The organism is Frigoribacterium sp. CFBP 13729 (assembly GCF_014841875.1).
GTDB lineage: Bacteria > Actinomycetota > Actinomycetes > Actinomycetales > Microbacteriaceae > Frigoribacterium.
Genome location: NZ_JACYUR010000001.1, coordinates 1 through 57,671, shown reverse-complemented (window position 1 = coordinate 57,671; position 57,671 = coordinate 1). Strand labels below are relative to the sequence as shown.

Sequence of the window (57,671 nt, the reverse complement as noted above, 5' to 3'; positions counted from 1 at the left end):
GCTCGGTGAGGACGGCGCCCGCCAGCGTGTGCAGCAGGGGCGTGCCCTCCGAGCGAATCGTGCCCGACTCGGGGTCGAAGAGCAGCACGAGCACGTCCTCGGCGAGCAAGGGCGCGGTGTCGAGGGAGGTGCGGGTGGAGTCGGTCTCGGTCATGGTCGTGTCCTCGGGTCGTGTTCGGGAGCAGAAGCAGGAGCAGGAGCAGGAGCAGGAGCAGGAGCAGGCGAAGGTGCGACGCCCTCGGCGCCCTCCGCCGCGTCCAGCGCGGCCTCGAGCACGGCCAGGTCGTCGTCCTTGCCTGCCGACACGAGGTACGCGCGGTAGAGCACCTCGAGCTGCGCCTGGTTGTAGAGCTCGGTGACGGCCGCGCCCACGGTGGCTGTCGAGGTCGCGGAACCGTGTTCGGCGTGCCCGTCCGGGTCGGCCAGCCACGGGTACTGCTCGAAGAGCCGGCCCATGCCCGGCGCCAGTGCCTCACCGAGGCGACGTCGGGTCTCGCGGCCGGCGTCGGCGGGCAGCGAGTCGAACTCGTCGTCGTCGGAGGTGCGGGGCTCGTCCCGCAGGATCGTCCGGAGATCGTCCATCGCCGGCTCGTCGAAGACCCGCGACCAGATCATGACGAGCGCCCGGTCGGCGTCGCTGAGGTGGCCGCCTACCTCGCTGAACCCTGCGGGGAGGTCGACGGGCGCCCGGTGCTCCAGGATCAGCGTGAGCTCGCCCCGGACGCGCTGTAGCCGCTCGATGGTGGCCTCCAGCTCGGAGTCGAGCACGCGCAGAGCCGCGTCGGGGTCGTCACCCGCGCCACCGACCGCCTGGATCTGGGCAAGCGGCACGCCGAGATCGGTCAGCCGCGTGATCTGCAGCAGACGGACGAGGTGCCGCACCTCGTACTGCTTGTAGCCGTTGCTGAGCCGTTCCGGCTCCTCGAGCAGCCCGAGCTGGTGGTAGTAGCGGACGCTCTTGACCGTGGTGCCGGCCATCTCGGCCAGCTGGCGGGTGCTCCAGGCCACGGGGCGCCTCCTCGTCGGTGTCGTCGCCGGCGCTCGTCGCCGACTACCCACAAGTAGAAACCGTGCCCCTAGGGCAAGGTCAAGCGATCCCCCGAGAAGTCGCCGACCGGTCGAGCCCGCCCTCAGCCGAGTGGTCGAGAACGGTCCTCCCCCGACGGGAGGAGAACCGTTCCCGACCACTCGACGACGACGCTCGTCGGCGACACATGTCACCCCCGCTACACCTGTCGTCCACATCCCCCTGCTCTGATGCCCGAGGCCCGTCCCGATCACGGGGGCGGCGCCTCCACGATCACGAAGGACCAGGATGACCACCACCCCCACCGCCGCACGACGCCCGCGCCACCGCGCCCGCGTCGCCGCGGCGCTCCTGCTCGTCACGGCCACCGCCGTCGGAGCCACGAGCACCGTCACGTCGGCCCGTGCCGACGACGCCGTCCCGCTGCTGACCACCGAGTCGACGGCGTGGAGCTACCTCGAGACCGGGGTCGACCCCTCGGCCGGCAGCGACGACCCGCTCAGCTGGACCGCCGACGACTTCGACGACTCCCAGTGGAAGAACGCCCAGGGCAGCTTCGGCGCCAAGGGCGGCAAGGCGACCGGCATGGGCGGCGGCTACGCCGTCGACACCCTGCTGCAGCAGTACCTCCAGGGCGGCACGGTCGACGTGCCGACCTACTTCTTCCGCAGCTCCCTCGACCTCACCGCCGACCAGCTCGCCGGCTGGAAGTCCCTGACCGCCGACGTCGTCTACGACGACGCGCTCGTCGTGTACGTCAACGGCACGAAGGTCGTCGGCTACGAGGACTCCCGCGTCGCCGAGCACGACGGCAACGTCGGCTACGCGGGCGACGGCGGCGGCGACCCCGACCGCTCGACGTTCACGATCGACCCGGCCCTGCTGCACGCGGGCGAGAACACCGTCTCGGTCGCGCTCTACCAGGACCGCTCGACCAGCTCGGACATCTACTTCGACTTCCTCTCGCTCACCCCCGTCTCGGCGAGCGCCGAGGCCAGCATCAGCGACGTGTTCCTCAACATCGGGGCGGACGAGTCGCAGCGTGCGGTGTCGTGGTACTCCGACTCGACGAGCGCCGAGGAGGCGCAGCTCGCGCTCACGAAGGACGTGACGGGCGGTGCCTTCCCGGCCCGCGCCTCCTCGTTCTCCTCCACCAGCGGAGTGGCGACCGACGGGCAGAACTGGCACCACGCGACGCTGACCGGCCTCGTCCCGAGCACCTCGTACAGCTACCGCGTCGGCAGCGACGCCGACGGCTGGTCGGAGACGTACACGTTCGAGACGCAGGCGACGGGCGACTACGGCTTCCTGTTCATCGGCGACGCGCAGATCGGCGCCGGCGAGACCACGCGCGACACGGCGGGCTGGGTGACCACGATGGACACGGCCGCCACCGCGTTCCCCGACACGAGCTTCGTGCTGAGCGCGGGCGACCAGGTCAACACGGCCTCGAACGAGCTGCAGTACGACGGGTTCCTCGCACCGTCGCAGACGAAGTCGCTGCCGTTCGCGACGAACATCGGCAACCACGACGTCGCGAGCAAGGCCTACGAGCAGCACTTCGCGATGCCGAACGTCAGCGAGACGGCGGGCCGGCCGGACGCGAACCGGGCCGGCGGCGACTACTGGTTCCTCTACCAGGACACGCTCTACATCTCGTTCAACTCGAACGACCGTGACGACGCCGGCCACGCCGACTTCGCCCGGAAGGTCATCGCCGAGCACGGCGACGAGGCCCGCTGGACCATCGTCACGTTCCACCACTCGGTCTACAGCGTCGCCTCGCACGCGACCGACGGCGACATCGTCACGCGTCGTGCCGAGCTGCCCCCGGTGATGAGCGAGCTCGACGTCGACCTGGTGCTGATGGGCCACGACCACGTGTACGTCCGCAGCTACCTCATGAGCGGCACGACGCCGGTGCACACCGACGAGCCGGTCGACGGCACGGTCACGCCCGAGGGCGACGAGGTGCTCTACGTCACGGCGAACTCGTCGAGCGGCAGCAAGTACTACGACATCCAGTCGCAGGACTTCGACTTCAGCGCCGTGCAGAACCAGGAGTACACGCCGAACTTCACCAACGTCAAGGTGACGGCGGACTCGATCGCGATGACGACGTACCGCACGGCGGACATGACCGTCGTCGACGAGGTCACACTGTCGCGTCCGGCGGACCCGACGGAGCCTCCCGTCGACCCGACCGACCCGACGACCCCGCCGGTCGACCCCACCACGCCTCCCGTCGACCCGGGCACCGGGGAGCCCACGGCGGTGCCGCTCTCCGAGCTGACGGAGGCGACGCACACGCTGGTCGTGACCGCCGTCGACGAGGCGGAGGGTACGCTCACCGCGACCGTCCCGCGTCGTCTCGCCGGTGCGGCGCTCGACTGGTTCGTGCACTCGGAGCCCGTCTACCTGGGCGACGACCCCAGTGACGACGACGGGGTGCTCACGCTGCGCCTCCCCGAGGGCCTCGGAGCCGGCACCCACACCCTCGTCGGCCAGACCGACGCGACGGTCGCCGAGACCTGGGGCACCTTTGAGCTGACCGCCGTCTCCGACCCGCTCCCGGGCACACCGGGTGCCGGTGGTGCTGGTACCGGAGCCGGCGCGGGTTCTGGCGCGGGTGCGGGCACGTCGGCCGGACGCTTGACTGCCCCGGCGCAGGCCAACGGCGCGCTCGCCTTCACCGGCAGCGACGCCCTCCCCCTCGTCGCAGGAGCGCTGCTCGTGCTGCTCGCCGGCCTCGCGCTCGTCGTGAGGGCCCGCCGCCGCCGCGCGTAGCGTCGGCGACCTCCCTCGAGAGGCCCCGAATCGACCCCCGAGCCCCTCGGAAGGTCGATTCGGGGCCTCTCGTCCCTGCTGCGCGGCGTTGAACCGGCAGGAACGGTCCTCCGGAGGTGCTGATACAGCACCTTCTGCCGGTTTACGAGCGTCCCGGGTAGGTCAGGCGAAGGAGGCGCCCGTCTCGTGCCCGAGGAACGTCCACATCCACGTCAGCGCCAGCTCCGACGTCAGCCCCGGAGCCTTCTGCGCCAGCTGCGTCGCGACTCCGTCGCTGTATGCGGCTAGCTTCAACGCCACCTCCGACGCACGATCGGCGGGCCCCTCGTCCGGGCCGGCAGCCACAGCCCCAGCCCCAGCCCCAGCTCCGAGCGCCGGGAACGCGCCCGACTCCGCCCCGCGCCGCAGCGTCCGCGTGAGGCACGCCTCCCAGACGCGGATCCGCTCGACGTACTCCGCGGCGACCGCGGGCTTCCGCGCGACGGCCGTCCAGTAGTCCGACCAGAGCCGCCAGTGCTCGTCGCTCGCGTCCGTCGCGGCGAAGAGCGGCTCGACGAGCATCCGCACGCCGGCGACGGGGTCGGGCTCGGCGTCGACCGCCTCGATGATCGACGAGTAGAACCGGGCGGTCTCGAGCACGACCACCTCGTTCAGGATCTCCGCGACGCTCTCGAAGTGGTAGGTCACCGTTCCCACCGAGACGCCCGCCTCCCCCGCGATGTCGCGCAGCCGCGTGCCGCCGAGCCCCTCGCGCAGGATGACGCCGCGCGCCGCCTCCACGATCAGCGCCCGCCGCACGGCCGGCTTCTGCCGCCCGCCGCCCGCCGCGAGAGCCGCACCCGCAGACACGCCCGCAGCAGAGGAGGCGCCGCTCCCGTCCCCGACCCCGCTCACGCCGACGTCCTCGGCACCCGGTCCTCGAACCGGCGTTCCGCGACGACGACGACCGGCGCCTCCGGCCCGCCGTCCCGCGCCCAGGCCTGGACGGTGTTGACGACGACGAACTCGTCCCGCGTCGCCGTGAGCCGGGACGTCGTCTCGAGCCATGCCTTCCACGACGGCTTCTCGAGCCCGATGGCCCAGCGCGACTCCGCGGAGGCCGACAGCGGGTCGCCGTCGGTGATCCGGTAGGTCTCGCGGCTGTCCTCGGTGAAGACGAGGCCGTCGGGGTACTCGCGCCCGCCGCCGTAGCCGGGGTCGACGTCGAGCACCCACTCGCCGGTGCCCACGTCGTGCGAGACGCTGCGCTGCGGCAGGTCCGACGCGGTGGGCAGCGCCCGCACGGCGAGCGGGGTCGCGCGGGTCGGCTCCTCGAAGCGCACGCCGTCGTCGTCGCGCCGCGTCCAGACGGGCAGCGTCACCGAGCTGTGCCGCGGGTCGATCGTGAGGGTCGCCTCGTCGGGGTGCGGCCAGATCCAGGGCCAGTAGGCGGACGAGACGGCCACCCGGAGGCGGTGGCCCACCGGGAACGAGTGGCCGGTCGAGACCAGCGCGACCTGCACGTCTTCCTCGACCCCCGCCTCCATCGGGACGTTCTGATCGCGACCGTGCCGCTTGTTCAGGTTGAGGACCCCGCGGGTGACGAGCGTCGAGCTGCCGTCGGGGGCGATGTCGCAGAGCCGGACGATGACCGTGGCCGACGTCCGGTCGCTCGTCAGGGCGAGGTCGACGACGACGTTGCCCAGCAGGTCGAGGGGCGCCTCCGCGACGAGCAGGTCGAAGCAGGCCGAGCGCCCGTCCTCGCCGCGCTGGTCGGGCGGCAGGTCGGTGGCGTTGCCGAACGGGAAGAAGCGTCCTGCGTCGAGGCCGGTGCTCTGCGGCGAGCGCACCGAGACCGGTCCGTGCTCGCCCCCGGCCAGGAGCGACAGCGACTCGACCCGCGCCGAGGTCGCCTCCGACGGCCACGCCTCGGCGGCGACCCAGCGGCCGGTCCGCTCGGCGTAGAACGTCGCGGGAGGCTCGGAGTCGTTGATCCAGGCCCGCAGCGCCGGCTCGTCGTCGACGCCGTTCGGCTCGTCGAGCAGCCAGCGGTCCCACCAGCGCAGCGTCTCCTGCAGGAACCCGATGCCGGGCCCCGGAGCCAGCCCGCGGTCCGGGTACTGGTGCGACCACGGCCCGACGATGCCCGTGACGGGTGCGTCGAGGTTCGACACGAGCCGCAGCACGGCGTCGCGGTAGGGGTCGGCCCAGCCGCCCACGGCGAGCACGGCAGCCGTTATCGAGGAGTAGTCCTCACAGACGCTGCCGTGCCGCCAGTAGTCGTCGCGCTCCTGGTGGGCGAGCCAGGTCGGCGTCATCGGCCGGTTGTGCTCGAGCCGCTCGCGCCACTGCGCGATCCAGTCGGCGCCGACCACCTCGGGCCGCGGCGGGCGGGAGTTGAACGCGAACATCGTCCCCCCCCAGGCCGCCATGTCGATGCCCAGCACCGCGCCGCCCATGTAGTGCACGTCGTTGTCGTACCGGTCGTCGGTCGAGCACACGGTGACGATCGCCTTGAGCGCGGCGGGTGCGCGACCGGCGAGCTGGAGAGCGTTGAACCCGCCCCACGAGATGCCGAACATGCCGACCGCACCGGTCGACCACGGCTGGGCGGCGAGCCACTCGATCAGGGCGAGGCCGTCGTCGAGCTCCTGCACGGAGTACTCGTCGTCGAACAGCCCGTTGCTCGACCCCGTGCCCCGGATGTCCACCCGCACCGACGCGTACCCCCGCGCCGCGTACCAGGGGTGCCGTTCGCTGTCGCGCGGAGCCGTCCAGTCGTCGAGCCGGTACGGCAGGTACTCGAGCAGCACCGGCACCGGGTGCTCGACGCGCGGCGCCCAGATTCGGGCGTGCAGCCGCGTGCCGTCCGGCAGCGGCACCCACTCGTCGCGCACGTCGACCTGGTGCAGACGTTCGGGATCGCGAAGGAGGCGCGGGTCGCGACCGGCGGACCGGTCGCCCTGGTGCCCCTGGTCGCCCGGGTCGCCCTGGTCGCTCACGACACGCCCCCGTCGCGGAGGTGCCCGTCGCCGTCGGTGCCGTCGCCGTCGGTGCCGTCGCCGTCGGTGCCGTCATCGTCGGTGCCGTCGGGGCCCGGCCCGTCGGTGCGACCGCGACCGGGATCGAGGCCCTGACCGGCACCTCCTGCGCCTGCTCGGCTCCGGGCTTGCTCGCGCTCCCGCTCGCGCAGGCGGTGCAGGATGTGCTCCTCGGCGGCGATGCCGCCCTCCGCCTCCTCGTCCCTGGCTCGGTCGAGCAGGCGTGGGCCTCCGTGGACGCTGGTCCTCACGGAGCCCCTGCTCGCCACCCCCCGATCTGGGGCCTCACTGGCTCGGCCGTGCGTCCTCGGCCCACCACCGCGCATGGTCGAGTCGCCCCTGTCGGTGTCGTGCCTGCCCCGGTCGTCCGTGCTCACGTCGTTCCTGCTCACGTCGCTGCTGCTCCTGCCGCCCGTGCTCACATCGCCTCCCAGCGCTTGATCCGGTGTCCGTCGCCGTGGTCGTCCCAGCCGTCGGCGTCGCGCCAGCGCGGGCGTCCGTCGCCGACGCTCGGCAGCTCGGTGGTGCCCGGGTCGAGCGTCGCGTCGAGCAGCGTCCGCGTGTATGGGTGGTTCGGGCCGGAGAAGACGGCGTCGGCCGGGCCGACCTCCACGATCTGTCCGCCGGTCATGACGGCGACGCGGTCGGCCACCCCGCGCACGACGGCGAGGTCGTGGCTGATGAAGAGGCAGCTCAGCCCCTTCTCGTCGCGGAGTCCCGTCAGCAGGTCGAGCACCCCTGCCTGCACCCGCACGTCGAGCGCGGTCGTGATCTCGTCGGCGATGATCAGCTCGGGGCCGGCGGCGAGCGCGCGGGCGATGCCGACGCGCTGGCGCTGACCGCCCGAGAGCTGGGCCGGCAGGCGTGCGGCGAAGTCCGGCGACAGCCCGACCTCGACCAGCAGCTCGGCGACACGATCGGCCCGTGCGGAGCCGGTCAGCCCCGTGAACAGCGTCAGCGGCCGGGCGATCGCGGCGCCGACGGTGCGTCGCGGGTTGAGCGACGTGTCCGCGTTCTGGAAGACCAGCTGCACCGACTGCCGCAGCTCGGCGGTGCGACGGGCGACGGGCTGGGTGAGGTCGCCCTCGACGCCGTCCGTGCCGCGGAACGTGAACGACCCCGACTCCGCCGGGATCAGCCCCGCCATCGCCGTCGCGAGCGTCGACTTGCCGGACCCCGACTCCCCCACCACGGCCAGCGTCTCCCGCCGTCCGATCTCGAGCGACACCCGGTCGACGGCCGCGGGCAGCCCGCGTCCGTAGCGCACGACCAGCTCGCGTGCGACGACGACAGGCGCCGCGCGCTCGCTGGGCGCTGCTGTCTCGCTGCCGGTGGCGTGCCCGGCGCTGTCAGCGCGACCCGCGCCTCCCGCGAACCCCGGAGTGGACGATGCACCCCGCAACGACGGGGTGTCCGGTCCACTCCAGGGTGCATCGCCGCCGGGAACGCTGGTCCCCCGCACCGCACCCGAAGCGTGCCCGGTCGCGTCAGCCCGACCCGCACCTCCTTCATGCCCCGTTCCGGACGACGTGCCGCGCTGTGCCGCGTCATGGTGTCCGGAACGCGTCAGGTCACTCGCAGCGCCCGCGGCACCGGCAGCGCCCGCAGCGCCGGCAGCACCAGCAGCAGGCTCACCCGCAGGAGGCGCGGCACCGTCCCCGGCACCGCCCACCACGCGACTCACCCGCGCCAAGAACCGCGCTCCGAACGATGAACTGCGTTTGTTCGCGGCTCCCGGTCCGGAACCCGGTTCATGGTGGTCAGCAGCGTCCACGTCGACCGCGCCCACGCGCGGGATGCTCGCGAGCAGCTCCCGTGTGTACGGATCGCGCGGGTCGGCGAACAGGTCCGCGGTGGCCCGGTGCTCGACGACGACCCCGTCGCGCATCACGGCGATCTCGTCGGCCATGCTCGACACGACGCCGAGGTCGTGGCTCACGAGCAGGATCGCCATGTCGAGCTCGACGGCGAGGTCGCGGATCAGCTCGAGCACGGCCGACTGGGTGACGACGTCGAGCGCGGTCGTCGGCTCGTCGAGCACCAACAGCTTGGGCCGCGCCGCGACGGCCATCGCGATCGCGATCCGCTGCTGCTGCCCGCCGGAGAGCTGGTGCGGATACCGCCGCACGATCCCCTCGGGGTCGGGCAGCCGCACGTGCCGAACGAGCTCGAGCACGCGCTCGTGTCCGCCGGGCAGTCCGTGGCTCTCGAGCGCCTCGCGCAGCTGTCGGCCGACGCGCATGGACGGAGTCAGCGCTTGCCCGGCGTTCTGGGCGACGAGTGCCGCGGTGCCGCCGCGCAGTGCCCGCCGGGCCCGCTCGTCGAGGGCGAACACGTCGTCACCGCCCACGGTCACGCTGCCGCCGACGATGCGCGAGCCCCGACGGAGGTGCGCCAACAACGTCCGAGCCACCGTCGACTTGCCGCTGCCGCTCTCGCCGACGAGGCCGAGTGCGCGACCGGCGGCGATGTCGAAGCTGACGCCGCGCACCACGGGCACCTCGCGGCGCCCGGCGGAGTACGAGATCGAGAGGTCGTCGACGCGCACGACGAGGTCGCGGGCGGTCTCGCCGACCGCACCCGCGCCTCCTCGTGTCGCGCCCGCAGCAGAACCAGGAGCCGGACCGAAGGAGGCGCCCCCAGGCTGGCCGAGATCACGAGCGCTCATCAGATCGCCCCCTTCTGCGCGCGGTCCACGCCGAGCGTCTTGCTGAGTCCGTCGGCGCTGAGGTTGAGGCCGATCACGAGGGTGGCAAGTGCGACGACGGGGGCGAGGGTCCCGAGCGGCACGACGGTGAGAGCGGTGCGGTTCTCCTGCACCATGAGGCCCCAGTCGGGAGTCGGCGGGTTCGCGCCGAACCCCAGGAACGACAGCGTTGAGATGAGCAGCACGATCCAGGAGGCGCGCATCGCGAACTCGACGAGCACCACGTCGGTGACGTTCGGCAGGATCTCGCGGAACACGATGCTGAGCGCTCCCTCACCGCGGGCGCGGGCGGCGGTGACGTAGTCCTGGGTGATGACGGTGCGGGCGGCGCCGCGGACGACCCGCGTCACGGCCGGTGCGTAGACGACGGTGACCGCGAGCACGATGACCCACAGCCCCGAGTCGAACACGGTCACGACGACGAGCAGCGCGAGGATCGACGGCACGCTGAGCAGCGCGTCGACGATGCGCATGACGACCTCGTCGAACCAGTTGTCGGCGTAGGCGGTGACGCAGCCGAGCACCGTGCCGATGCCGACCGCGATCGTCGTCGCGAGGAACGTCACGAGCAGCGCGTACTGACCGCCGTGCAGGGTGCGCGAGAGGATGTCGCGGCCGTACTGGTCGGTGCCGAGCCAGTGCGACCAGCTCGCGCCGCTGAGCGCGGCGGTCGAGTCGGTCATGACGGGGTCGTGTCCCGAGATCAGCGGGGCGAGCACGGCGAGCAGCACGTGCAGCGCGATGAGCCCCAGTCCGATGCCGAGGGCCGAGGAGGCGCTGATGCTGCTGCCGAGACCGGTCCAGACCGAGCGCAGCCGCGTCGCGATCGGGGGCGAGGTCGAGACAGGGGGCGGGGTCGCGCCAGCGGCTGATCCGTCACGAGACGGATCAGCGTCGTGACTCGATCCGGCACGAGACGGATCAGCGCCGTGACCCGATCCGGCACGTGACGGATCAGCGCCGGGAGCGACAGGACCGGAGGCAGCGCCGCCGGCACCGCCGGCACCGCCGGCACCGGCGCCGGAACCGGCACCACCGGAGGCAGGAGGAGGCGTGATCGTGCTCATGAACGAGCCTTCCGTCGGGTGCGCAGCCGCGGGTCGAGCGCGAGGGCGATCAGGTCGGCCGCGAGGTTGCAGACGACGTAGACGAGCGCGCTGACGACGGCGATCGCCTGGATGGTGGGCAGGTCGCGGTTGAAGACCGACTCGAGCATGAGCTTGCCCATGCCCGGGTAGTTGAAGACGTTCTCGACGACGACGACTCCCCCGAGCAGCCATGCGACGTTGAGGGCGACGACGTTCAGCGTCGGCAGCAGCGCGCTCGGCACGGCGTGGCGCCAGACGACCTGGCGGGTCGAGAGGCCCTTGAGCTCGGCGGTGGTGACGAACTCCGACGCCATCACGTCGATGGTCGACGAGCGTGCCGTCCGGACGATGTACGCCGCCATGGCGAGGGTCAGCACGATGGCGGGCAGCCAGACGCTCGGCAGCAGCTCGGTCACGGTGGCGCTGTCGCCGCGCAGCACGACGGCCGGGAAGATCGGGATCGCGACCGCGAACAGCAGCACGAGGATCGTCGCGACCATGAACTCCGGCACGCTCATCACGATGAGGCTGATCAGCGAGATGGCGTGGTCGCTCGGGCGACCGCGGCGCACGCCCGCGACGACGCCGAGGGTCAGCGACAGCGTGACGCCGACGAGCAGGGCCGGCACGGCGATGAGCATGCTGTTGCGGAACGCGACGAGCAGGTCGGGTCCGACCGGAGCACCGCTGACGAGCGAGATGCCGAAGTCGCCGTGGCTGGCGCCGCCGAGCCACTGGCCGTAGCGGGCCCAGACGTTCTGGTCGAGGCCGAGCGTCTCGCGCAGGGCGGCGACCGCGTCGGGCGTCGCGTCCTGGCCGAGCAGCTGCTGCGCGACGTCGCCGGGCAGCGCCTGCACCGCGAAGAACACGAAGAAGGAGGCGAGCAGCACGGTGAGCAGGGCCGTGCCGACCCGGCGCAGGACGAGAAGAGCCGTGGTGACGGCCGCGCTGCCGGGTCGGGAGCCTCCTCGGGGCGAGGGGGCGCCTCCTCGGCTCTGCCTCTCGGCAGCTGTCGACGACGTCGACGACGAACCGGACGGGCTGGTGATCTCGGTGCTCATGCGCGCAGTCCGATCTGCAGGTAGTCGAACTCGAAGCCGTACTCGCGGTAGTTGACGACGTTGCGCCCGAGGCCGACGAGGCGGTCGCCGAACATCGGCGTCATGTCGGCGGAGTCCTCGACGATGACGCGCTGGGCGTCCTGGTAGAGCATCCGGCGACGGTCGTCGTTCATCTCGGCGCGGGCGGAGTCGAGCAGCCCGTCGAAGGTGGGGTTCGACCAGGCGCTCTCGTTGTACGACGAGCCGGTGCGGAAGATCTGGTTCAGCAGCTGGTCGATCGGGCGGCCGGCGAACCAGTAGCTGACCATCAGCGGCTTCTGCATCCAGATCTGCGTGTAGTACGAGTCCGAGGAGGCGTTGCGCACGACGAGATCGATGCCCGCTTCCGCGACCTGGTCGCGGTACGCGACGGCCATCGGGGTGAAGACCGACTCGTAGCTGGACGTGTAGATCTCGGTGCGGAGCCCTTCGCGACCGGCCTGCTTGAGCAGTGCCCGGGCCTTGTCGGGGTCGTGCTGACGCTGCTCGTCGAGCCAGACCGCCTGGGTGGGAGGCACGGGGTTGTCCCACCCCGGCGAGCCGGTGCCCTGCAGGGCGGTGTCGACGATGGCCTGGGGGTCGTAGGCGAGCTTCATGGCCTGGCGGACCAGCGGGTCGCTGAACTCGGCGGACGTGTAGAGCATCGGGATCGTGTACCACTGCGCGTTGGCCGACCGGGCGACGGTGGCGGTGCTCGAGGCGCTGACGACCTGGGCGGTGGCGAAGTCGAGGTTGGTCTGCGAGATGAGGTCGATCTGGCCGGCGAGCAGGGCGTTGACGCGGGCCGTCGTGTCCTGGATCGAATAGAAGTCGATGCCGTCGAGCACCGGACGTCCGGCGAAGTGGTCCTCGAACGCCTCGATGCTGCCCGTGCCGGCGGGCTCGAAGCTGCTCAGCTTGAAGGGCCCCGTGCCGATGCCGGTGGTGCCGATCCCGTTCGGGTCGCCGGGCTCGGCGCTGCCCTCGGGGACGATGTAGCACTGGTACGCCGTCAGGAGCGAGGGGAACTCGGCGTTGGCCGTGAGCAGCTCGAAGCGGAGGGTGAGCGGGTCGGGGGCGCTCATGCTGCTCGGGCCGATCATGGCGGCGAGCACCTCGCCCTGGGGCGAGCCGGTGTCGGGGTCGAGGATGTGCTCGATCGAGTAGATGGCGTCGGCAGCCGTGAAGCGCCGTCCGTCGTGGAACGTCACGCCCTGGCGCAGGCGGAAGGTCCAGGTGACGCCGTCGGGGGTGGCGGACCACTCCTCGGCGAGGTCGGGCACGGTGACGCCCTGTTCGTCGAGCTTGACGAGGCGGTTGTAGAGGGCGCCGAGGTACTCGTAGGCCGAGAGGGAGCTGGCCGAGTCGAGGGTCTCCGCGGCGGAGGCGGCGGGCCGGGCGATGCGCAGGCGTCCGCCGCTCTTCGCTGTGCCGACGGCGGCGGCCTCGGGGATGGTCGGGTTGCTGCGCGCCGGCGTGCAGCCCGACAGGGTGAGCAGGCCCAGCCCGGCGAGCCCGGCGGCGCCGGCCAGCACGGTGCGCCGGCTCAGGCCGGATCGGTGTTCAGGGACGATCGGTGTCATGCGGGGATGGCCTTCCGTTTATCGTTCCGCTGAACGATAAGGGACTTACGTCCCTGCCGCGAGGCCGCCAGACCGTAGGAGGCGGCGCCTGCGTGCGCACACTGCACCCCGCGATCCCCGTGCCTACGGGCCTCGGCCCGCCCCGGCGCCCTCCCCCTCCCGCCCCCGAAGCTTCACGCACTCGTTACACGGCGAGTCGCCAACACCAGGTGGTATTTCCCGCTCTCTGGACACTCATTTCGGCCGAGTGGTCAGAAACGGTCTGTCACTTCTCATGAAAGGACATCTACTGACCACTCGACGAAGGCGCTTAGCGGACCTGGATGACGTGCTGGCCCGTTGACTTCGCACGTGGCCCCCGAAATGGTGCTCACGGATGCATCCCGCGCACTGGCAGAGTCGAAGTTCTGTCACTTGACGCCTGGTCATGCGACAGCTGCCGAATTCTGGGGGATCTCGCCGTGCCGAAAGCACTTTTCATCATCCTGCTCATCGCGAGCCCGATCCTTGTGATATCGGTCTCGGGAAGCTTTTGGCTCGGCGTCCTCACGTTCTTCCTCGTCCTGATCGCGAATCCGATCGTGCGCGCGATACGCGCGGCGCGGTACTTCGGCTCGGATCACTTCAAGGGTCTGCGCGAAGCTGTGGCGTCATTGGTCGCCGAGCACAACGCTGTCGTGAACTACGTGGCCGAGATCAGGACCCAGGGCTCATTCGAGCTCGGTGCGTCCTCGACAGGACAGCATGCTCACCTCGCCACCTTCGTAAACGACTCGTCATGGAACAACCGACGTGACCGCAATGTGGCCGAGTACGCCCCGCACGTTCACAACGCCTCACTGCAGGTCGTCCGGAACGCGAGTGCCGAGCCCATCAAGTACCTGATGAAGTACTTCCACGTGCAAGCGCAGCAGGACACTCTCGCGGACGTACAGCGAGTGGCGAGCGACATCTCCCGGCTGGAGGAGGCTGCTGCCAATGTCCGGGGACGCGAAAAGGACCTCATGGAACGGATCGCGCCGCCCAGCTTCATCCAGAAACACTACCGAAAGGAGTTCTGGGACCAGATCGGGGCACATTTGTCGGCAATAGCCATGCCCTACGCGCAGTACAAGTTCCAGTACACGTCAGCCGGCGGCAACAGCGCTCAGACCACCCGCATCCAGCTCGACTCAGCGACCCTCGAAGCTCTCTCCGCGGTACTCGTGGAGAAGATCCGATGGGCCAAGTCGGCGGCGGGCCAGCGAGCCCTCATGACGAGAAGCCTCCGGTCGTTCATCAAGACCCGCGACAACTTCACCTGCCGCTACTGCGGGATCTCGGTCGCGGCTGAACCCCACCTTCTCCTCGAGGTCGACCACATCATGCCCGTGTCGCGAGGCGGCCTCAGCACGCCCGACAACCTGCAGACACTGTGCTGGCGCTGCAATCGGACCAAGGGAGCGACCGTCGTCGCGTAGGGCGGTGCACGCCGTCGCACCGGCGACCGCGGTTCACGCGCATCGTCATCAACCCACTCACCTCTCCCCGCGGTCCGTCCAACAAGGCTCCAGCTAGTGAGGACGCCACCCGAACGGGGTGCGATTCATGGCCGGGACAAGCACCACGCTGCCTCAAGCATGAAATAAGGTCATGAGACAACGTCACAAAGGGGAGAACGATGGAGTTTGCCGAGCGGCTCGCCGCACTTGCACTGAAGGTCAAGAACCAGCGCGAGGCCATCCAGACCGAGGAAGCGACGAAGAACGCGTTCATCATGCCGTTCATCTCGACGATCCTCGGCTACGACGTGTTCAACCCTCTCGAGGTGGTACCCGAGTTCACGGCCGATGTAGGCGTGAAGAAGGGCGAGAAGATCGACTACGCCATCATGCGAGATGGCGAAGTCCAGATCCTCATCGAGTGCAAGAAGTCGACTGAGCCGCTCAAGATAGAGCACGCGTCGCAGCTCTTCCGCTACTTCGCCGTGACCAATGCGCGGATCGCCGTCCTTACCAACGGCGAGAGCTACCACTTCTACACGGACCTCGACAAGCCGAACCGCATGGACGAGAAGCCCTTCCTGGTGCTCGACCTTTCGGACATCGACGAGACCCTCCTCCCCGAGCTCAGCAAGCTGACGAAGGACGTCTTCGACCTCGACTCGGTCATCAGCGCCGCCGAAGAGCTGAAGTACGTGGGCCAGCTCAAGCGTGCCATCGCGGCTCAGTTCCGTGACCCGTCCGACGACTGGGTCAAGTTCGTCACGACCCGTGTCTACGAGGGCTCGTTCACGCAGAAGGTGCGCGACCAGTTCACGCCTCTCGTCACCAAGGCGTCGAAGCAGTTCCTGAACGACCAGGTCAACGACCGTCTCAAGACGGCGCTCGGCTCGTCGAGCTTCCCCTCGATCCCTGTCGATGCGCCTGCAGGTGCTGTCACCAGCGAGCCGGCCGTCGAGGCGGACCTCGATCGGGACACAGAGACGGAGACGACCCTGGAGGAGCTCGAGGGCTACCAGATCGTCAAGGCCATCGCGTGCAGCGAGGTCAAGCCCCAGCGGGTCGCTCACCTTGACGCGAAGTCCTACTTCGCGGTCCTGCTCGACGACAACAACCGCAAGCCGATCGCGCGCCTCCACTTCAACGGCAAGAAGCAGAAGTACCTCGGCATCTTCGATGCCGACAAGGTCGAGACCCGACACGCCATCGAGTCCCTCGACGGCATCTACGAGCACGCGGACGCGATCCGTAGCGTCATCAAGTCCTACGCCTGATCACTCCGCGCACTTTCACCTGACCTCGCGGCTGCTTGACACGAACGGAATCGACTGTGCCCACCGAACCGATCCTGCTGTTCCTCCATGGTGTGGGTCCGAGCGACAGAGAGGACACCTGGCGGGGATTCTTGTCCAGCACCCTCAAGAAGCTGGGGTACCCAGCCTTGAGAGATGAGCAGGTGATCGCCCCCAAGTACAGCCATGCGCTGGTCGGTTGGGACGAGAAGGAGGACCTACCCGACGTCACGGTGAAGGCGGCGACCCGCGATGCTGCCAAACAGAACCGACGAGCTTTCGAGGCTCGGATGGGTGCCATTGAATCTCGACTCGGCCATCACGTGCGCGGGGAAGGCATCCCCGGTCTCGACACGGCCGTCGGCGCAGCCACCGCACTTCCTTTCTTTAAACAAGCTCGCAACTACCTCTCGAATCCCCAGATCCGAGCTCAGGTCCTGAACCGGATCCTGGCCAGCCTGCCGACATCCGGCCAGCTCGTGATCGTCGGCCACAGCCTGGGTTCGGTGATCGCTGCAGACCTGCTTCGACGCTTGCCTGTCGGGATCGAGATCGCAGGAATGGTGACCATCGGAAGCCCTCTGTCGAACGGGGCCTTCGACATCGACAAGCTCAGGGACACGCTTCGCGAGCCCCCCACGAACTTGTCCTGGTGGGTCAATTTCTGGAACGCATCAGATCCGGTGGCTGCTCGTCGCGGACTCTCCTCAGCGTTTCCTTGGATGGTCGATTTCCGGATCGAGACGACGTGGGATGTAGTCCGGGGTCACTTCGCCGAGGAGTACCTCAGCTCTGAGACCGTCGCTGCCGCCATCGGCTTTGCCCTCTTCGGTTCGACATCGAAAGAGGTCGCAAGACGTGAGGTCGGAGTGGACATCGTCCTAGACGAAGCCGAATCCCTTGCTCTGATGGCCTTGCGATACGCGCATCTCATGAGAAGACAGCTCAAGGGCGACGACCTGGATCGGTTCAGCGGGGCCTTGCGCCAGGTCCAAGCTGCTGCCGTGCGCGACATCGTTGCTAGGAACGAGAGCCTCGGGAGGCAGGTGCCCAACGACGTGATGCGCCTCGCTGTCGACCTCGCAGATCCCGCAGAACCACTGGTGGAGCCGCATCCGAGTCGTTACCTCAACAAGGACGAGGCCGTCACTCTCTTGACCGTCTTGGCCGCCGAGAACGTCATCCGACCGTTCGAGATAGATCTGCCGCGAGACAAGTGGCAGGAGGCCATGAAGGAACTCTGCGCGGAGATGGGACTCGGGACCAAGTACGGGTCGGACGTGTTCGAAGCCGCGAAACGCGCCCGAAGCGAGTTGACCCCCGGCCGAGGCGTCAACTGGATCAAGTGGGGCGCCCTCGGCGTCGGCGCTGCGGCACTTGTCGTCGCGACAGGCGGACTCGCACTAGCGGCGGCCCCCGGCCTCGCCGGCGCCGCGGCGATTACAAGCGCGCTGGCGACGTTCGGGCCGGGAGGCATGATCGGTGGCCTGCTGACCGCTGGCACCCTGGTCTCAGCGGGTGGAGGGGGCATCGCCTACGGGCTGGCCGGTCAGGGTACGAGTGCTGAGACCTTCGAAGCAGTGGTGGAGCGGCGACTCGCCGCCACGATCCTGCGACAGAGCCAGAGGCTCGACCAGGACCCTGCGGTCTGGAGCGTCCTCACCGAGATTGAACGTGAAGTTCGACGCCAACTCGAGCGAATGGACGAATTCAGTGACGACACAGCTCCCGGCATCAAAATCCTGAAACGCAAGGTCAGCACCGTCGAGCTAGCCCTGCAGTATTTGACACGGAACCGCCTGCAACCCGGAGGTCACCTGGAGCAGGAGTAGCCGGAAAGCGTCGGGCAGTTTACGGCTCTCGCGGCACGAGCCCCGCATGCGCCATAGCCTGCCGGTAGGTCTCGACCATGTCTTCTTCTGCGTCTCGACGCTGCTGCGGCGAGAGGATGAAAGCCCGGTTGCTGGTGTGACGCGCATCCCAGGTGTGGATGCCCCGCCGACGAACCAACGGGCCCACGATGCGCGACGACCGAAGCAGTTGAGCGCACCGATGAGCATCACCCCCGTGGGCGACGATGGAGACGACGTTCGGGCACAGATCGAGAAGCCGGCTGAGGACGTGGACGCCTTGCTCGATGTACTCAGACGTCAGGCCGTTAGGGAGCTCTCCGTGGACGAACCACGGAAAGGCATTCCACGGGACTACGTCTTCGTCCCCAATGCCGGCGGCTGTGTAGACCTTGAGCATCCGTTCGGCAGACGCGTCGTCGTTCTGGACAGACAGCAACCCCGATCCCTTTTCCCCGCCAGCGCGAGGTCCAGGGTTCGACGATAGCGACAGGATTCGAGCAGTCTCGGGGCGATAGTGAGGCGCGACGAACGGCACTCCTGCGAGCTCCGGCCGTTCGGCGATGAGACGGCTGATGAAGTCCGTGACCGGGGCTATGTGCTTTTCGTGGACGGATCCGAGTTGGCTCCGGCGATACTCGGGGTCCTTCATCCGACGTGGGATCACGATGTTCCGCCCACCAGACGGTGTGACGGCTGACTCATAGTTCTTCGAAGTCCGTGTTCTTGGGACGTTGCCGGTTCCACAGAGGCTTGGTATCGAGCGACCTCAGCACACGTGACTCGAGGGACCGGGCTAAAGCCGCATCGCCAGTGATCGACCACCGAACCTCGACGTCTGCGCGTTCGATGGCAGCCTTGGCCCATTCTTTGGTCCTGGCACCTTCCGACTTACTGAGCAGCTCAAGGCGACGTGTCACCCACGCAACATGCGACAGGGCCCTGTCCAGCGCAGCCTCTCCGAAACCCGATACAGCGCCGCGCCCGCGGCAGTAGATGTCGAGTCTTCCCCGCAGTCCCTTGCCGCTGCGCTCGCCGGCCAAGCCGACGTAGACGACCTCGGACGTCGTCCGCGCTGGGAACATGTAGACGCCAGTCGCCGTCGGAGCCAGCTTGGCGGCATCAAAGAAAGGAACCCACGACGACCAGTCGGCGAGCGAGTCCGTCGGATGCGGGTCTGGGCCGGACGAGAAGTACGCGCGGACGGCATCGGCTTGAACGTCATCGAGCTGCCATCTCTCATAGTCGAAATGCCCGTCGGCGTGATGAGTCCGCAGATACATGCGGATGGCCTGGCCCGGGACGGCGAGTTCCCGGGAGAGCTCCTGCGGCGTCACCATTCTGGCGGTCATGCCGAGAAGTACCTCTCGATGAAGACCCTCATCCCAGGGTCGACGGCGTACACGTAAGTGCCCCTGATCCCCCGGGTCAGTAGCACCCCGTAGATGTTGCTGATGAACTCGCGTAGCTCGGCATCCGTGTACGAGCGACCGAGCCGCTTGTTGTTCTCCGCCCCCTTCGTGTCGAAGTAAGAGGCTCGATCAACGGAGAGCTCGTTTAGGTCGACGTTGTATCGGAGGTCGCCACCGATGATTACTCCGGCATAGTTCAGGTCGTAGCCCTGCACGGTGTGGATCGAGCCGACCTCCTCCAACGCACCCTTGGACGCGATCCAGTCCTTGGACGTGCGATTCCACTGCAGAGCAACACCATCGACTTCGATGTCGGCCGCTTCGGGGTCTTTTCTCGAGCCCCACTTCCAGGCGTAGCCCGCAACGAGTCGAGCGAGGCCGTGCTCGGCATCCCGCGCACGGATCTCCGCGTGCATCTTGCCTAGATCGTCGAAGACCCGCAGGTCGTAGCCCTCGAAGGACCTCGGCAACACGCTGCCCGCGACGTGACCCGAGCGAGGCACGCGAAGGACGTCACGCACGTAACCGACATAGTCGGCACCAGCCTTGACCCGCATCTGCGTCGACAGCCTGTAGTGCCGGCGCCGGGCACGAGCGTCCTCGAGGAGCGCGACGACGGATTCCTTGGACAGGTCTGCCGGTCGCACACTCTGAGCCTCGTCGACCAGCAGGATCTGGTGGCGGCTCTTGGCTCGGATCCAGTCGAGTTGCGTCTTCGCGAGGTCGTCGGCCCCGAAGAGGCGCTTGTTGATGACCGGGAACTTCGCGTTGAGCACACCCGTCGACTGGTTAGCCCGTTGATTCAGCCGATGTGCCTCATCGACGAGAAGCAGGTCCCACTCGCCATCCGCCTGCCCGACCTCGAACGGCGTGAGCACCATGGCCGGGTCAAGACCAGGTGTCTTGCGGAACACGCGCTTGATCGACTCGCGCAGCGACTGCTGCGGCACAACAAGTCCGACACGCAAGCCCGCCAGCAGAGCCGGGTATTCGCCTAGGAAGAAGTCGGCGAAGAGCGAGTCCCCGTCGAAATCGTCGGCAGGAGGCGCGGAGCCGATATCGACCAGCAGCTTGAGCAAGTAGATGGCAACGACAGTCTTGCCGGTGCCCGGGTGTCCCTGGATGACGATCGTGTCGCCGCGCTCATGGCGGAGGTCGGCGAACAACCCCTCCAAGATGTCCTCGAGAGCCGCGGCTTGATCTTGCGTCAGCGCCTTGAACGGCGAGAGCTTGAAGAGATCGCTGTTCTCGATCTCGGGGATGGGCCGAGTGAAGACGCCCTCGGCGCGGAGCTGCTGCACGACGTCAGCGAAGACGCCCCGATACCGCTCACGGTCGTAGTAGTTGGCCGAGGTGATGCCATCGTTGCGATTCAGGACGCTGTAAGCGCCATCCGCGGAGAGCAACTGGATCAGCCTCGACTCGAGGTCCAGGCACGCCGACTTGTTAAAAGTCTCGTCGACAACGACGCGGACGGTGTCGAGCTGACTCTTGTCGGGGTTGACGAGATGCTGACGCATGCGCCCGGCGGCGTTTCGAGTCTCGCCTACATAAATGTCGCGGAGTGGTTCTTGAGGATACCGGCCGGTCCGCCGGGGCCTAGCCTGGTCTAGGACGTAGACGACAGGCCAGTCGCTGTTCCGCGCATCAGTCAGCGCCCAGAGGTCGAGCGCCTCTCGGTCAAAGGGTACCCGGACAATGTCAGAGGGCATCGTATTTCGTGCTCCGGCCCCGAGCTTTGTCGACGGGGTATTTCTCCCGCGTGGTGGCAAGCTTCTGCAAGACAACTCGCTCAGGGTCCACGCCGAGCTTATCGGCCAAAAGCAAACAGTAGGTCAGAACGTCGGCCAACTCGTCTTGCACACGGATAGCGTCAAAGTCAGGCCCCCACTGGAAGCATTGCAGCAACTCACCAGCCTCTATAGAGACGCCTTTAGCCAAGTTTTCTTCGGAGTGGAATTGTTCCCATGCGCGCTCAGCAGTCGCGGCCTTGATGCTGTTGGTCACCGAGCTCATACTCATAGGCATGAACCTAGCAGTCGTGGCCCTGCACTCAACTCAACAACCACGTTGGAGCCAATCATAAATACTGTTTATACAGAAAACATAACTTGCCACCCGGCCCGTTTCAGGGACCTGACTTACGGCGCACCTCTCCATAGGCCATTGAGAATGTAAAATGTTTCGAGTTCATCCATTTACAAGATCCAACCGCCCTGAACAACTACTTCTGCGTAAAGCGCACGATGCCTGGTCGTGCACCATGCTGAGCAATTGATGCTACAAGCTCCATAAGCAGCTGTTCGCGTACACGGCCTAAGACATTGAGCTCTCGAAGTTGAGCATGGCCACGAACACGCACGAAACGAGGATCGACAAAGATCTGGACATCCCTCTCCTTCGCGATAGACATCATGGGTGATACCCACGCAGTCGAGTTCGGAAAGAGCTCGTGCACCTTGTTGTCTGTTCTGGCGTCCACAAGAACGGCGACGGCAAGAGGAACGGGACCTGTCGCTTTCTGTGCGTAGTCACATGCGGCTCCCACTCGTATTTGTACTACCTCGACTTTCGTCGACTGGGAGGTACCCTTAATGTTCTTGCAAAGGACGTTGGCGATATAATCGTCCTGATCGACCAAACCAAAATCCGCCCAATTTAACGATGAGTCAAGCTTGGAGACCGAACCCCAAGCGTCAGGTAGGACCTCATAATCTTTTGTTGGGCGTATCCAATGCAGACTTGCATTAAGTTCGGATACTTGTTTGCTGTTTAGCTTGGGTAGCAAATCGGGCGTCTGCTCCAGGGCCGTATCCCAGGCCGCCGATGGATCAACACCGGGCAACGGCGCCTGTAGATGATCCTGGAGCAGAGGGACTAGGGCAGTGTGAACGGCGGCCCGGTAGTCAGACCTGATGTTCTTCGTGCCCACGGCCTCGGTAGCCAGCCTGCGCAGAAGAACGGCAACACGCGATTCCTTCGGGTCGGCGAAGAATCTGGCCAGACGAGACAAGTCAGCCGTAACGCGGGAAGACGCTTCAAGCACGTCGGTCTCCCACTGGACGAGCGCGTTCACGCCAGGGTCCTTGGCTAAGAGCGCCGCGACCTCGATTCCAATGTTGCGCCCCGTTGGCAAGCCGCTCGAAACGTCAATATAGTCCGTCTTCGAGAGCGGAAGAATTGCGACAGGACGTGTGTAAGGGAGCTCAATGAATAGGGTCTCCAGATAAGTCCCTAAATCATCGACATGTTGAGCGTTGTCGGTCCAAATGATAAGAACATAAGGGCCTCCATTTTCACTGATCATGGCACGGAGAATGCGGGCAATCTCGGCATAGTGCTTCTTATAATCACTAGTGAATGCACGGTCCTGAAGCTGTAGATCCATGAAGAGCCCCCGGACCGACGCAAACAGTTTCGGGTCTGCGTCCTCTTCGATGCGATACAGCACCCTTGCGCACGCCGAGCCCAAAGTTTGGATTGCGTCAGCCAGGGCGTGAAGATGCTTTTCGTTATCGTCGAGAACCACGAACCGGGGCGGGGTAAACATCACCTCCCTCCGGGAAAGACAAGAGCCAAAGCGGCGCCGTCGTAATTGGTTTTTTCCTCACTTGAAAGTGAGTCCGCAAGTCGCAATTCTCCCCCAACGGTCCTCATGATCAAACTTACATAATACAAACCAACGCCTATTCCATCCGGTCTCCGCGTGAAGAACGGCTCTGTTGCGTCCTCAAGACCGTCGCTGAACCCAGGACCGCTATCGGCAATTACCAGCGCTGGTCCATCATAGGAAACTTCATCAACGCGAATGAGCAAGCGCCGCGCTCCCGCCGGAGCCCCATCTGGCCATCTCGCCCCCAGCCAGTAAAGACTGTTGTCAAATATATTGGTTATCGCACCAAGTACAAGTCCGAAGGGGATATCGATCGGGACTGTTGACGAACCGATACCCCTATCGACATCCACCTCAATCTGGACATCGTGTTGGGAAAAGCGCACGCTGTTAAGTTCAATCGAGCGTTCGGCGAGAGCACGTAGGTCATGAACTTTTGAATCGCCTCGGCGCAATAAATCGCCAAAGCTATCAAGGACGGCAACGAGATCTCTAGCCTGATCAACAGTCCGGCCGACGTCTGCCCCATTTTTCAATGATTGATGAAGCAGCCTGACTCCATGGTCAATCTCGTGATATACTATGACAAGAGACATGCCTGATATGCCTGACCTCAGCATAATTTCGCGCATGTCATCGTATGCCTTCTGGGCCTTGTCTATGAGCGGATCCACCTGATCCGACATGCCCTGCGTACGAACGAGAGTCCTGATTTGTCGCAAAGGCTGCTCGATACCCCCTTTGAGGCCAGATCGCTGCTTCCCCATCAGTTTCCTTATGTTTGCCTTGTCCTTGTTTCGCTCGGCCTCCAAAACGGTGATGGCTCCACGAACGAAGGCTCGCAATCGATCGAGGGTAGGCCCCTCGACGAACCCCTCTCGGTTGGTTTTCTCCGCCAGCCGATTACTGTGCGCTAGAGACAAATCTATAGCGGCGACAATGATGTTGTTGCTTATCCGTTTGGAAGGAGCATTGACTCGACGAATGTCTAGGCCTAGCCAGTCATCCCCCGGCTCTCCGTAGTTGTATACACGAATGCCATCTCGGTAGACCCGAACCCCACCGCTCTCGTTCAAGAATTCCTGCACGGACGCGCTATGACCAATCTTTGCCAAGACATCCTTGTCTCGATCAAACACGTAAAACGATCCACGAATTGGTCCGATACCAGTTTGATTAATAACGCTACTACGGATGGCCTTCGGCAATTTCTCATGGCCGGCGCCAACAATTTTTTTGTCCCGCTCCGGTAGATCCTTTGGATCCAACAGGACCCCGTATTCGGAGTCTGTTACTGACCGTGGCTCTAAAGCCAGACCACTGAAACCGAGAAACTTGAATGTCCAGTCGAACTTGTTCCCATCCAAGGTGAACGTGAAGACCCAAGGCGCGCTATCTAGTAGAGTCTGCGCGTTGGGCATGTCTTCCAACCATGCCGCTTCGGTTCTCAGAACCAGCGCCGCAACAAACTCGTCTTTGCGTTCCGTGAATGGGGACGAGATGGACGTTATCTGACGGTACAGACGACGTACCTCGCCCCGAGTCCATTGCTCACCCTTAAGGCCAGTGACGCGAACAACGGTTCCACTTGAGTCCAAGCCGGTAAATACCTGCGGTTCGCGCTCTTCAATGCGGACCATTGCTTCGTCCAGAAACTCAGACTCCGCAATTTTGTCCCAATCGATAGCCATAACACATTCCTGCTCGCCGCGTCGCTTCGTAACGACCTCGACCTTGGTACCTAGTTTGTGGACGGCGAAACGGCCCACTCCCTTTTCACCAAGTGGCAACCGCCCCTTAGGGCTCCTGATATCGCGTAGCTTGTCCTTCGCTTTGTGGTCGTGCCCGGGCACAAGCCATATGTCCCGCAAGGTGGCTATATTCATTCCAATACCGTTGTCCGTTACGGTGATGGTTGCATCTGCGGTCTCGAGGTTGGACATTAGGACGGTCGCATACTCGGCATCCGCATCATAGGCGTTCTTGACAAGTTCGAAAATAGCTAGTCGAGGGCTGCCAATAAGTTGATCCCCAAGCAATTGGAGAAGTCGCGCACGCGGTCGAAAGAACGAATCAACGCTGTCGTTGGTCAAAGTGGCCAAGCCCCTTCTCTTCCCCTCGCCGTTGTGAGGGATGTAGTTTCGAGGAGCCATCAGTACCCGCATTCGTGGTCATCATGTCATCCTCCGCACGTCATTTGCGTCTTGTAATGTCATAACTCGAAGTGCGCACATTCGTTCGGCGCCCCCATCACCGATGCCGACCAGCTGAGCTAACCCTACCTTTAGCCCACTATGAAGCCCATGCTGCTCGGGGGGCAAGCTCAGAATTTCGGCTACAACTGCACCGACCCGCGCGCTTTGGAGAAGTTCTGGAATTCCTGCGAGCAGCTGTGCGGCGCGTCGTTCTAACGGCGTTAGGAGCCCCTGAACGACAGCTGCAAGGTCAGACGAAGCGTGAAGGTTCATGAGTGGATGCAGCCTTCGGATCTGGGCTGGGGAGAATATGTTTGCAGTCCCATCTGTCAGCTCTACGTTCGAAGCAGCAGCCCATTCCCGACTTACCATGGCAGCGCCCTGCGCCCGTGACTCTGGAACCGTATGGAGTCGGAGAAGCGCGAGCAAAGGCGACAAGGAAGGTGGCCCATCTCGCACTGGATAGAGCCACCATCTTTGAATTTTATCCGCCGCAGCCCAGGTGTCTAGCGCTGCACGTATCTGTCGGATCTTTAAACCACCCGCGTCGGCCTCCGCGTCGTGGACAAGCTGCTGCGCCACAGCACGTCCCAGCATGGGCGGGACGGCGTTCCCTATCTGCCTAAATGCGTCACTGCGGGTCCCGGCAAAACGGAAAGTGTCTGGGAAGGTTTGGAGTCGAGCCGCCTCGCGCACTGAGAGCGACCGAGGCTCTTCAGGGTGGATATACCAATAGCCGTCTTTTGCTATGTGGGCGGTTATGGTTCTGCTTAGTTCATCCCACCCAAGACGCTTGTACTTATCGTCGAACGTGTCAGACCTGTACCTTCTAAGTCGCGCTGGCAATTCCGAGTACAGGGTTTTAGAGGTCATCAAAGAAAAGGCTTCCCGATCGTCCTCCCGAACGGGGCGGGTTACGTGGTCGTGAACCACATCCGGGTCCGCCAGCTCTCGAAGAGCAGAGACAAATTCATTAACAGGTCTGGGTAAATACTTCATCGACGGCTGGCCGGACGAGTCTCCCAGGTCTGGTAAGTCTGCGATCGCATCTCTCACAGTTGTCCTTGACCCGGCGTCATGTGGCCACGAGATGGGGTGGCCGTCACTTCGTCCCTGCAGAATGAATCGCTTGCGATGCTGCGGCACTCCGTACCTCCACGCATCGAGCAATCTGTAGTCGACGTCATAACCCGCCTCCTCCAGCATGTCGGCCAAGACGCGAACAACAGACAGGTCATCTCCCAGCGCCATGTCTGGAACATTCTCCAGAAGAACAGCTCTTGGTCTTAGCATGACAACTGCATCTACGAAGGTTCGCCAAAGCTCCCTTCGAGTGTCCACGGCATCGCGGATCCCATCTGCTACAAGGCTGCGAATCTTGGCCTTGCCTGCCCGACTAAACGGCTGGCAGGGAGGACCTCCGACGACAATATCTACCGGAACATCTTCTAACATCGCGCGTAGCTTGTCGAGGGAGTTCGGGTCAGCAAGATCCATCGTTTCAGAACGACCACGAAAATTTGCTTCATGTGTCTTGATGGCACGTTCATCGTGGTCCACGGCGGCTACGACCGTCCACCCGGCAGCTTCCACGCCGAGTCCAAGACCTCCGGCACCGGAGAACAGATCGACGGCTAGGGGTCGTGTAGCAGACTCCGCCCGAGACCACGCGACAAAATCGTCCAATGGCGCTCCCTTTGGATGCCTAGGGAGAGTGAGTCGCTTCGAACGCGCAAGCTTTACGCCGTAAACCAAATTTAGGACCTTTCGCGATGTGCTCATCGAGCATCAACTGCTGATTGTGCCGCAGCTAGACCACATCTTTGAAGTTGTAATCCGGCTTGTTGGGTGGCACGCCGGGGTCGACCACCCACTGAGGCTAACAATTTAGGTTACGAACATGCTTTTACAGCGAGTACCCGCTGCTGCTTGCGCGCCCCGGTCCAAACCTCCCCAGCCGCCACGGCTAAGCGAGAGGCCCGGTGAGGCGAACGCACTACCCTGCGTAGATCGTATGCAAGGAAGCCGGCAGGAAGAACCCGCACGTTGTCAACGGTCTTGGATTGGCAACCCACGTGGTCCGTAGTCTTCGCCAGCAGTCCTGAGGACAGTTCTGCTCTTGCTCCAGGCCGGAAACTACCCTCGCGTTTTGGTCGGGCTGACAGGATTTGAACCTGCGACCCCTTGACCCCCAGTCAAGTGCGCTACCAAGCTGCGCCACAGCCCGAGAAATCCGTTGCTGAGCAACCGACTTCTTGGTGTTGCCCCGACCGAGGCAACTCGAACAGCATAGCGGATCTGGAGGTCCGGGACGAACCACGCTGGCCGGCCGAGCCCGACGGGCGAGCCCGAGCGGCGAACACGGTCAGCCCACCACTGTTGCGCCGGGTTACAGCTCACGCGACAGCACCTGCCACCCCGCCATACCGTCGGGACATGCCCGCCTCCTCGACGACCGCCTCCCGCGCTCTGCCGTTGACCCTGCGCGGTGTGGGCCGGCGGTTCGACCGGCCGGTGCTGCACGGGGTGGACCTCGACGTGGCCGCCGGCGAGATCGTCGCCGTGCTCGGGCCGAGCGGGTGCGGCAAGTCGACGCTGCTCCGCCAGCTCGGCGGACTCGACCAGCCCGACACCGGCACCGTCCAGATCGGCGACGAACCCGCCCGTCACGCCGACCAGCGCTGCGCCGTCGCGTTCCAGGAGCCGCGCCTCCTCCCCTGGCGCACCCTCCGCGACAACGTCGCCCTCGGCCTCCCGAAGCCGAGCAAGAGCACCAGCACCTCCTCCCCCAAGCTCACGAAGCCCGAGCGCGACGCCCGCCTCACCGAGCTGCTCGACCTCGTCCACCTCACGCCAGCCGGAGCCCGCCGCCCCCGCGAGGTCAGCGGCGGCATGACCCAGCGCGCCAGCCTCGCCCGGGCCCTCGCCCGCCAGCCCGCGGTCCTCCTCCTCGACGAGCCGTTCGGCGCCCTCGACGCCCTCACCCGCCTCCGCATGCAAGACCTGCTCCTCGACGTCCACGACGCCCTCCCCACCACGGTCGTCCTCGTCACCCACGACGTCGACGAGGCCCTCTACCTCGCCGACCGCATCGTGCTGCTCGCCGACCTCAGCCAGCAGCGTGCCGTCGAGCCCGACTCGGCGAGCGCCGACTCGACGCAAGCCGACACCGCAGGAGGCGCCACCAGCATCCAGCGCATCGTCACGGTCCCCGGAGCCCGCCGTCGAGACCGCGACGCCCCCGAGCTCGCCGTCCTCCGCCAGGAGCTGCTCGAGGGCCTCGGCGTCCACCGCGTCCCCGCCGGGAACACGGTCACCTCGACCCTCACCGCCACGCGCCCCTAGATCACGGGATCCACCCCTGATCCGTCTCGTGACGGAACAGCCACAGCAGACGCACCTCCCCCGCACCGCACACCTCGAGCACCACGCCATCCCCGACACAGCACCGGAGACGACACCATGACGCACGACACCGACACGACCGGCACCACCGGCACGACGACCGGCCGCAGCAGCAGCAGCAGCACCACCACCACCACCACCACCACGACCCGCACCTCCCCCGCCCGCCGCAGCCGCGCCTCCTTCGCCGCCCTCGCGCTGGGCGCGGCCGCAGCCCTCGCGCTCACCGGCTGCGTCGCCGGCGAGGACGCCCAGGGCGAGCCCGCCGAGGCCGCGGGCGGCGACGCGAGCGCGTCCAGCGGCGAGTGGAGCACCGACACCCTCAACATCGACTTCGCGACCTACAACCCGCTCAGCCTGATCGTCAAGGACCAGGGCTTCATCGAGGACGCCCTCGGCGACGACGTCGCCGTCACCTGGACCCAGTCCGCTGGCTCCAACAAGGCCAACGAGCTGCTGCGTGCCGGAGCCGTCGACGTCGGTTCCACCGCCGGCTCGGCCGCGCTGCTCGCCCGCTCGAACGGCTCCCCCATCCACACGATCGACATCTACTCGCAGCCCGAGTGGTCGGCGCTCGTCGTCCCCGGCGACAGCGACATCGCCGACGTCGAGGACCTCAAGGGCAAGACGATCGCGGCGACCAAGGGCACCGACCCCTACTTCTTCCTGCTGCAGGCGCTCGACGAGGCCGGCCTCAGCGCGAGCGACGTCACCATCGAGAACCTGCAGCACGCCGACGGCCGCGCCGCCCTCGAGAACGGCAGCGTCGACGCCTGGTCCGGGCTCGACCCGATCATGGCCGCCAGCGAGGCCGAGTCGGGCACGAAGCTGCTGTACCGCAACGTCGACTTCAACACCTACGGGTTCCTCAACGCGACGGAGTCGTTCCTGACCGAGTCGCCCGACGTCGCCCAGGTCGTCGTCGACTCGTACGAGAAGGCCCGCGCCTGGGCCGAGGAGAACCCCGACGAGACCGCGACGATCCTCTCCGGAGTCGCGGGCATCGACCCGGCCGTCGCCAGCACCGTGCTCGACCGCACCCACTTCGACGTCGACCCCGTCCCCGGGGCCGCGCAGGCCGACGTGCTCGAGACCGTCGGGCCGATCCTCGTCGAGTCCGGCGACGTCGCCTCGCAGGACGCCGTCGACGACGCCCTCGACACCCTCTTCGACGACACCTTCGCCAAGGACGCCGACGCCTCGTGACCGACGCGTACCCGCTGAGCGGCAACGAGAAGGAGGCGGACGCCCGCCAGGTCGTCGAGCGCAGCCGCGAGGCGGCCGAGCGCGGTGGTCGCAGCGGCAGCGGTGCCAGCGCGAGCAGCGGATCGCAGGAGGCGCGGGCCGGCTCGACCCCCACCTCCCGCGGTCCGCGTCGCGGCCTGGCACTGCTCGGGGCGATCCTGCCCGCGGCCGTCCTGCTCGCGTGGGTGCTCGCGACCGAGGTCGTCGACGTGCCGAGCTACAACCTCCCCTCGCCGTCGGACGTCTGGCTGGCCGGCGTGCAGCTGGCACAGGCCGGGCTGCTCGGCCAGTACGTCGCGATCTCCGTGCAGCGCGTGCTGATCGGCTTCGCGATCGGGGCCGGCATCGGCATCGTGCTCGGAGCCGTCGTCGGCCTCTCACGGGTCGGCGAGGCCCTGCTCGCCCCGTCGATCGCCGCGGTGCGGGCCGTGCCGTCGCTGGCGTGGGTGCCGCTGCTGATCCTCTACCTCGGCATCGGCGAGGACTCGAAGATCACCCTCATCGCGATCGGCGCCGCGTTCCCCGTCTTCACGACCGTGGCGGGCAGCCTCCGCCACGTCGACCCCCAGCTCGTCGAGGCGGGCCGCGCGTACGGACTCGGCCCCGTCTCGCTCTTCACGACGGTGCAGCTGCCGGCGGTGATCCCCTCGCTCGTCTCGGGCCTGCGCCTCGCACTCGCCCAGGCGTGGCTGTTCCTGGTCGCGGCCGAGCTGATCGCGTCGTCGATGGGACTCGGCTTCCTGCTCACCGACTCGCAGTACAACGGACGCGTCGACCGCATGTTCCTCGCGATCATCCTGCTCGCGCTGCTCGGGACGCTGACCGACTTCGTCCTCAACGCCGCCCAGCGCGTGCTCCTCCGCCGCTGGCGCTAGCCCGCCCCCACCGGTCCCCTGCCCGCGCCTCCCGCGCTGCCGGCCCGCACCTCCTCGCACTGCTGTCCCCGCGCCTCCTGCACTGCAATGCCCCGTTCCGGACAAAACGTCACCGCACAGCGCGGCATCTTGTCCGGAACGGGGCATCAGAGCGCGCGACCGCGAATCGCGGCCCGACCCGCGCCTCCTATGCGGTGAGCTCGTCGACGTAGTCGCCGTGCTCGACCATCCACTCGCGCACCAGCGGCTCGTAGTCGCTGCCGCTGTTCTCGTTGAACAGCAGGTTGCAGAGCGAGAGCAGCTCGTCGTCGCTCATCGCGAAGTCGCGCAGCCAGCCGCCGGCCGTCGCGAAGTCGTCGTCGAAGGTGGGGCTGCCGAGCGCGTGGATCTCCTCGGCCGCACCCATGGCGCCTTCCGGGTCCTCCAGGTCGCGCAGCCCGTAGGCCTCGTAGGCCCAGTGCGGGCGGGCGAGGGTCGCGACGATGTTCTCGCCCGCGGCGTCGGCGGCCTGCAGCTCGGTGAGCAGGGCGGCGGTGGACGACGTCAGGAACTCCATGTCCTCGAGGCCGTAGGTCGGGATCGCCTGCTCCTCGGTGATCTTCGTCAGGCCGGCGCCGGGCTCGAGGCCGACGATCCGGTTGCCGAACAGGTCGGCGTTCGCGGCGAGCTCGTTGAGGGAGGTGATCGGCGCGTCGTCGTTGACGACGATCGTGTTGCGGGCATCGGTGTACCAGGGGCCGAGGTCGGTGAGGTCGTCCCCGAACTCGTCGAGGTAGGCGGCGTGCGTGTCGGGCAGCCACGAGTCGAGCACGAGGTCGTAGTCGCCCGACGCGACACCGGAGTACCCGGGAGCCACGTCGATGTCGGTCAGCGTCACGTCGTAGCCCTCGTCCTCGAGCACGGCGCTCCACAGCTCGGACGCGGCGATGCCCTCCGGCCAGCCGGCGAACACGGCGATGGTGATCTCACCCTGGTCGCCGTTGTCGAGGGCGGCGGCGGGAGGCCCTCCGGGTGTGCAGGCCGTCAGTCCGAGCGTGAGGACGACGGCGGCGCCGCTCAGGGCCGTGGCGAGTCGGGCGTTCTTCTTCGTGCGGGTGGTCTTCTTCATGGTGGACCTTTCGTCTGCTCGGCACACGCCGGCACCGAGACGAGGAGGTGCGGTGCGCGCGACACGACGACGTCACGGACCGCAGACGGCCGCGTCGGTCGCGGCCGCCGAGACGAGCCGCACGGCACCGACCTGCGAGCGCGCGTCAGCGCGGCGGTCGGGTGCCCGGGCGGCTCAGGAGCGTGGCGAGACCGCGCCGAAGTGCACGGTGCGACGCGACCAGACGACGCCGGCGCGGCGGACGACAGAGCCGAGGGTGCGGACGCCGGAGGCGGAGGTGCGGTCGACGGAGGCAGCTGCGGCGCGGGGCGCACACGGTGCCATGTCGGGTCCTCCGGGCTGGTCGGGGCAGGGCTGGTCTCGTCACGCTCAGCGACAGCCGTCGCCGAGGTGTGACGCAGCCACGGTAGTCCCGATCCCGCCCGCTGGCGAATGCGCCGCCGCCACCGCCTCCTCGTCTGCCCGGCCCGCGCCTCCTCGTCTGCCCGGCCCGCGCCTCCTCGTCTTCGCACCCCGTAGTGGACGATGCACCTCGACACGACGGGGTGCATCGTCCACTACGGGGTGTGAGACGTCGCGAACGCGCGCGCGCCTACGCGGCGACGCGCCCGCGCTCGCGCCGGCGCCGCCCGCCCATCACGACCACCACGGCCACCACGGCCACCATCGCGGCGAGCGCCAGCCCCACGATCGCCGGAGCCCCGACGTCGACCGCGCTCTCGAGCCCTCCGCGGGTGGCCTGCGCGCCCAGCCACAGCGCCGTCGCCCCCTGCACCAGGTACGCGACGAGGTACACGGCCGACAGCGTCCCGGCACGGTGGTGCTCGGGAGCGAACCGCGACACGATCCCCAGCCCCGACGCGAAGAACAAGCTGTAGCCCACCCCCGACAGGACGCAGAACACCAGGAACAACGCGAGCGACTGCTGCGCCGCCGCCAGCACCAGCGCGGTGAAGCTCGCCGCCGTCGCGATCGCCGCCACGACGACCGCGATCACGACGGGCACCCGCCGCGACGCGAGCGCCACGACTGCGATGACGACCATCGACAACGCGATGATCGCCCCGGTCACGAAGGCGTTCGAGCTGCCGATCAGCGTCGTCCCGATCTCCGCACCGAGCGACAGCACCACCGCACCGAGGGCGTAGGAGGCGCTGACGCAGACGGCCGCGGCGCCCACCGCCCCGAGGAGCCCCCGCGGGACGCTCAGCCCCCGTGGCCGCCAGCGCCCGGCCGTCGCGTCCCGGTCGCGGGGCAGGCGCCACACGAGCGCGAGCACTCCGAGCTCGACGACGAGCAGCACCCAGTAGGTGAGGTGCAGCGGCTCCGGCGCGTACTGGACGAGCGCACCGCCGAGCAGGGTCGCGAAGACGAGGCCCACGGCGGTGGAGGCGGTGCTGATCGCTCCCGTGCGGGCCGAGTTCACGGGCCCGGCGATGTCGATCATGGCGGCGGTGGCCGGGCTCAGCGAGAGTCCGACGCCGAGGCCCATGAAAGCCCGCCCGACGAGCACCCAGCCGACGTTCGGCGCCAGGGCGAAGAGCAGCACGCCCACGATGGAGGCGGTGACTCCGAGCAGGATGCTCGCCCGGCGTCCGATGGTGTCGCTCAGGCTGCCGAAGACGAGCAGCACGACGACGAGCACGAGCGGGTAGACGGCGAAGATCGCGGTCGTCACGAACGGCGTGAGCTGCCAGTCGGTCGCGTAGAGCGGGTAGACCGGCGTCGCGGCGCCGCTCGTCCACAGGGCGAGGGCGAGGACGGAGGCGCAGGTCCAGAACGCGAGGCGCTGAGCGTGGGGCATGAGCGCGACGCTAGCACCCTGGATACGAAAAGCCTATCGAGGTAGGGTGACCGCATGGCAGCTCGCACTCCCCTCGACCCGCGCTGCGGCATCGCCCGCAGCCTCGACGTGCTCGGCGAGCGCTGGGCGCTGCTCGTCGTCCGGGAGGCGCTGCTCGGCCACACGCGGTTCTCGCAGTTCCGCGCCCGGCTCGGCCTGTCACCCGACGTGCTGACGGCTCGGCTCGAGTCGCTCGTCGCCGCCGGGGTGCTACAGCCCTCGACCTACCGCGAGGACGGAGCCCGCGAACGCGTCGAGTACCTCCTCACCGACGCCGGCCGCGACCTCGCACCCGTGCTCGCCGCGCTGGCCGCCTGGGGCGACGAGCACGACCCCCACCCCGACGGAGCCGCCCGCGAGTTCACCGCCGCCGACTCCGGCGAGCCCGTGCGCGTCGCGTTCGTCACCGCCGCCGGGCACGTCGTCGACCCGGCCGCCGTCGAGATGCTGCCGCGCGTCGGCAGCTGACCCGCGCCTCCTGCGCTCCCCGGCCCGCGCCTCCTGGGCCGCCTGGCCCGCGCCCCTCTGGGCCATCACGGGCGGGTTCGCCGCCACCCCGCGCGCGATCGACCCGCGCACCGCGAGCCACATCACGCCCCCGGCGACGAGCACGAGCACCTCGCTCACCGTGAGCGACCAGACGATCCCCGCCAGCCCGAACACCGCGTTCCCGACGAGCACGATCGGGATGAACAGCACCCCCTGCCCCATCGACAGCACGATCGCGGGCACGGCCCGACCGGTCGCCTGGAACAGCGACGTCAGCAGCCCGGTCAACCCGTTCGCGACCGCGGCGACGAGCTGCGCCGTGAGGATCGTCACGCCGATCGCCAGCACCGACGGATCGGCCGAGAACGCGCCGAACACGGCCTCGCGGAACACGAACACGACACCGGCGAAGACTCCGATCACCAGCGCGACCGCCAGGATGGAGGTGCGGAGAGCGGCCCGCAGACGAGCCCCGTCGCCCTTGCCGAACGAGTACGCGAGCAGCGGGAGCACGCCGAGGGTGATCCCCATCACGAGGAACTCCGGCACCTGGGCGATGCGCACCGCGACGCCCATCGCGGCGAGCGCCCCGTCCCCGTAGGCGGCGGCCAGGCGGTTGAGCACCAGCGACGTCACGATCAGGAACGACGCCTGCAGCAGCTCGCTCGCCCCCACCGAGAACACCGGCCCGGTGACGCGGCGCGCCAGCGTGACCCAGTGCGGAGCCAGGCTGACGTGCTCGCCGTGACGACTCAGCCACACCGCGAACCACGCGACGGCGACGGTGTTCGCGAGCCCCGTCCCGAGCGCGGCGCCGGCCACGCCCCAGTGCAGCACCAGGATGAACACGACGTCCAGCAGCACGTTGGCCACCGTCGAGATGATCAGGCCGATCATCGTCTGGCGGGCCGCTCCCCCGGCCCGGACGATCTGCTCGAGGCAGAACGCGGCCGCGAGCACCGGCACGAAGGCGAGCATCACGGCGACGTAGCTCGTCGTCTCGGCTCGGGCGGCTTCGTCGGCGCCGAGCACGGCGACGAGCTGGGGCAGCAGGAGGAGCCCCACGGCTCCCAGCACCGCCCCCGTCCCGACCGCGCCCCAGAGCGAGAACGCCGAGACGTGCTTGATCTCGCCCGCCTTCGACGGGTCCGTCTCGGAGGCTCCGAGCAGCCGCGAGATCAGCGCTCCGCCGCCGACGCCGAAGACTCCGCCGACGGCCATGACGAGGCCGAGCAGCGGGGTGCCGAACGTGACGGCGGCGAGCATCGCGGTGTCGCGCTGCGAGCCGATGAACCCGGCGTTGACGACGTTGTAGAGCGCGCCGACGATGAGCGCGGCGGCCATCGGCACGCAGAGGTGCACGAGGGCCCGGACGATCGGCGCGGCCGAGAGGTACCAGCGGTCGGTGCCGGGCTCCGGCGCGGAGGGCGGATCGCTCACGGCGGCGCCGGAGACGCGGGTGCTGTCGGCGGTGCCGACGGCGTTGGTGACGGCGTTGGTGACGGCAGTGCCGGCTGTAGCGGTGGTGGTGGACGAGGGCTCGACGGAGTCGATGGCTGCTCCTCTCCGGGGCAGGCTGGAGCGCGCGCCGACGGACGCCGGCACGGCGAGGGGGTGGAACGGACGGGAGGAGGCGCGGCGTCGCTCAGGACGCCCCGCCGCCGGTCACCGGCGCGGCGGAGCCAGCTGCGCGGTGATCGTGGTGAGCAGGGCGAGCAGCTGGGCCTGCTCGTCGTCGGTGAGCGGCGCGAGGATGGCGTCGTCGACCTCGGCCATCGCCTCGGTGAAGCCCGAGACGAGCTCGGCCCCCGCGGCGGTGGCGTAGACGCGCTTGCGGCGTTCGTCGCCGTCTTCGCTGCGTCTCTCGACGAGGAGGCGGCGCTCCAGTCCCTGGACGAGGCTCGACACGCTCGCCGGGCTCGTCCGCGTCATCTCGGCGATGTCGCGCTGGATGACCCCGGGGGTCTGCACGAGGTACCCGAGCACGAACGCCTGCTCGGGAGTGAGGTCGCGACTGCGCACCCAGTCCTCCCCGCCCTTGCGCTGGGCCCAGGCGATCCAGCGCACGAGTCCGAGCGGGGTGGTGCGCATGCCCTCGGGTTCATCCATGCTCAGGACTCTAACTGTTAGCTATCTAACTGTCAACGTGTCGATGACTCGTCACGACCGCTTCGGTGCCCGCCGCCTTCGCCGGTCGCGGGAACGCCGCCCGCATGTGGTCCGTCGTCAGCAAGTCGCCGATGCCGATCATCAGCAGCGAGAACACGATCTGCTCGACGACCATCCAGCCGGGGTAGAGCCCGGGGATCGTCGCGACGATCAGCGTCACGATCGGGAAGATCCGACTGAACAGCCTGAGCCGCGAGTACGCCCACCAGTAGCCGAGCTGGGCCCGCCAGGCGAAGACGTAGAGCGACGCCGTGATGAAGAGGACCACCGTCGAGCGGAACCACACGGCCCACGGCACGTGCTCGCCCCGGCTCCACAGCACGGCGGCGATGAAGATCGCGGTGAGCCCGACGACGGTCTCGCCGAGCAGCAGCCACCGGATGCCCACGAACGCCCGGACGGTCCGCGGGTGCTCCCGCATGTCCTCGTGGATGACGTGTTCGGCCTGACGCCCTCCGGCGATCCTGTCCAGCCGGAGGCGCCTCCAGAGCCGGTCGGCGGAGTCGCTGAGGGCGCTGGTCGCGTCCACACCGTCCCGGGGCCCGACCACCCCGCCTCGCACCGTCCGCACCACCCCATCGTGCCGCATCCGGCGGGCCGGCCCGTCACTCTGCGAAGATCTCCCAGGCGTAGCCGTCGCGCTCCTCGTCGTAGGCGAAGCACGTCGAGAACGAGAGCACCTGCACGGCGTCGTCGAATCGTCGGAAGTGGTAGCTGCCGAGTTCTGCGCTCCGCAAGACGAGACGCTGCTCCCTTTCCCGCGTCTCGGTCAGGTCGATCTCGAACTCATCGGCCCGCGACCATCCGTCCATGAGGGCATCCACCACGGTCCCAAAGTCGGGTTGCTCCACGACGCGGACGATCGTCGAGCTCCCCCAGCTCACACCTCCCGGAGCACAGTCCGAGATGGAGCCGCCTGCCTTCTCCTCGACCCGGATCGTTACGTCGTCCGGGACGAACGACGCCAGCTCGACCTCGATGGTCTTCACCACGTGCTGCACCTCGACCAACGACTGGTTCGACAAGGGTCGTTCGACTCCGTGATGAGGAAGAGACGTCATGGTGCAACCTCCTAGGGATGCCGCCAGGAGGACAACACCTGATGCCTTCGCCAGTGCGATCCGCGCGGACGTCACAGCGGGTCCACGACCTTCAGCTCCTCCAGGAGATCCACGATGACCTGGTCGTTCTGCGCCGAGTCGGTAGCGATCAGCGCGTGGTTGAGCAGCAGGGTCGCCAGCCTGACGATGGCTGGGGTGTCCCACCTCGTCGCGCGGTCGGCATCGCTCTCGTACTCGTGTTGCTCGAACTCGCCGAGGTACTGAGGGTTCCGGTGCCGGTAGACGATGCCCGTCGCCTGCACGACGCCGAGCGCGTCGTCATAGCGGTAGGAGTCGTACTCGGTGTCCGGGGAGCCCGACCACTCAGGCACAGCCCCGGCACCAGCGAGCGAGGCGACGTGGTCCCAGTGGGCGCCGGCCAGCTCGGAGGCGATGATGTTGGCCGTGCCCCAGCTGTGCCCGATCCCGACGGTCCTCGGCGGAGGCGACCCGACCGACGCCCCACCGACGTCCAGACCGACGCGGAACGCGGCGAGACGCTCACCGGACTCGCGCGCGAACGGGGAGGAGTTCGCCTGCGCGAGCGCCGCGACGAGGCTCTTCTTCTCGGCCGGGAACACTTCGTCGCCCCCTCCGGGGAACCGACCGTCCTTGTAGACGAACGCGACGCTGTCGATCCCGTCGTCGCGCGTCAGCCTGCGGGCGAAGTCCTGCACGCCCGGACCGTCCTTCCAGAAGTCCTTCATCTGAGCTGACGTCCCCGGCACGTATGTGTAGATCCGCTCGGGCGCTCCCGCCTCGGGCCACTCCCCGAGCATCTCGACGAGGCGATCCGCTGCCCGGTCGTAGGTGTAGAGCTGCACGGTCGGCGGTACCGCGGCCGCTCCGCGCAGGTAGACGTTCTCCCGCTCCAGCTCGGCCATCAGCTCCCGAGCCCGAGGGTCGTCCAGTGGGTGCCTGGCGATGTCGTCGATCGTCGCCTGGTTCTCGGCCACCTGACGTGCCGCCGTGACCGCATTCGCAGCGACCCGCGCGCGCGGCGGCACGCCGTCCAGGTTGCCGATCAGCGACGGGACTGCGAGCACGAGCGCCTGCTGCGCCACCGACAGGCCGTCGCTCTGGAGTGGACGCAGCCGCGCGAGCGAGTCCCACCACTCGCGCACCGCCTCCGGCGACGCCTGCGCGATCAGACCGGCGAGGAGCGGGTTCTCACCGAAGAGGAGCGCGAGCTCGACGACGGAGAGACCGTCCAGCCGGCGCAGCGCCTCCTCCGGCGTCGTCGACTCACAGACCTCGACCGCGGCAGCCAGGAACTCGCCCGCCGCCGCGCCGTACAGGCCCGCGATGCAGGCCCCGTCCGCCGCGTCCCGACGCTCGACCAGCTCGGCCCACCGCCGCCCGACCCAGGCCAGCTCGGTGCGGTCGGCCTCCTCGCCGCGGCGGAGAGCCTGCCTCTCGACGTCGCGCAGATCGGATCCGGAGAAGGGCGACGCCGCCTCCTCCGCCTCGAGCACGAGGAGCGAGTCGGACGCGCGGCGCACCGCCGCCGCGACCTCGACCCGGCGACGGTCGAGCAGTCGCTGCACCGAGGCGATGTCGCCGACCTCGACGCCGTACGCCTCGAGCACCACGCCGTGCTGCTCGACGGCGTCCATCAGCGTCGCGAACTCCGTGACGAGCAGCTCGCCCGCGTCGCAGAAGGCCGAGCCCGCCTCGGCCCGCCACTCCGTCGCCGCCCAGCGCAGACAGGACTCCAGGCGGTGCCGGCCGAGCCCCAGGTCGTCGTGCTTCTCGCGCCGCACCCGGGCGAGGCGGGCGATCCCGGCGGGGTCGCCCTTGCCGGGGTCGACCTCGTCGACGCTCATCGGTCCACCTCGGGCGCAGCGCCGGAGCCCACGTCGGCTTTGGCCGCGAGCTGCGCGTCGACCTCCCGGACCCCGGCCGCGAAGGCCGTGGCCGTCGCGGCGAGCCGCTCGAGCAGCTCGAGCGTCAGGTCGACGCGTCGCGCGAGGTGCACCGTCACCTCCCCCAGCACGCCGGCCACGCCCGGGCTGCCCAGGGCCGCCGAGCAGTCGCCGGTCAGCACGTGCGAGAAGGGCAGCCCGTCCCGGGCCGTCCGCGCCGTCGCGGCCATCCCCTCCAGCGCTTCGAGGTCCACGTCGATCGTCGCGGTCATGCATCGCCTTCCGTCGGAGGTTGTCGCGCCGACGATATGTCAATGTCTCACGCTAGATCATCACAGTAGCAATGCGAACGCCCGGCCGGGGACGGATCCACAACCGGGCGTTCAGCGCACAGGGGCGCGGGGAGAGACGAGCTAAGGGCGCTTGCGCTTCTCGCGCACGCGCATGTTCACCGTGATCGGGGTGCCCTCGAAGCCGAAGATCTCACGCAGGCGACGCGTGATGAAGCGGCGGTACTGCGGGTCGAGGAACCCGGTCGTGAAGAGCACGAAGGTCGGCGGGCGGTTGGCCGCCTGGGTGCCGAACAGGATGCGGGGCTGCTTGCCCGAGCGCAGCGGGTGCGGGTGCTCGGCGACGAGCTCGGCCAGCAGGGCGTTGAACTTGCCCGTGGGGATGCGGGTGTCCCACGACTCGAGGGCGAGCTCGAGGGCCGGCACGAGCTTCTCGAGGTGACGACCGGTGCGGGCCGAGATGTTGACGCGAGGCGCCCACGAGACGTGGTCGAGGTCCTGCTCGATCTCGCGCTCGAGGTAGCGACGACGGTCGTCGTCGAGCAGGTCCCACTTGTTGAAGGCGAGCACGAGCGCGCGGCCGGACTCGAGCACCAGGTCGATGATGCGCAGGTCCTGCGTCGAGATGGGCTCGGTGACGTCGATGACGACGACGGCGACCTCGGCCTTCTCGAGCGCGGCCGAGGTGCGGAGCGACGCGTAGAAGTCGGCGCCCTGCTGCAGGTGCACGCGCTTGCGGATGCCGGCGGTGTCGACGAAGGTCCAGATGCGCCCGGCGATCTCGACCTGCTCGTCGACCGGGTCGCGGGTGGTGCCGGCCAGCTCGTTGACGACGACGCGCTCCTCGCCCGCGGCCTTGTTCAGCAGCGAGCTCTTGCCGACGTTCGGGCGGCCGAGGATGGCGACGCGGCGGGGTCCGCCGATCTCCTCCTTCGCGACCGTCGAGACGGCGGGGAGCTTCGTCATGATCATGTCGAGCAGGTCGGCGACGTTGCGGCCGTGCAGGGCCGACGCAGGGAACGGCTCGCCGAGGCCGAGCGACCAGAGCGAGGCCGCCTCCAGGTCCTTGCGGGCGTCGTCGCTCTTGTTGGCGACCAGGACGACGGGCTTGTGCGAGGCGCGCAGCATGCGGACGACGTGCTCGTCGGTGGCCGTGGCCCCGACGTTGACGTCGACGACGAACAGCACCGCGTCGGCCAGGTCGACGGCGATCTCGGCCTGCATGGCGACGGACTTGTCGATGCCGATCGCGTCGGGCTCCCACCCGCCGGTGTCGACGAGGGTGAAGCGGCGTCCGCCCCACTCCGCCTTGTACGAGACGCGGTCGCGGGTGACGCCCGGCTTGTCCTCGACGACGGCCTCGCGGCGGCCGAGGATGCGGTTGACCATGGCGCTCTTGCCGACGTTGGGGCGGCCGACGATGGCGAGCACCGGCAGGGCCGGGGCGTAGGTGAGGGCGTCAGGGTCCCACTCGCCGCCCTCGAGGACGTCGACGTCTTCGTCGTCCAGCTCGTAGTCGGACAGACCGGCACGCAGGGCGCGGGCGCGCTGCTCCGCGTCCTCGTCGGGCATCGCCTGGATGCGGCCGACCATCTGGTCGTCGAGCTCGGGGTACTTGTCGTCGTCTGCCATGGAGGCTCCTAGCGTGTGGGGGTGCTCGCTCGCACGAGCTCGACCACGGCCTGCACCGTCTGGTCGAAGTCGAGATGGGTGGAGTCGACGGTCGACACGCCCTCGGCGGCGGTCATGAAGTCGACGACCTTGCTGTCCAGCCGGTCGCGGGTCGACAGCTGCCGAGCGGTCTCCTCGGCGGACTGCCCGGTGACCTCGGCGGAACGCCTGGCCATCCTAGCCTCTTCGCTCGCCGTCAACAGGATGCGCACCTGGGCGTCGGGCGCCACGACCGTGGTGATGTCGCGGCCCTCGGTCACGATGCCGGGCCGGTCGGTCGAGGCGATGATGCGACGGAACAGGTCCACCATGAAGCGCCGCACCTCCGGCAGCTTGGCCACGTGGCTGACGGCGCCGGTCACGCGGGGCGTGCGGATCTCGTCCGTGACGTCCGCGCCTCCCACGGTCACCGAGGAGGCGCGGGCCGGGTCGATCTCGATCGCGTACGCGAACGAGGGCAGCGCCCCGATCACCGCGTCCGGGTCGTCGAGGTCGACGCCGCTGTCGAGCGCGTGCAGGGCGAAGGCGCGGTAGGCCGCGCCCGTGTCCTGGTAGTCGTAGCCGAGGGCCACGGCGGAGGCGCGGCTCACGCTGGACTTGCCGCTGCCGGCGGGGCCGTCGACGGCCACGACGACGTGCCGGTGCACCGCCTCCGCGGTCCGCTCGCGCAGCTCGGCGGTGTGGGCCTCGCCGGCGGGGCCGCCCACGCCGTGCTCGCCGGGCGTGCGCTCGACGTCGGTCTCGACGGGCGAGCCTGCGGAGCCAGCCGAGCCGACGGGCCCGGTCGTGCCCTCGGCGCTCATGCGAACGCCCCGGACACGGTCCAGCCGCGCCCCTCGAGCTCGGCGACGAGTCGTTCTTCTTGTTCGGGCACGATGCTGACCTCCGCGAGTCCCACCTGCGCGCCGGGCGAGTGCTCCAGCCGCAGGTCTTCCAGGTTGACGCCGATGTCGCCGATGTCGGCGAGCAGGCGGGCGATCTGGCCCGGGGCGTCGTCGACGATGACGACGACCGAGCTGAACCGTGTCGACTGCCCGTGCTTGCCGGGCAGGCGTGCGACGCCGGTGTTGCCGGCGCCGATGGCCTCGGCCACCGTGCGGCGAGCGCCCGGGGCCGAGGGGTCGGCGAGCGCCGCGATCACGCCGTCGAGGTCGTCGCGCAGCTCGCGCAGCACCTCCACGACGCGGGACGCGTTGGCGCCGAGGATCTGCACCCACAGGGCCGGGTCGCTGGCGGCGATGCGCGTGACGTCGCGCACTCCCCCGCCGGCGAGCCCCAGGGAGGCGTCGGTCGCGTCGCGCAGGCGAGTCGCCATGAGGCTCGACACGACCTGCGGCACGTGGCTGACGAGGGCGACGCCCGCGTCGTGCTCCTCGGGCGTCATCTCGATCGGGGTGGCGCCGAGGTCGAGGGCGAGGTCCTCGACGGCCGCGGCGCGGCGGTAGCTGATGTCGTCGTGGCCGGCGATGACCCACGGACGGCCGGCGAACAGGTCGGCGCGGGCCGAGATGGCCCCGCCGCGCTCGCGACCGGCCATGGGGTGCGAGCCGATGTAGCGCGAGACGTCGGCGCCGCGGGCACGGAGCTCGTCGAGCGGCGCGACCTTGACCGACGCGACGTCGGTGACCAACGCTTCCGGGAACGCGTCGAGCTCACGGTGGACGATCTCGGCCGTGACGTCGGGCGGCACCGCCACGACGACGAGCACGGGGGCGTCGCCGTCGGCGGCGACGCGACCCGCGCCGTAGTCGACGGCGAGGCTGCGGGCAGCAGGGGAGGCGTCGTCGAGGATCACGTCGACGCCGTGCTCGCGCAGCCGCAGCCCGATGCTCGTGCCGAGCAGGCCGGAGCCCACGATCCGCACCTGGCCGTCGAGACGACGCGTGCCGCCGACGAGGTCGTCGACGGTCGCACCGGGGCGTGCCGATCCCGTGCTCGCGTCAGCGACGCTGAGGTCCGTCGAGGAGGCGCGGGTCGGGTCGGTCACGAACGCCCGCCCCCGCGGGGACCACGTCCCCCGTCGTCGGGGCGGCCACGGAACGGACGGTCGCCGCCGCGCTCGGGGCGTCCGCCACGGTCGTCGCGACCGGAACGATCGTCACGACCCTGGTAGCCACCACCAGCAGGACGACCACCACGGTCATCACGACCCTGGTAGCCACCACCGGCAGGACGACCACCACGGTCATCACGACCCTGGTAGCCACCGCCAGCCGGGCGTCCGCCACGGTCGTCACGGCCCTGGTATCCGCCGCGCTCCGGGCGTCCACCGCGGTCGTCACGTGCACCACGGTCGTCCCGCCCCTGGTAGCCGCCACCGGCCGGGCGTCCGCCACGGTCGTCACGGCCCTGGTAGCCGCCGCGCTCCGGGCGTCCACCGCGGTCGTCACGTGCACCACGGTCGTCCCGCCCCTGATAGCCGCCACCGGCCGGGCGTCCGCCACGGTCGTCACGGCCCTGGTATCCGCCGCGCTCCGGGCGTCCACCGCGGTCGTCACGTGCACCACGGTCGTCGCGACCCTGGTAGCCGCCGCGGTCGTCGCCGTCACGGGCGCTGCGGTCCTCGCGGCCGCCGCGGCCGGATCCGGGTCCGCCGGCACGGACGCCGGAGGGGCGGCCGGTGCGCGGGTCCTTGGGCAGGTCGCGGTTCGGGTAGCCGGCGGCGCGTTCCTCGCCGGGGCTCAGCGGGCGGTCTCCACCACGGGGAGCGCCGCCACGGTCGTCGCGGGACACGTAGCCGCCGCGGTCCGGGCGTCCGCCACGGTCGTCACGCGACACGAAGCCACCGCGCTCGGGACGGGCACCACGGTCGTCGCGACCCTGGTATCCGCCACCAGCGGGACGCCCGCCACGGTCGTCGCGACCCTGGTAGCCGCCACGCTCGGGGCGTCCACCACGGTCGTCACGCCGGTCGTCGCGACCCTGGTACCCGCCACCGGCAGGACGCCCGCCACGGTCGTCGCGACCCTGGTACCCGCCACGCTCGGGGCGTCCACCACGGTCGTCACGAGCAGCTCCGCCGCGAGCGCCCGAGCCCGGGCGGTCGGCGCGGGGGGCGTAGCCGCCACGGTCCTCGCGAGCGGCGTAGCCCCCACGATCGCCACGGTCCTGGTAGCCGCCGCGCTCAGGGCGTCCGCCACGGTCGTCACGCACGGGGCGCCCGCCGCGGTCCGCGCCCTGCTCGCGACGTCCGGCCTGCTCGCGCCGCACCTCCGCGCGTCGCGACACCGGGGCGTCGCCCTTGCCGACGCCGGCACGCGGGCCGGCACCGGGCACGCGGCGACGGGCGTCGCGGGCGTCGGTCTCGGGGTCGTACTCGTCGTCGTCCTCGTCGTAGAACTCCTTCTCGACCTCGTCCGCGTCGAGGGCGACCTCGACCACGTCGGCCTCGTCGACCGGCGCGTCGCCGCTCTCGATCGTGGGCACGGAGTCGACCTTGGGCGACGGCGAGGCGTCGCGCGCGATCGTGAGGATGGCGCCGAGCTCGGTCTTGTTCAGCGAGCGCACGTGGCCCGCCTTGAGCGTGCCGAGGTGCAGCGGGCCGAAGGAGCGGCGCACGAGGTCGATGACGGGGTGGCCGACCTCCTCCATCATGCGGCGGACGATGCGGTTGCGCCCCGAGTGCAGGGTGATCTCGACCAGGGACGAGTCGGCGGAGCGCGACAGGCCCGCGCCTCCTGCGACCACGGCCGCGCGGTCGGCCGCGATCGGGCCGTCCTCGAGGTCGACGCCGGCGAGCAGCTGCGCGAGGATCGCGGGCGTGACGACGCCGCGCACCTTGGCGATGTAGGTCTTGGTGACGCCGAACGAGGGGTGCGCCAGCACGTGGGCGAGCTCGCCGTCGTTCGTCAGCAGCAGCAGGCCGCTGGTCTCGACGTCGAGGCGGCCGACGTTGAACAGGCGCTCCTCGAAGTCCGAGGTGAACTGACGCAGGTCGGGGCGGTCGGCCTCGTCGCTCATCGTGCTGACGACGCCGACGGGCTTGTTGAGCATCACGTAGCGACGCGTCGTGTCGAGCTGGACCGCGGCGCCGTCGACAACGACCTTGTCCTTCTCCGGGTCGATGCGGCGACCGGCCTCGGTCACGACCTTGCCGTTGACGGTGACGCGGCCCGCGGCGATCAGGTCCTCCGAGACGCGGCGCGAGGCGACGCCCGCGGCGGCCATGACCTTCTGCAGGCGCTCGCCCGTGGGCAGGTCGTCGGCGGGGGTGGTGGTGGGGTCAGATGACATCGTCGAATCCTCCGGATCCGTCAGGGAGGAGCGGGGAGATCAGCGGGAGCTCGTCGAGCGAGGCGATGCCGAGGTGGGTCAACAGGAGATCCGTCGTTTCGTAGGTGAGGGCGCCGGTCTCGGGGTCGGTGGACGACTCCGTGACCAGGCCGCGACCCACCAGTGTACGGACGACCGAGTCGACGTTCACCGCGCGGATCTGCGCGATGCTGCTCCGGGTGATGGGTTGCTTGTAGGCGATGACCGCCAGCGTCTCGAGAGCCGCCTGCGACAGTCTGGACGGGTTCTCCGTCAGCACGAAATCGCGCACGACGGGATCCAGCTCTTCCCGGACGTAGAAACGCCAGCCGCCGCCGACCTCGCGCAGCTCGAAGCCGCGCCGGGGCGTGCCGTCGACGCCGTCGAAGTCGGCGACCAGGTCGGCCACCGCACGGCGCACCTCCGCGGTCGGTCGCCCCACGGCGGCGGCGAGCGAGAGCAGCGACTGCGGCTCGTCGGCGACCAACAGCACGGCCTCGAGGGCCCGGGCGGTCGCGCGGTCGTCGTCGGCGCGGTCGTCCGGCCCGTCGTCGACGGCGCTGCGAGCCGAGGAGGCGGTCGTCGCGTCAGCCGTCATAGTCGGCCCCCAGCGAGTCCAGCGCCTCGTCGGTCCAGTGCTCGGCCACCCAGCGCACGCTGAGCTCGCCGAGCGGCTCGACCTGCTCGAACGCCAGCGACCCGTGCCGGTACAGCTCGAGGAGTGCCAGGAACCGCGCGACGACGACACCCTTCTGGTCGACGTCGGCCACGAGCTCGCGGAACGTGGCGACCCCGGCGCGGCGCAGCATCGCGACCACCCAGGCGGCCTGCTCGCGGATGCTCACGAGCGGGGCGTGCAGGTGGTCGAGGCCGACGGTGGGCACGGCCTGGGGCGTGAGGGCGAAGGCGGCGAGCGCCGCGAAGTCGTCGGGCGAGAGCGTCCACACCAGCTCGGGCGTCGTGACGCGGTACTTCTCCTCCAGGCGCACGGTGCGGGGGTGTCGGCGGGACTCGACGGCGCCGCGCTCGGCGAACCACTCGGCCGCCTGCTTGAAGGCGCGGTACTGCAGCAGCCGCGCGAAGAGCAGGTCGCGCGCCTCGAGCAGCGCGACGTCCTCCGCGTCGACGAGCTCGCCCTGGGGCAGCAGGCCGGCTACCTTGAGGTCGAGCAGGGTCGCGGCGACGACGATGAACTGGCTGGCCTGGTCGAGGTCCTCGTCGGTGTCGACGGTGCGCAGGTAGGCGATGAACTCGTCGGTGACGGCGCTGAGCGCGACCTCGGTGACGTCCATCTCGCGCTTGCCGATCAGCGTCAGCAGCAGGTCGAACGGACCGCTGAAGTTGTCGAGGACGACCTCGAACCCCCGCGCCGACGCTCCGGCGGCGAGATCGGGGGCACCGCTCGGGTCGGTGACGACAACGGGGGCCTCAGGCTGCGGCACCACGCGCGATCAGCTCTCGGGCCAGCTGGCGATAGGCCTGCGCCGCCGGGTGCTCGGGGGCGAACTGGGTGATGGGGATGCCGGCGACCGAGGCGTCGGGGAACTTCACGGTGCGGCCGATGACGGTCTCGAGCACCTCGTCGCCGAACGCGTCGACGACCCGCTCGAGCACCTCGCGGCTGTGCAGGGTGCGCGAGTCGAACATCGTCGGCAGGATGCCGTCGAGGGTGATGGCGGGGTTCAGCCGGTCGCGGACCTTCTCGATCGTCTCGACGAGCAGGGCCACGCCGCGCAGGGCGAAGAACTCGCACTCGAGCGGGATGAGCACGCCGTGCGCCGCGGTGAGGGCGTTGACGGTCAGCAGGCCGAGCGAGGGCTGGCAGTCGATCAGGATGACGTCGTACTCGGCGCTGACCTGGCGGATGATGCGGGCGAGGATCTGCTCGCGGGCGACCTCGTTGACGAGGTGCACCTCGGCGGCGGAGAGGTCGATGTTCGCCGGCATGACGTCGAGGTCGTGCACGCGGGTCGGCACGATCACGTCGTGCGCGTCCTTGACGGAGCCGATCATGAGGTCGTAGATCGTGGGCTGGTCGTGCGCCTGCACGCCGAGACCCGCGGTGAGGGCGCCCTGCGGGTCGAAGTCGATGGCGAGCACCCGACGGCCGTACTCGGCGAACGCGGCGCCGAGGTTGATGGTGGTCGTGGTCTTGCCGACGCCGCCCTTCTGGTTGCAGAGGGTGACGATGCGCGCGGGGCCGTGGCCGTCGAGTCGTTCGGGGACGGCGAACTCGGTGCGCGGGCGACCGGTGGGACCGTTCGCGGGGACGGTCGCCGGAGCGCTCTCGAAGAGGGCGGGCGTGCTCGAGGTCGACTTGGTGCTCACACGTCGATGGTACCGGCGGCCCCCTGCCCGGCCGGGCTGACGCGCCCGTCCCGCAGGCAGGAAGCCTCATGCGGCGGATGAAGGTAGTGCCTGGTCAGGAGGCAGGTCGGAGGGCCCGCGGGTGGGCCGTCACGTACATGTCGCGCAGGGCGTCCGCCGTCACGAGCGTGTAGATCTGCGTCGTCGCGACGGACGAGTGCCCGAGGAGTTCCTGCACCACCCGCACGTCTGCGCCGCCCTCGAGCAGGTGGGTCGCGAACGAGTGCCGCAGGGTGTGCGGCGAGACGTCGACGTCGAGCTCGGCGCGCTCCGCCGCGGCCTGGATGACGAGCCAGGCGCTCTGGCGCGAGAGCCTGGCGCCCCTCGCCCCGAGGAACAGCGCGGGCGTCGCATCGCCGCGCGCCGAGAACTCGGGCCGGCCCCGCACGAGCCACGCGTCGAGCGCCCGCCGCGCGAAGCTGCCCACGGGCACGATCCGCTGCTTGCCGCCCTTGCCGAAGAGCCGCACGACGTCTCCCCCGTCGATGACGTCGTCGACGTTGAGCGCCACGGCCTCGCTCACGCGGGCGCCCGTCGCGTACAGCAGCTCGAGCAGCGCCTTGTCGCGGACGCGGGCCGGCTCGTCGCCGTCGGTCGCGGCCAGCAGGGCCTCGACCTGCGCGACCGAGATGGCCTTCGGCAGGCGCGAGGGCAGCTTCGGCGGGCGGACGCCGGCCGCGACGTCGACGGCGACCAGCCCCTCCTCGTGCAGGAACCTGTGGAGGCCCCTCACCGACGAGAGCACCCTGGCCACGCTGGAGGCGCGCAGCGGTTCGTCCGCACGGGTCGCCAGCGCGGCCGGGAAGGCCGCGACGTCCGCCGGCGCGACCTCCTCGACGGAGGCGCGTCCCGCCTCCTCGAGGTGCGCCGCCCAGAGCACGAGATCGCGCCGGTACGCGGCCGTGGTGTTCGGGGACAGGCCGCGCTCGACCGTGACGTGCCGCAGGTAGCGGGCCACCGCCTCCTCGACCGAGGTCATCGTGCGCTCGTCCCGACCGACCGCCGCCGCGTCGTCAGCGGCGGGCGGCGACGGTCGCGGCCAGGGCCGCGATGCTGAGGATGGAGTTGTGCAGGCGCCCTGCCAGCACACCGTCGACGATCTCGTCGAGGGCGACCCAGCGCTTCTCGATGTCCGCTTCTTCGTCGGTGCGGTCGAAAGCAGCAGCGGTCGCGGTCACGCCGGTGGCCCGGTAGACCGTGACCATCTCGTCGTTGCCCCCGGGGGTGGTGTGGAACGAGACGAGCTCGTCCCAGTCGGTCGCCTCGAGGTCGGCCTCCTCGGCCAGCTCGCGCTTGGCCGCGTCGAGCTTCGACTCGCCCTCGGCGTCGAGCAGGCCGGCGGGCAGCTCCCAGTCGCGGGTGCGGATCGGGTGCCGGTACTGCTTGATGACCAGAACGCGGTCGTGCTCGTCGACCGCGAGCACCGCCACGGCACCGGTGTGCGCGACGTACTCGCGCGTCATCGGCGAGCCGTTGTAGTCGACGACGTCGCGGACGACGTTCCAGACGGCGCCCTCGAAGACCGTCTCGGAGGAGGTGACGGTCGGGTCGGCGGGCTCGTCCCGCAGCAGCTCGGAGTCGGCCACGGCTCAGGACCGCCCGGGGGCAGCGGCCTCGGCCGCGCCGTCGGCCGTGTCCACGGCCGCAGCGACCGCGTCGGCACGGGTCTCGCTCGCGTCGTCGCCCTCGTCCGCGAAGAGGCGGCTCGAGTTCTGGCGCTCGAGCGACGCCCCGACGAGGCCGCTGAAGAGCGGGTGCGCGCGGTTGGGGCGCGACCGCAGTTCGGGGTGCGCCTGGGTGCCGATGTAGAACGGGTGCTCGGCGCGGTCGAGCTCGACGTACTCGACGAGGGTGCCGTCGGGCGACGTGCCCGAGAACACGAGGCCCGCGTCGGCGATCTGCTGGCGGTACTGGTTCGAGACCTCGTAGCGGTGGCGGTGGCGCTCGTCGACCAGCTCGGAGCCGTACAGCTCGGCCGCGAGCGAGCCGGGCTGGAGGGCGGCCGGGTAGAGGCCGAGGCGCATGGTGCCGCCCAGGTCGCCGTCGGCGATGATGTCGACCTGCTCGGCCATCGTCGCGATGACCGGGAACTCGGTGTCGGGGTCGAACTCGGACGAGGAGGCGCCGGCCAGGCCGGCCTTGTCGCGGGCGTACTCGATGACCATGCACTGCAGGCCGAGGCAGAGGCCGAGCGTCGGGATGCCGTTCTCTCGGGCGAACTTCAGTGCGCCGAGCTTGCCCTCGATGCCGCGGATGCCGAAGCCGCCGGGCACGCAGATGCCGTCGACCTGCGACAGCGCCGCCGCGGCGCCCTCGGGCGTCTCGCAGTCGTCCGACGGGATCCAGACGAGCTTCGCCTTGGCCTGGTGGGCGAAGGCACCGGCACGGAGGGCCTCGGTGACCGACAGGTAGGCGTCGGGCAGGTCGATGTACTTGCCGACGAGGCCGATGGTGACCTCGTGCTTCGGCTGGTGCACCGCGTCGAGCACGGTCTGCCAGCCGGACCAGTCGACCTCGCCCGCCTTCTCGGCCAGGCCGAGGTGGCGGATGATGTACGCGTCGAGGCCCTGCTCGTTGAGCATCGAGGGGATGTCGTAGATGCTCGCGACGTCCTTCGCGTTGACGACCGCATCTTCGTCGACGTCGCACATCAGCGCGATCTTGCGCTTGTTCGCCTCGCTGACGGGGCGGTCGCTGCGGAGCACGAGCGCGTCGGGCTGGATGCCGATCGAGCGGAGCGCCGCGACGGAGTGCTGCGTCGGCTTCGTCTTCTGCTCACCCGAGGCGCCCATGTAGGGCACGAGCGAGACGTGCACGAAGAAGACGTTGTTCCGCCCTAGCTCGTGGCGCACCTGACGAGCCGACTCGATGAACGGCTGGCTCTCGATGTCGCCGACGGTGCCGCCGACCTCGGTGATGATGACGTCGGGGGCCACGTCGCCCTCGGCCTGCTGCCGCATGCGGCGCTTGATCTCGTCCGTGATGTGCGGGATGACCTGGACGGTGTCGCCGAGGTACTCGCCGCGGCGCTCCTTCGCGATGACGGTCGAGTAGACCTGGCCCGTCGTCACGTTGGCGGCCTGGTCGAGGTCGATGTCGAGGAAGCGTTCGTAGTGGCCGATGTCGAGGTCGGTCTCGGCCCCGTCGTCGGTGACGAACACCTCGCCGTGCTGGAACGGGTTCATCGTGCCCGGGTCGACGTTGAGGTAGGGGTCGAGCTTCTGCATGACCACGCGCAGCCCGCGCGCCGTGAGCAGGTTGCCGAGGCTGGCGGCCGTCAGGCCCTTGCCGAGCGACGACACGACGCCGCCGGTGACGAAGATGTGCTTCGTCACGCTGGAGTTGCTGCGACCCGCAGAAGGAGACTCAGAAGGCCCACCTCCGTCGATCGAGGAGGAATCAAGGCCCGAGTTCTCAACGTTCACCACGGGATTCCATCCTATGTCACGCGGGGCCGGTCGGCCACCGCTGCCTGTTACGAGTGTGTGACGGCGCGGCCGGCCGCCGCGAGCTCGAGCAGCTCGCGGGCGTGGTCGAGTCCGCTCGCGCTGTCGGGCAGCCCCGAGAGCAGCCGGGCCATCTCGGCGACCCGCTCGTCGCCCTCGAGCTGCTGCACGCTGCTCGCGGTGACCTCGCCCGACGCGTCCTTCACGACGCGGAGGTGGTTCGTCGCGAACGCGGCGACCTGGGCGAGGTGGGTCACGACGATGACCTGGGCCCGCTCGGACAGCGCGGCGAGCCGGCGACCGATCTCGATCGCGGCCGACCCGCCGACGCCGGCGTCGACCTCGTCGAAGACGAAGGTCGGCACGTCGCTCGACCCGGCCATGACGACCTCGAGGGCGAGCATGACGCGCGAGAGCTCGCCACCTGAGGCTCCCTTGCCGAGCGGGCGCGGCTCGCTGCCGGGGTGCGGGCGCAGCAGCAGCGACACGACGTCGGCACCGGTGCTGCCCAGGTCGTCGCGCGGCGTGACCTCGACGACGATCTCGGCACCGGCCATCGCGAGCGCGGACAACTCGGCGCTGACGCGCTCGGACAGGTCGGCGCCGGAGGCGCGGCGCAGGTCGCTGAGGACCCCGGCCCTGGTCTCGGCCTCGGCCCGGAACTGCGCCACCTCGTCGTCGAGCGAGGCGAGCCGGTCGTCGTCGCCGTCGAGCTCGACCAGGCGCCTGCTGCCCTCGTCGAGCAGCCGCAGCACGTCGTCGAGGCCCGGACCGTGCTTGCGCAGCAGCGACGACAGCTCGGCACGACGGGTCTGGACCGCCTCGAGGTCGCCCGCCGCGTCGGCGTCGAGGCCGCCGAGGTAGCTCGACAGGCGTGACGACGACTCGGACACCTGCACGCTGACCTCGGCCAGCAGGTCGGCGATCGGCGCGAGCGCGGGGTCGTGCGGGGCGACGCGCTCGACCTGCCGCCGCGCCTCCTCGACGAGCGAGAGGACGTCGCGGGTGCCGTCGACGGCGTCCGTGGAGAGGATCTCGTGGGCGAGGCCGGCGGCGAGCCGGAGGTCTTCGGAGTTGCTGAGCCGGTCGGCCGTCGCGTCCAGCTCGTCGAGCTCGCCGGCCACGGGAGCCGCCGCCTCGATCTCGTCGATGGCGGCGCGCAGCGCGTCGGCCTCGGCACGGCGCTCGTCGCGGTCGCGGGTGATCTCGGCGAGCTCGTCACGGGCGGCCGTCCACGCCTCGAACGCGGCCCGGTAGGAGGCGGCAGCCGCAGCGAGGGGCGCACCTCCGTGCGCGTCCACCGCCGCCCGCTGCGCCTGCGCCGACTTGAGCCGGATCTGCTCGGACTGCCCGTGGACGACCACGAGGTGGTCGGCGAGGTCGCCCAGCACGCCGATCGGGGCGGACCGACCGCCCACGACGGCCCGGCTGCGGCCCTCGGCCGAGACGACGCGGCTGAGGAAGAGCTCGCCGTCGTCGACGTCTCCCCCGGCGTCGCGGACGCGCTCGACCACGGCGCCGTCGGCCGGGACGACCCACCGGCCGTCGACGACCGCCTGGGTGCTGCCCGAGCGGACGATGCCGCTCTCGGCGCGCTGTCCGAGCAACAGTCCGAGCGCGGTGACGACCATGGTCTTGCCGGCGCCGGTCTCGCCGGTCACGGCGGTGAAGCCCGGCCCGAGGGGCAGGGTCGCGCGGCCGATGACGCCGAGGTCGCGGATCGCGATCTCCTCGATCACGACGCGTCTCCCTGCTCGGGGCCGCGCCAGCCGGTCACGGGGAGCTTGAACTTGGCGACGAGGCGGTCGGTGAACGGCCCCTGTCGCAGGCGGGCCAGCAGCACGGGCTGGTCCGAGCGCGTGCACTCGACACGGGCGCCGGGCGGCAGGTCGTGCTCGCGGCGTCCGTCGCACCAGAGGATGCCGCGGCCGTCGGTGCGGCTCATCACCTCGACGGCGAGCGTCGAGTCGGGGCCGACGACCAGCGGACGGGCGAAGAGGGCATGGGCGCTCAGCGGCACGAGCAGCAGCGCCTGCACCTCGGGCCAGACGACCGGGCCTCCGGCGGAGAACGAGTAGGCGGTCGACCCGGTGGGCGTCGACATGACGACCCCGTCGCAGCCGAACGACGAGAGGGGCCGCCCGTCGACCTCGATGACGACCTCGAGCATCCGCTCGCGCGACGCCTTCTCGACGGTCGCCTCGTTCATCGCCCAGGTGCGCCAGACGACCTCGGAGCCCTCGACGACGCGCACGTCGAGGGCGAAGCGCTCCTCGACGTCGTAGTCGCGCGCGACGACGCGTGACACGGCGTACGCCATCTCGTCGCGCTCGCTCTCGGCGAGGAACCCGACGTGGCCGAGGTTGACCCCGAGGATCGGGGCACGCGTGCCCCGGACCAGCTCGGCGGCCCGGAGGATGGTGCCGTCGCCGCCGAGGACGATGACGCACTCGAGGGCGTCGAGCGCGACGTCCTCGCCGAGGATGTCGACCGGCTCGATGTCGGGCGCCGCGGTCTTGATGTCGTCCCACTCGTCACGCGAGAGCACGGGCACGACGCCCGCGCCGACCAGGAGGGCGCAGACCTCGAGGGCGGCGTCGAGCGAGTCGCGTCTCCCGGTGTGGGAGACGACGAGGACGTGCCGTGTCGTCGTGTCGATCTGTCTCACGCTCCCGTCGTGCTCTCGGACCTGCCGAGCCATTCTGTCGGATTCGACCCGTGGCGAGCCGAGAACCGCACGACGTACTCCTTGTTGCCTGCCGTCCCGACGATCGGTGAGGGGATGATCCCCGCCGTGCCGAGGCCCAGGTCGTGGGCCGCCCAGAGGACTCCGGTGACGGCCTCGTTCCGCAGCCGGGCGTCGTGCACGACTCCCTCTCGGATGCCCTGCCGTCCCACCTCGAACTGCGGTTTCACGAGCAGCACGAAGTCGCTCTCCACAGGCACGCTGGCCACCAGCGCCGGCAGCACCATCGTGAGCGAGATGAACGACAGGTCGGCGACGACGAGGTCGATCGAGGAGGCGCGGTCGCTGAGGCCCTGCAGCTGGTCGGCCTCGAGGTAGCGCGCGTTCACGCCCTCGACCACCGTGACGCGCTGGTCGCTGCGGATCGACGGCGACAGCTGACCGTGTCCGACGTCGAGCGCGACGACGTGGTCGACGCCCCGCTCGAGCAGCACCTGCGTGAAGCCGCCCGTCGACGCGCCCACGTCGAGCGCCGTGCGACCGCTCGGGTCGACGTCGAAGGCGTCGAGCGCCGCGAGGAGCTTGTGAGCCGCGCGGCTCACGTAGTGGTCGAGGCCGGCCACCTCGACGGTGTCCGACTCGGCCACGCGGGTCGACGCCTTGACGGCGCCCGATCCGTTCACCGTGACGAGGCCGTCGGCGAGGAGGCGGGCGGCGTGCGTGCGGGAGCGCGCGAGCCCCCGAGACGCGAGCGCCGCGTCGAGACGCTGGCCGGCCCGCTCCGCCGGCTCGGCGGACGAGGCGGCGTCCTCCGGCTCCTCGATGCGGACGGTCACCGACCACCCGGGCTGTCGTCGGTCTCGCCGGTGTCCCCGCCCGTGCCCTCGAGCGCGACCCGCAGCTCGTCGTGCACGGCGCCGAACGCGACAGCACGCTGGTCGAGAGGGAGGGCCTCGATCGTCCGGAGGCGGCCTGCCAGCTCGGCCGTCGCCTCCTCGTCGGACGTCGTGTGGACGGACCTCGGCTCCTGCTGCATGGTGCCGTCCACCCTACTCACCGGGGTGCAGGGCAGGGTCGATGTCGAGGCCGTAGATCGCCCGTCCGGTGCCCCAGACGGCGTGCGCGCCGGCGCGCAGCAGGTCGACGGGGTCGCCGCCGGCCGCGAGGACCCGGACGACGCCGCCGCGGACGGCGACGCGGGCCTGACGCACGGTGACCACGTGGACGTCGTCCTCGTCGTGCTCGACGATCTCGGGATACGGCTGGCTCAGCTCGCGCAGGTCGCCGACGATGAAGTCGGGCCGCGAGTCCTTCTCGGCCGCGAGCACCTGCTTGGCCCCGTCGATGCCGGTCAGCACGAGCACGGAGACGAGCCCCGCACGACGCGCGCCGAGGATGTCGGTGTCGAGCCGGTCGCCGATGAACATCGCGGTCGTGGCGCCGAAGCGCTCGACTGCTGCGGTGAAGATCGGCGTCTCGGGCTTGCCCGCGGTCACGGGCAGACGGCCGACGGCCGTGTGCACGGCGCTGACGAGCGTGCCGTTGCCGGGAGCCGTGCCGCGCTCCTGCGGGATGGTCCAGTCGGTGTTCGTGGCGATCCACGGGATGTCGGCCGCGAGGGCGAACGAGGCCTCGGCGAGGTCGGACCAGCCGACCTCGGGGCTGAACCCCTGGACGACGGCCGCGGGCTCGTCGTCCGCCGAGCGCGTGACCCGGAAGCCCTCGGCCTCGAGCACGGAGGTGAGCCCGTCTCCCCCGACGACGAGGACGGTCGATCCGGCCGGCACGGCGTCGACGAGGAGGCGCACGGCCGCCTGCGGGGAGGTCACCACGTCGTCCGCGGTCACCTGCAGCCCGTAGCCGCTCAGCTGCGCGGCCACCGTCGCCGCGGTGCGCGAGGCGTTGTTCGTGATGTAGCCGACCCGGTGGGTCTCGGCCGCCGCGGTGAGGCTCTCGACGGCGTGGTCGATCGCGACGGAACCGCGGTAGACGACCCCGTCGAGGTCCGCGAGGACGGTGTCCACGCCGTCCAGGGGCGTGGGGCCGTCAGCCACGGTGCTCGGGCTCCTGGTCCGTGACGGGCTCGTCGTTGCCAACGGGCTCGTCGTCGCCGGCAGGCTCATCGGCGGGGACCGGCTGCTCATCGGCAGCAGGGTCCTCAACGGCAGCAGGCTCCTCAACGGCAGCAGGGTCCTCAACGGCAGCAGGCTCCTCAACGGCAGCAGGCTCCTCAACGGCAGCAGGCTCCTCATCGGCAGCCAATGCCCCGTCTGTCTCGGCCACGTCGTCCGCCGCAGGCTCCTCGAGCGACACGGACTCGTCCTCAGCGCCCCACGACTCGTCGAGCTCGAGCTCCTCCTCGACGACCTCGACGGTCTCCCGGTCGTCGTCGCCGTGGTGAGCCTCGAGCGCCGCGTCGGCCCGCTCGGCCAGCGTGCGCCACTCCTCGGCGTCCCGGTCGCGACCGAGGTCCTCGAGGACGGTGGCGTAGGCGTCGAACAAGGCAGGGCTGTACTCGAACGCGCGCCGGCGGTCGAGCTGCGGGATCTCGAGCTCGCCGAGCGCCGCGTCGGGCTGGCCGAGGTCGAGCCGGGCACCGCTCATCGCGATGGCGAGCGACACGCGCACCGACGGCGCGAGGGTCGAGACGTCGACCGAGCGCCCCAGCTCGAGCGCGCGCTCGGGACGCCCCAGCCCGCGTTCGCTGTCCACCATCAGCGGCAGCTGGTCGTCACGGCCGGTGATGCGCCGGTACGTCCGCAGTTCGCGGAGCGTCAGCGCGTAGTCCCCCACCGTGTACGCCGTGATGGCGATCGTCTCGCGCACGACGCCGATGCGACCGGCGCGACGACCGGCCGACAGCGCGTGCTTGTGGGCCTCCTCCGGCTCCTCCTCGATGAGGCGCCCCGCCATGACGAGGTGCTTCGCGACCCAGTCGGCGTTCTCCTTGCTCAGCGTCTTCAGCTCGCCGCGGGCGACCTTGTCCAGGTCGCGGGGCTCGACGTCGTCGGGGACGTGCGCCACCTCCTGCGCCGGCCGGACCGACTTCAGGCCGTAGGGATCGCGATCCTCAGGCGTTTCGCGGTTCCCCTGGTATCCGCTCGAGGGACGTCCACCGGTGGAGGGACGCCCACCACCCGTCGAAGTCCGACCGCCGCCAACGGTGGACGGACGCCCACCACTCGACGGACGACCGGAACCGGTCGAGGGACGACCGCCGGTCGAGCCCGCACGACGGCTGGCCGAGGGACCGCCTCGGCGGTCTCCCTCACCCTGCGGCCGACCCGAGGAGGCGCGGTCCCCGTACGCAGGACGCTCACCGCGCTGGGGCCGGTCGCCTCGGGCCCCGCGGTCGCCGCTCGACGAGCGACCCGACGGCCGCTCTCCCCGTGCACCGCCGTCACGTCCGGAGGACGCGTCTCGTCGGGGTCGGTCGGGTCGGTCGTCGTCGCGGTCGCTCACGGAGATGCTCCTCGTTCTGTCGTGCAGGCAGCTGTCGTGTTGTGGGGGCTCGTGCCCCGGAAGTCGATCGGCCAGGACGAGAGGTGCTCGCTGCGGTCGAGGTACGAGACTACCAACGGATGGGCCCGAGGCGAGCCAGCATCTGTCGGCCTCTGACGGGTTAAACAAGAAGAGCCCCTCCAGTGGAGGGGCTCTTCTGTCAAAAGGAGTCCGGCGGTGTCCTACTCTCCCACAAGGTCCCCCTTGCAGTACCATCGGCGCTGAG

The 57,671-nt window shown here is 69.3% G+C and carries 47 protein-coding genes, 1 tRNA gene and 2 pseudogenes (1 of these 50 running past the window's edge); 8 read left to right on the top strand and 42 right to left on the bottom strand.

Annotation, left to right across the window (positions count from 1 at the left end; genetic code table 11):
• Positions 1 to 154, bottom strand: the 5' portion of a protein-coding gene (locus tag IFT77_RS00250; RefSeq protein WP_192168958.1) for a GPP34 family phosphoprotein. It extends 578 nt beyond the left edge of the window; only the first 154 of its 732 coding nucleotides appear in the window; the start codon lies at positions 152 to 154; the stop codon falls past the left edge of the window.
• On the bottom strand, positions 151 to 1,008 hold the full coding sequence (locus IFT77_RS00245) for a MerR family transcriptional regulator (RefSeq protein WP_192168957.1): 858 nt from the start codon (positions 1,006 to 1,008) through the stop codon (positions 151 to 153). The genes IFT77_RS00250 and IFT77_RS00245 overlap by 4 nt, the downstream gene beginning before the upstream one ends.
• Positions 1,009 to 1,315: 307 nt before the next feature.
• Between IFT77_RS00245 and IFT77_RS00240 the strand changes: the two genes are divergently transcribed.
• A complete protein-coding gene (locus IFT77_RS00240) occupies positions 1,316 to 3,814 on the top strand; it encodes an FN3 domain-containing metallophosphoesterase family protein (RefSeq protein WP_192168956.1) in 2,499 nt (832 codons plus the stop codon).
• Between the two features lie 162 nt (positions 3,815 to 3,976).
• On the opposite strand, the gene IFT77_RS00235 is transcribed toward IFT77_RS00240, so the two are convergent.
• The 7 genes from IFT77_RS00235 to IFT77_RS00205 all read right to left on the bottom strand — a co-directional run bounded on the left by IFT77_RS00235 (position 3,977) and on the right by IFT77_RS00205 (position 13,291).
• Positions 3,977 to 4,708 (bottom strand): TetR family transcriptional regulator C-terminal domain-containing protein, encoded by a 732-nt coding sequence (locus IFT77_RS00235; protein WP_371740841.1) that lies wholly within the window; start codon positions 4,706 to 4,708, stop codon positions 3,977 to 3,979.
• Entirely contained in the window at positions 4,705 to 6,795 is a 2,091-nt protein-coding gene (locus tag IFT77_RS00230; protein WP_371740840.1) for a CocE/NonD family hydrolase, read from the bottom strand. Before IFT77_RS00230 ends, IFT77_RS00235 begins: the two co-directional genes overlap by 4 nt.
• Positions 6,792 to 7,085, bottom strand: coding sequence for a hypothetical protein (locus IFT77_RS00225; RefSeq protein ID WP_192168955.1), 294 nt, complete (start codon positions 7,083 to 7,085; stop codon positions 6,792 to 6,794). Before IFT77_RS00225 ends, IFT77_RS00230 begins: the two co-directional genes overlap by 4 nt.
• Before the next feature lie 167 nt (positions 7,086 to 7,252).
• A complete protein-coding gene (locus IFT77_RS16625; RefSeq protein WP_244638370.1) occupies positions 7,253 to 9,502 on the bottom strand; it encodes an ABC transporter ATP-binding protein in 2,250 nt (749 codons plus the stop codon).
• Complete coding sequence (locus tag IFT77_RS00215; RefSeq protein ID WP_244638369.1) at positions 9,502 to 10,608, bottom strand: ABC transporter permease; 1,107 nt, start codon at positions 10,606 to 10,608, stop codon at positions 9,502 to 9,504. The genes IFT77_RS16625 and IFT77_RS00215 overlap by 1 nt, the downstream gene beginning before the upstream one ends.
• Positions 10,605 to 11,690: an ABC transporter permease gene (locus tag IFT77_RS00210; protein ID WP_192168954.1), complete on the bottom strand. Its 1,086-nt coding sequence runs from the start codon at positions 11,688 to 11,690 to the stop codon at positions 10,605 to 10,607. The genes IFT77_RS00215 and IFT77_RS00210 overlap by 4 nt, the downstream gene beginning before the upstream one ends.
• Positions 11,687 to 13,291 (bottom strand): ABC transporter substrate-binding protein, encoded by a 1,605-nt coding sequence (locus IFT77_RS00205; RefSeq protein ID WP_192168953.1) that lies wholly within the window; start codon positions 13,289 to 13,291, stop codon positions 11,687 to 11,689. Before IFT77_RS00205 ends, IFT77_RS00210 begins: the two co-directional genes overlap by 4 nt.
• 461 nt (positions 13,292 to 13,752) lie before the next feature.
• Here IFT77_RS00205 and IFT77_RS00200 point away from each other — a divergent pair, with 461 nt between their 5' ends.
• The 3 genes from IFT77_RS00200 (at position 13,753) to IFT77_RS00190 (ending at position 17,896) form a co-directional block, all read left to right on the top strand.
• Positions 13,753 to 14,751: an HNH endonuclease gene (locus IFT77_RS00200; protein ID WP_371740839.1), complete on the top strand. Its 999-nt coding sequence runs from the start codon at positions 13,753 to 13,755 to the stop codon at positions 14,749 to 14,751.
• Positions 14,752 to 14,951: 200 nt separating this feature from the next.
• On the top strand, positions 14,952 to 16,046 hold the full coding sequence (locus tag IFT77_RS00195) for a type I restriction endonuclease (RefSeq protein ID WP_192168951.1): 1,095 nt from the start codon (positions 14,952 to 14,954) through the stop codon (positions 16,044 to 16,046).
• 56 nt (positions 16,047 to 16,102) lie between these two features.
• Positions 16,103 to 17,896 (top strand): alpha/beta hydrolase, encoded by a 1,794-nt coding sequence (locus tag IFT77_RS00190; protein WP_192168950.1) that lies wholly within the window; start codon positions 16,103 to 16,105, stop codon positions 17,894 to 17,896.
• A 19-nt stretch (positions 17,897 to 17,915) separates the two neighbouring features.
• Here the strand turns inward: IFT77_RS00190 and IFT77_RS00185 are convergent, their stop codons facing one another.
• The 8 genes from IFT77_RS00185 to IFT77_RS00150 form a co-directional block, all read right to left on the bottom strand.
• On the bottom strand, positions 17,916 to 18,566 hold the full coding sequence (locus tag IFT77_RS00185) for a hypothetical protein (protein WP_192168949.1): 651 nt from the start codon (positions 18,564 to 18,566) through the stop codon (positions 17,916 to 17,918).
• 49 nt (positions 18,567 to 18,615) lie between these two features.
• On the bottom strand, positions 18,616 to 19,266 hold the full coding sequence (locus tag IFT77_RS00180; protein WP_192168948.1) for a hypothetical protein: 651 nt from the start codon (positions 19,264 to 19,266) through the stop codon (positions 18,616 to 18,618).
• The gene (locus IFT77_RS00175; RefSeq protein ID WP_192168947.1) at positions 19,263 to 21,038 is read right to left on the bottom strand and encodes a DUF2075 domain-containing protein; all 1,776 of its coding nucleotides are present in this window, start codon (positions 21,036 to 21,038) and stop codon (positions 19,263 to 19,265) included. Before IFT77_RS00175 ends, IFT77_RS00180 begins: the two co-directional genes overlap by 4 nt.
• Entirely contained in the window at positions 21,028 to 21,342 is a 315-nt protein-coding gene (locus IFT77_RS00170; protein WP_244638400.1) for a nucleotide pyrophosphohydrolase, read from the bottom strand. The genes IFT77_RS00175 and IFT77_RS00170 overlap by 11 nt, the downstream gene beginning before the upstream one ends.
• A gap of 208 nt (positions 21,343 to 21,550) precedes the next feature.
• Positions 21,551 to 22,855, bottom strand: a complete 1,305-nt coding sequence (locus IFT77_RS00165; RefSeq protein WP_192168945.1) for a hypothetical protein — start codon at positions 22,853 to 22,855, stop codon at positions 21,551 to 21,553.
• Between the two features lie 20 nt (positions 22,856 to 22,875).
• Complete coding sequence (locus IFT77_RS00160; RefSeq protein ID WP_197980365.1) at positions 22,876 to 25,041, bottom strand: ATP-binding protein; 2,166 nt, start codon at positions 25,039 to 25,041, stop codon at positions 22,876 to 22,878.
• A 72-nt stretch (positions 25,042 to 25,113) separates the two neighbouring features.
• Positions 25,114 to 26,916 carry a DNA cytosine methyltransferase gene (locus tag IFT77_RS00155; RefSeq protein WP_244638368.1) on the bottom strand — a complete coding sequence of 601 codons (1,803 nt, stop codon included), beginning with the start codon at positions 26,914 to 26,916 and terminating at the stop codon, positions 25,114 to 25,116.
• Between the two features lie 368 nt (positions 26,917 to 27,284).
• Positions 27,285 to 27,361: transfer RNA gene (locus IFT77_RS00150), tRNA-Pro, on the bottom strand.
• Positions 27,362 to 27,570: 209 nt separating this feature from the next.
• Between IFT77_RS00150 and IFT77_RS00145 the strand changes: the two genes are divergently transcribed.
• The 3 genes from IFT77_RS00145 to IFT77_RS00135 all read left to right on the top strand — a co-directional run bounded on the left by IFT77_RS00145 (position 27,571) and on the right by IFT77_RS00135 (position 30,659).
• A complete protein-coding gene (locus IFT77_RS00145) occupies positions 27,571 to 28,479 on the top strand; it encodes an ABC transporter ATP-binding protein (RefSeq protein WP_192168942.1) in 909 nt (302 codons plus the stop codon).
• Positions 28,480 to 28,596: 117 nt separating this feature from the next.
• Complete coding sequence (locus tag IFT77_RS00140; RefSeq protein WP_192168941.1) at positions 28,597 to 29,745, top strand: aliphatic sulfonate ABC transporter substrate-binding protein; 1,149 nt, start codon at positions 28,597 to 28,599, stop codon at positions 29,743 to 29,745.
• Positions 29,742 to 30,659 (top strand): ABC transporter permease, encoded by a 918-nt coding sequence (locus IFT77_RS00135; protein ID WP_371740838.1) that lies wholly within the window; start codon positions 29,742 to 29,744, stop codon positions 30,657 to 30,659. Before IFT77_RS00140 ends, IFT77_RS00135 begins: the two co-directional genes overlap by 4 nt.
• Positions 30,660 to 30,846: 187 nt before the next feature.
• Here IFT77_RS00135 and IFT77_RS00130 read toward each other — a convergent pair whose 3' ends face one another.
• The 3 genes from IFT77_RS00130 to IFT77_RS00120 form a co-directional block, all read right to left on the bottom strand.
• Positions 30,847 to 31,767 carry a glycine betaine ABC transporter substrate-binding protein gene (locus IFT77_RS00130; protein ID WP_192168940.1) on the bottom strand — a complete coding sequence of 307 codons (921 nt, stop codon included), beginning with the start codon at positions 31,765 to 31,767 and terminating at the stop codon, positions 30,847 to 30,849.
• A gap of 174 nt (positions 31,768 to 31,941) precedes the next feature.
• The gene (locus IFT77_RS00125) at positions 31,942 to 32,091 is read right to left on the bottom strand and encodes a hypothetical protein (protein ID WP_192168939.1); all 150 of its coding nucleotides are present in this window, start codon (positions 32,089 to 32,091) and stop codon (positions 31,942 to 31,944) included.
• Positions 32,092 to 32,359: 268 nt separating this feature from the next.
• Complete coding sequence (locus tag IFT77_RS00120; RefSeq protein WP_192168938.1) at positions 32,360 to 33,571, bottom strand: MFS transporter; 1,212 nt, start codon at positions 33,569 to 33,571, stop codon at positions 32,360 to 32,362.
• 54 nt (positions 33,572 to 33,625) lie between these two features.
• On the opposite strand from IFT77_RS00120, the pseudogene IFT77_RS16620 reads away from it, so the two are divergent.
• Positions 33,626 to 33,883, top strand: a pseudogene (locus IFT77_RS16620) (winged helix-turn-helix transcriptional regulator); the annotation flags it as partial.
• Here the strand turns inward: IFT77_RS16620 and IFT77_RS00110 are convergent.
• The 22 genes and pseudogenes from IFT77_RS00110 to IFT77_RS00005 form a co-directional block, all read right to left on the bottom strand.
• A complete protein-coding gene (locus IFT77_RS00110) occupies positions 33,821 to 35,443 on the bottom strand; it encodes an MATE family efflux transporter (protein WP_244638399.1) in 1,623 nt (540 codons plus the stop codon). The pseudogene IFT77_RS16620 and the gene IFT77_RS00110 sit on opposite strands and share 63 nt — an antisense overlap.
• A 321-nt stretch (positions 35,444 to 35,764) precedes the next feature.
• Positions 35,765 to 36,208: a MarR family winged helix-turn-helix transcriptional regulator gene (locus IFT77_RS00105; RefSeq protein WP_192168936.1), complete on the bottom strand. Its 444-nt coding sequence runs from the start codon at positions 36,206 to 36,208 to the stop codon at positions 35,765 to 35,767.
• A 25-nt stretch (positions 36,209 to 36,233) separates the two neighbouring features.
• Positions 36,234 to 36,839, bottom strand: a complete 606-nt coding sequence (locus tag IFT77_RS00100) for a hypothetical protein (RefSeq protein WP_371740837.1) — start codon at positions 36,837 to 36,839, stop codon at positions 36,234 to 36,236.
• 34 nt (positions 36,840 to 36,873) lie between these two features.
• A complete protein-coding gene (locus tag IFT77_RS00095) occupies positions 36,874 to 37,260 on the bottom strand; it encodes a hypothetical protein (protein WP_192168935.1) in 387 nt (128 codons plus the stop codon).
• 140 nt (positions 37,261 to 37,400) lie between these two features.
• Entirely contained in the window at positions 37,401 to 39,194 is a 1,794-nt protein-coding gene (locus tag IFT77_RS00090; protein WP_192168934.1) for a hypothetical protein, read from the bottom strand.
• The gene (locus IFT77_RS00085; protein ID WP_192168933.1) at positions 39,191 to 39,505 is read right to left on the bottom strand and encodes a hypothetical protein; all 315 of its coding nucleotides are present in this window, start codon (positions 39,503 to 39,505) and stop codon (positions 39,191 to 39,193) included. Before IFT77_RS00085 ends, IFT77_RS00090 begins: the two co-directional genes overlap by 4 nt.
• A 141-nt stretch (positions 39,506 to 39,646) precedes the next feature.
• Entirely contained in the window at positions 39,647 to 41,155 is a 1,509-nt protein-coding gene (gene der, locus IFT77_RS00080) for a ribosome biogenesis GTPase Der (RefSeq protein ID WP_192168932.1), read from the bottom strand.
• A gap of 8 nt (positions 41,156 to 41,163) precedes the next feature.
• Positions 41,164 to 41,997 (bottom strand): (d)CMP kinase, encoded by an 834-nt coding sequence (gene cmk, locus IFT77_RS00075; RefSeq protein ID WP_192168931.1) that lies wholly within the window; start codon positions 41,995 to 41,997, stop codon positions 41,164 to 41,166.
• Positions 41,994 to 43,181 carry a prephenate dehydrogenase gene (locus tag IFT77_RS00070; RefSeq protein WP_192168930.1) on the bottom strand — a complete coding sequence of 396 codons (1,188 nt, stop codon included), beginning with the start codon at positions 43,179 to 43,181 and terminating at the stop codon, positions 41,994 to 41,996. The genes cmk and IFT77_RS00070 overlap by 4 nt, the downstream gene beginning before the upstream one ends.
• A 1,463-nt stretch (positions 43,182 to 44,644) precedes the next feature.
• A pseudogene (locus IFT77_RS16615) lies at positions 44,645 to 45,427 on the bottom strand (pseudouridine synthase); the annotation flags it as partial.
• The gene (gene scpB / locus IFT77_RS00060; protein ID WP_192168929.1) at positions 45,417 to 46,043 is read right to left on the bottom strand and encodes an SMC-Scp complex subunit ScpB; all 627 of its coding nucleotides are present in this window, start codon (positions 46,041 to 46,043) and stop codon (positions 45,417 to 45,419) included. The gene scpB and the pseudogene IFT77_RS16615, both read right to left, overlap by 11 nt.
• Positions 46,033 to 46,890: a segregation/condensation protein A gene (locus IFT77_RS00055; protein WP_192168928.1), complete on the bottom strand. Its 858-nt coding sequence runs from the start codon at positions 46,888 to 46,890 to the stop codon at positions 46,033 to 46,035. The genes scpB and IFT77_RS00055 overlap by 11 nt, the downstream gene beginning before the upstream one ends.
• Entirely contained in the window at positions 46,874 to 47,773 is a 900-nt protein-coding gene (locus IFT77_RS00050; RefSeq protein WP_192168927.1) for an AAA family ATPase, read from the bottom strand. The genes IFT77_RS00055 and IFT77_RS00050 overlap by 17 nt, the downstream gene beginning before the upstream one ends.
• Before the next feature lie 94 nt (positions 47,774 to 47,867).
• Positions 47,868 to 48,791, bottom strand: a complete 924-nt coding sequence (locus IFT77_RS00045; protein WP_192168926.1) for a site-specific tyrosine recombinase XerD — start codon at positions 48,789 to 48,791, stop codon at positions 47,868 to 47,870.
• A 34-nt stretch (positions 48,792 to 48,825) separates the two neighbouring features.
• Positions 48,826 to 49,398, bottom strand: a complete 573-nt coding sequence (locus IFT77_RS00040; RefSeq protein WP_371740835.1) for an NUDIX domain-containing protein — start codon at positions 49,396 to 49,398, stop codon at positions 48,826 to 48,828.
• A 3-nt stretch (positions 49,399 to 49,401) separates the two neighbouring features.
• Complete coding sequence (locus IFT77_RS00035; protein WP_371740960.1) at positions 49,402 to 51,201, bottom strand: CTP synthase; 1,800 nt, start codon at positions 51,199 to 51,201, stop codon at positions 49,402 to 49,404.
• An 86-nt stretch (positions 51,202 to 51,287) separates the two neighbouring features.
• A complete protein-coding gene (recN, locus tag IFT77_RS00030; protein WP_192168924.1) occupies positions 51,288 to 52,997 on the bottom strand; it encodes a DNA repair protein RecN in 1,710 nt (569 codons plus the stop codon).
• A complete protein-coding gene (locus IFT77_RS00025) occupies positions 52,994 to 53,917 on the bottom strand; it encodes an NAD kinase (RefSeq protein WP_371740959.1) in 924 nt (307 codons plus the stop codon). Before IFT77_RS00025 ends, recN begins: the two co-directional genes overlap by 4 nt.
• A 5-nt stretch (positions 53,918 to 53,922) precedes the next feature.
• The gene (locus IFT77_RS00020) at positions 53,923 to 54,768 is read right to left on the bottom strand and encodes an SAM-dependent methyltransferase (protein ID WP_192169453.1); all 846 of its coding nucleotides are present in this window, start codon (positions 54,766 to 54,768) and stop codon (positions 53,923 to 53,925) included.
• A gap of 8 nt (positions 54,769 to 54,776) precedes the next feature.
• A complete protein-coding gene (locus tag IFT77_RS00015) occupies positions 54,777 to 54,980 on the bottom strand; it encodes a hypothetical protein (protein ID WP_192168923.1) in 204 nt (67 codons plus the stop codon).
• Between the two features lie 13 nt (positions 54,981 to 54,993).
• Positions 54,994 to 55,998: an HAD-IIA family hydrolase gene (locus tag IFT77_RS00010; RefSeq protein WP_371740834.1), complete on the bottom strand. Its 1,005-nt coding sequence runs from the start codon at positions 55,996 to 55,998 to the stop codon at positions 54,994 to 54,996.
• Complete coding sequence (locus IFT77_RS00005; RefSeq protein WP_192168921.1) at positions 55,991 to 56,968, bottom strand: hypothetical protein; 978 nt, start codon at positions 56,966 to 56,968, stop codon at positions 55,991 to 55,993. The genes IFT77_RS00010 and IFT77_RS00005 overlap by 8 nt, the downstream gene beginning before the upstream one ends.
• Between the last annotated feature and the right edge of the window lie 703 nt (positions 56,969 to 57,671).

Excerpts from the sequence above, each read along its gene's own strand:
- IFT77_RS00145 (WP_192168942.1), top strand. The coding sequence starts at position 27,571 with ATGCCCGCCTCCTCGACGACCGCCTCCCGCGCTCTGCCGTTGACCCTG.
- IFT77_RS00195 (WP_192168951.1), top strand. The coding sequence starts at position 14,952 with ATGGAGTTTGCCGAGCGGCTCGCCGCACTTGCACTGAAGGTCAAGAAC.
- der (WP_192168932.1), bottom strand. The coding sequence starts at position 41,155 with ATGGCAGACGACGACAAGTACCCCGAGCTCGACGACCAGATGGTCGGC.
- IFT77_RS00170 (WP_244638400.1), bottom strand. The coding sequence starts at position 21,342 with ATGAGCTCGGTGACCAACAGCATCAAGGCCGCGACTGCTGAGCGCGCA.
- IFT77_RS00175 (WP_192168947.1), bottom strand. The coding sequence starts at position 21,038 with ATGCCCTCTGACATTGTCCGGGTACCCTTTGACCGAGAGGCGCTCGAC.
- IFT77_RS00210 (WP_192168954.1), bottom strand. The coding sequence starts at position 11,690 with ATGAGCACCGAGATCACCAGCCCGTCCGGTTCGTCGTCGACGTCGTCG.
- IFT77_RS00240 (WP_192168956.1), top strand. The coding sequence starts at position 1,316 with ATGACCACCACCCCCACCGCCGCACGACGCCCGCGCCACCGCGCCCGC.
- IFT77_RS00105 (WP_192168936.1), bottom strand. The coding sequence starts at position 36,208 with ATGGATGAACCCGAGGGCATGCGCACCACCCCGCTCGGACTCGTGCGC.
- cmk (WP_192168931.1), bottom strand. The coding sequence starts at position 41,997 with ATGAGCGCCGAGGGCACGACCGGGCCCGTCGGCTCGGCTGGCTCCGCA.
- IFT77_RS00205 (WP_192168953.1), bottom strand. The coding sequence starts at position 13,291 with ATGACACCGATCGTCCCTGAACACCGATCCGGCCTGAGCCGGCGCACC.
- IFT77_RS00155 (WP_244638368.1), bottom strand. The coding sequence starts at position 26,916 with ATGAGCACATCGCGAAAGGTCCTAAATTTGGTTTACGGCGTAAAGCTT.
- IFT77_RS00130 (WP_192168940.1), bottom strand. The coding sequence starts at position 31,767 with ATGAAGAAGACCACCCGCACGAAGAAGAACGCCCGACTCGCCACGGCC.
- IFT77_RS00120 (WP_192168938.1), bottom strand. The coding sequence starts at position 33,571 with ATGCCCCACGCTCAGCGCCTCGCGTTCTGGACCTGCGCCTCCGTCCTC.
- scpB (WP_192168929.1), bottom strand. The coding sequence starts at position 46,043 with ATGACGGCTGACGCGACGACCGCCTCCTCGGCTCGCAGCGCCGTCGAC.
- IFT77_RS00015 (WP_192168923.1), bottom strand. The coding sequence starts at position 54,980 with ATGCAGCAGGAGCCGAGGTCCGTCCACACGACGTCCGACGAGGAGGCG.
- IFT77_RS00125 (WP_192168939.1), bottom strand. The coding sequence starts at position 32,091 with ATGGCACCGTGTGCGCCCCGCGCCGCAGCTGCCTCCGTCGACCGCACC.
- IFT77_RS00110 (WP_244638399.1), bottom strand. The coding sequence starts at position 35,443 with ATGGCCGCCGCGCTCATCGTCGGCGCGCTCTACAACGTCGTCAACGCC.
- IFT77_RS00180 (WP_192168948.1), bottom strand. The coding sequence starts at position 19,266 with ATGACCGCCAGAATGGTGACGCCGCAGGAGCTCTCCCGGGAACTCGCC.
- IFT77_RS00215 (WP_244638369.1), bottom strand. The coding sequence starts at position 10,608 with ATGAGCACGATCACGCCTCCTCCTGCCTCCGGTGGTGCCGGTTCCGGC.
- IFT77_RS00140 (WP_192168941.1), top strand. The coding sequence starts at position 28,597 with ATGACGCACGACACCGACACGACCGGCACCACCGGCACGACGACCGGC.
- IFT77_RS00045 (WP_192168926.1), bottom strand. The coding sequence starts at position 48,791 with ATGACCTCGGTCGAGGAGGCGGTGGCCCGCTACCTGCGGCACGTCACG.
- IFT77_RS00085 (WP_192168933.1), bottom strand. The coding sequence starts at position 39,505 with ATGACCGCGACGATCGACGTGGACCTCGAAGCGCTGGAGGGGATGGCC.
- IFT77_RS00185 (WP_192168949.1), bottom strand. The coding sequence starts at position 18,566 with ATGAAGGACCCCGAGTATCGCCGGAGCCAACTCGGATCCGTCCACGAA.
- IFT77_RS16625 (WP_244638370.1), bottom strand. The coding sequence starts at position 9,502 with ATGAGCGCTCGTGATCTCGGCCAGCCTGGGGGCGCCTCCTTCGGTCCG.
- IFT77_RS00090 (WP_192168934.1), bottom strand. The coding sequence starts at position 39,194 with ATGAGCGTCGACGAGGTCGACCCCGGCAAGGGCGACCCCGCCGGGATC.